At 70.2% G+C, this 56394-nt stretch carries 50 protein-coding genes (1 of these 50 only partly in view); 26 read left to right on the top strand and 24 right to left on the bottom strand.

What is annotated here, in order from left to right; translation table 11 throughout:
* Both VNW53_RS08560 and VNW53_RS08555 read left to right on the top strand, forming a co-directional pair.
* On the top strand, window positions 1-2149 hold the 3' portion of the coding sequence (locus tag VNW53_RS08560; protein WP_325555021.1) for a PAS domain S-box protein. The gene continues 158 nt to the left of window position 1, outside the view; only the last 2149 of its 2307 coding nucleotides appear in the window; the start codon falls outside the window, past its left edge; its stop codon occupies window positions 2147-2149.
* A complete protein-coding gene (locus VNW53_RS08555) occupies window positions 2149-3213 on the top strand; it encodes an AI-2E family transporter (RefSeq protein WP_325555020.1) in 1065 nt (354 codons plus the stop codon). The genes VNW53_RS08560 and VNW53_RS08555 overlap by 1 nt, the downstream gene beginning before the upstream one ends.
* A 71-nt stretch (window positions 3214-3284) precedes the next feature.
* Here the strand turns inward: VNW53_RS08555 and VNW53_RS08550 are convergent, their stop codons facing one another.
* On the bottom strand, window positions 3285-3719 hold the full coding sequence (locus VNW53_RS08550; RefSeq protein WP_325555019.1) for a copper-binding protein: 435 nt from the start codon (window positions 3717-3719) through the stop codon (window positions 3285-3287).
* Window positions 3720-3876: 157 nt separating this feature from the next.
* Between VNW53_RS08550 and VNW53_RS08545 the strand changes: the two genes are divergently transcribed.
* Window positions 3877-5946: an alpha/beta hydrolase domain-containing protein gene (locus VNW53_RS08545; protein WP_325555018.1), complete on the top strand. Its 2070-nt coding sequence runs from the start codon at window positions 3877-3879 to the stop codon at window positions 5944-5946.
* A 73-nt stretch (window positions 5947-6019) separates the two neighbouring features.
* Window positions 6020-6403, top strand: a complete 384-nt coding sequence (locus tag VNW53_RS08540; protein WP_325555016.1) for a DUF1801 domain-containing protein — start codon at window positions 6020-6022, stop codon at window positions 6401-6403.
* 21 nt (window positions 6404-6424) lie between these two features.
* Here VNW53_RS08540 and VNW53_RS08535 read toward each other — a convergent pair whose 3' ends face one another.
* Entirely contained in the window at window positions 6425-7942 is a 1518-nt protein-coding gene (locus VNW53_RS08535) for a carboxylesterase/lipase family protein (protein WP_325555015.1), read from the bottom strand.
* Between the two features lie 137 nt (window positions 7943-8079).
* Here VNW53_RS08535 and VNW53_RS08530 point away from each other — a divergent pair, with 137 nt between their 5' ends.
* The 5 genes from VNW53_RS08530 (at window position 8080) to VNW53_RS08510 (ending at window position 15141) form a co-directional block, all read left to right on the top strand.
* The gene (locus VNW53_RS08530) at window positions 8080-9912 is read left to right on the top strand and encodes a M2 family metallopeptidase (protein ID WP_325555013.1); all 1833 of its coding nucleotides are present in this window, start codon (window positions 8080-8082) and stop codon (window positions 9910-9912) included.
* 137 nt (window positions 9913-10049) lie between these two features.
* On the top strand, window positions 10050-11669 hold the full coding sequence (locus VNW53_RS08525; RefSeq protein WP_325555012.1) for a M20/M25/M40 family metallo-hydrolase: 1620 nt from the start codon (window positions 10050-10052) through the stop codon (window positions 11667-11669).
* The gene (locus VNW53_RS08520; RefSeq protein ID WP_325555011.1) at window positions 11666-12271 is read left to right on the top strand and encodes a TetR/AcrR family transcriptional regulator; all 606 of its coding nucleotides are present in this window, start codon (window positions 11666-11668) and stop codon (window positions 12269-12271) included. The genes VNW53_RS08525 and VNW53_RS08520 overlap by 4 nt, the downstream gene beginning before the upstream one ends.
* A gap of 98 nt (window positions 12272-12369) precedes the next feature.
* Window positions 12370-12999, top strand: coding sequence for a hypothetical protein (locus tag VNW53_RS08515; protein ID WP_325555009.1), 630 nt, complete (start codon window positions 12370-12372; stop codon window positions 12997-12999).
* 123 nt (window positions 13000-13122) lie between these two features.
* On the top strand, window positions 13123-15141 hold the full coding sequence (locus tag VNW53_RS08510; protein WP_325555008.1) for a hypothetical protein: 2019 nt from the start codon (window positions 13123-13125) through the stop codon (window positions 15139-15141).
* Between the two features lie 7 nt (window positions 15142-15148).
* Here the strand turns inward: VNW53_RS08510 and VNW53_RS08505 are convergent, their stop codons facing one another.
* The 4 genes from VNW53_RS08505 to VNW53_RS08490 form a co-directional block, all read right to left on the bottom strand.
* Entirely contained in the window at window positions 15149-15451 is a 303-nt protein-coding gene (locus VNW53_RS08505) for a hypothetical protein (RefSeq protein ID WP_325555006.1), read from the bottom strand.
* Between the two features lies 1 nt (window position 15452).
* Window positions 15453-15965 carry a hemerythrin domain-containing protein gene (locus VNW53_RS08500; protein ID WP_325555005.1) on the bottom strand — a complete coding sequence of 171 codons (513 nt, stop codon included), beginning with the start codon at window positions 15963-15965 and terminating at the stop codon, window positions 15453-15455.
* Between the two features lie 147 nt (window positions 15966-16112).
* On the bottom strand, window positions 16113-16910 hold the full coding sequence (locus VNW53_RS08495) for an enoyl-CoA hydratase/isomerase family protein (protein WP_325555004.1): 798 nt from the start codon (window positions 16908-16910) through the stop codon (window positions 16113-16115).
* Window positions 16911-16957: 47 nt separating this feature from the next.
* Window positions 16958-18022: a TauD/TfdA family dioxygenase gene (locus tag VNW53_RS08490; RefSeq protein ID WP_325555002.1), complete on the bottom strand. Its 1065-nt coding sequence runs from the start codon at window positions 18020-18022 to the stop codon at window positions 16958-16960.
* Window positions 18023-18179: 157 nt separating this feature from the next.
* Here VNW53_RS08490 and lepB point away from each other — a divergent pair, with 157 nt between their 5' ends.
* The gene (gene lepB, locus VNW53_RS08485) at window positions 18180-18950 is read left to right on the top strand and encodes a signal peptidase I (RefSeq protein ID WP_325555001.1); all 771 of its coding nucleotides are present in this window, start codon (window positions 18180-18182) and stop codon (window positions 18948-18950) included.
* A gap of 198 nt (window positions 18951-19148) precedes the next feature.
* Here lepB and VNW53_RS08480 read toward each other — a convergent pair whose 3' ends face one another.
* Window positions 19149-19526, bottom strand: coding sequence for an EF-hand domain-containing protein (locus tag VNW53_RS08480; RefSeq protein WP_325554999.1), 378 nt, complete (start codon window positions 19524-19526; stop codon window positions 19149-19151).
* Window positions 19527-19720: 194 nt separating this feature from the next.
* On the opposite strand from VNW53_RS08480, the gene VNW53_RS08475 reads away from it, so the two are divergent.
* The 7 genes from VNW53_RS08475 (at window position 19721) to VNW53_RS08445 (ending at window position 28974) form a co-directional block, all read left to right on the top strand.
* On the top strand, window positions 19721-21001 hold the full coding sequence (locus VNW53_RS08475; protein WP_325554997.1) for a SulP family inorganic anion transporter: 1281 nt from the start codon (window positions 19721-19723) through the stop codon (window positions 20999-21001).
* Between the two features lie 64 nt (window positions 21002-21065).
* Complete coding sequence (locus tag VNW53_RS08470) at window positions 21066-22865, top strand: DUF885 domain-containing protein (protein WP_325554996.1); 1800 nt, start codon at window positions 21066-21068, stop codon at window positions 22863-22865.
* A gap of 169 nt (window positions 22866-23034) precedes the next feature.
* Window positions 23035-23799, top strand: a complete 765-nt coding sequence (locus VNW53_RS08465; protein WP_325554995.1) for a PEPxxWA-CTERM sorting domain-containing protein — start codon at window positions 23035-23037, stop codon at window positions 23797-23799.
* A gap of 190 nt (window positions 23800-23989) precedes the next feature.
* Window positions 23990-24724 (top strand): PEPxxWA-CTERM sorting domain-containing protein, encoded by a 735-nt coding sequence (locus VNW53_RS08460; protein ID WP_325554993.1) that lies wholly within the window; start codon window positions 23990-23992, stop codon window positions 24722-24724.
* Window positions 24725-24922: 198 nt separating this feature from the next.
* Window positions 24923-26017 (top strand): sensor histidine kinase, encoded by a 1095-nt coding sequence (locus VNW53_RS08455; RefSeq protein WP_325554992.1) that lies wholly within the window; start codon window positions 24923-24925, stop codon window positions 26015-26017.
* A gap of 30 nt (window positions 26018-26047) precedes the next feature.
* A complete protein-coding gene (locus VNW53_RS08450) occupies window positions 26048-26509 on the top strand; it encodes a response regulator (RefSeq protein WP_325554991.1) in 462 nt (153 codons plus the stop codon).
* 86 nt (window positions 26510-26595) lie between these two features.
* Window positions 26596-28974, top strand: a complete 2379-nt coding sequence (locus tag VNW53_RS08445; protein ID WP_325554989.1) for a TonB-dependent receptor — start codon at window positions 26596-26598, stop codon at window positions 28972-28974.
* 77 nt (window positions 28975-29051) lie between these two features.
* On the opposite strand, the gene VNW53_RS08440 is transcribed toward VNW53_RS08445, so the two are convergent.
* From VNW53_RS08440 to VNW53_RS08420, 5 genes are all read right to left on the bottom strand, one after another.
* The gene (locus VNW53_RS08440) at window positions 29052-30473 is read right to left on the bottom strand and encodes a M20/M25/M40 family metallo-hydrolase (protein WP_325554987.1); all 1422 of its coding nucleotides are present in this window, start codon (window positions 30471-30473) and stop codon (window positions 29052-29054) included.
* Between the two features lie 72 nt (window positions 30474-30545).
* Window positions 30546-30929 (bottom strand): hypothetical protein, encoded by a 384-nt coding sequence (locus VNW53_RS08435; protein WP_325554985.1) that lies wholly within the window; start codon window positions 30927-30929, stop codon window positions 30546-30548.
* A gap of 64 nt (window positions 30930-30993) precedes the next feature.
* On the bottom strand, window positions 30994-32250 hold the full coding sequence (locus VNW53_RS08430) for a YdcF family protein (RefSeq protein ID WP_325554983.1): 1257 nt from the start codon (window positions 32248-32250) through the stop codon (window positions 30994-30996).
* A gap of 51 nt (window positions 32251-32301) precedes the next feature.
* Window positions 32302-33348 carry a hypothetical protein gene (locus tag VNW53_RS08425; RefSeq protein WP_325554981.1) on the bottom strand — a complete coding sequence of 349 codons (1047 nt, stop codon included), beginning with the start codon at window positions 33346-33348 and terminating at the stop codon, window positions 32302-32304.
* Between the two features lie 8 nt (window positions 33349-33356).
* The gene (locus VNW53_RS08420; RefSeq protein ID WP_325554979.1) at window positions 33357-34484 is read right to left on the bottom strand and encodes a 2OG-Fe(II) oxygenase; all 1128 of its coding nucleotides are present in this window, start codon (window positions 34482-34484) and stop codon (window positions 33357-33359) included.
* Window positions 34485-34868: 384 nt separating this feature from the next.
* Here VNW53_RS08420 and VNW53_RS08415 point away from each other — a divergent pair, with 384 nt between their 5' ends.
* Window positions 34869-35699: a hypothetical protein gene (locus tag VNW53_RS08415; RefSeq protein ID WP_325554977.1), complete on the top strand. Its 831-nt coding sequence runs from the start codon at window positions 34869-34871 to the stop codon at window positions 35697-35699.
* An 87-nt stretch (window positions 35700-35786) separates the two neighbouring features.
* Entirely contained in the window at window positions 35787-36755 is a 969-nt protein-coding gene (locus VNW53_RS08410) for a sensor histidine kinase (RefSeq protein ID WP_325554976.1), read from the top strand.
* Between the two features lie 61 nt (window positions 36756-36816).
* Here the strand turns inward: VNW53_RS08410 and VNW53_RS08405 are convergent, their stop codons facing one another.
* On the bottom strand, window positions 36817-37725 hold the full coding sequence (locus tag VNW53_RS08405; RefSeq protein ID WP_325554974.1) for a helix-turn-helix transcriptional regulator: 909 nt from the start codon (window positions 37723-37725) through the stop codon (window positions 36817-36819).
* A gap of 197 nt (window positions 37726-37922) precedes the next feature.
* Here VNW53_RS08405 and VNW53_RS08400 point away from each other — a divergent pair, with 197 nt between their 5' ends.
* The 5 genes from VNW53_RS08400 (at window position 37923) to VNW53_RS08380 (ending at window position 44747) form a co-directional block, all read left to right on the top strand.
* Window positions 37923-38744 carry an SDR family NAD(P)-dependent oxidoreductase gene (locus VNW53_RS08400; protein WP_325554972.1) on the top strand — a complete coding sequence of 274 codons (822 nt, stop codon included), beginning with the start codon at window positions 37923-37925 and terminating at the stop codon, window positions 38742-38744.
* Between the two features lie 4 nt (window positions 38745-38748).
* Complete coding sequence (locus VNW53_RS08395) at window positions 38749-40383, top strand: GMC family oxidoreductase (RefSeq protein ID WP_325554970.1); 1635 nt, start codon at window positions 38749-38751, stop codon at window positions 40381-40383.
* Window positions 40384-40489: 106 nt separating this feature from the next.
* Window positions 40490-42421 carry a TonB-dependent receptor plug domain-containing protein gene (locus VNW53_RS08390; RefSeq protein ID WP_325554968.1) on the top strand — a complete coding sequence of 644 codons (1932 nt, stop codon included), beginning with the start codon at window positions 40490-40492 and terminating at the stop codon, window positions 42419-42421.
* Window positions 42421-42978 (top strand): YfiR family protein, encoded by a 558-nt coding sequence (locus VNW53_RS08385; RefSeq protein ID WP_325554966.1) that lies wholly within the window; start codon window positions 42421-42423, stop codon window positions 42976-42978. The genes VNW53_RS08390 and VNW53_RS08385 overlap by 1 nt, the downstream gene beginning before the upstream one ends.
* Window positions 42975-44747, top strand: coding sequence for a response regulator (locus VNW53_RS08380; RefSeq protein WP_325554964.1), 1773 nt, complete (start codon window positions 42975-42977; stop codon window positions 44745-44747). Before VNW53_RS08385 ends, VNW53_RS08380 begins: the two co-directional genes overlap by 4 nt.
* 105 nt (window positions 44748-44852) lie before the next feature.
* Here VNW53_RS08380 and VNW53_RS08375 read toward each other — a convergent pair whose 3' ends face one another.
* From VNW53_RS08375 to VNW53_RS08330, 10 genes are all read right to left on the bottom strand, one after another.
* Window positions 44853-45653: a glycosyltransferase gene (locus VNW53_RS08375; protein ID WP_325554962.1), complete on the bottom strand. Its 801-nt coding sequence runs from the start codon at window positions 45651-45653 to the stop codon at window positions 44853-44855.
* 139 nt (window positions 45654-45792) lie between these two features.
* A complete protein-coding gene (locus tag VNW53_RS08370) occupies window positions 45793-48237 on the bottom strand; it encodes a TonB-dependent receptor (RefSeq protein WP_325554960.1) in 2445 nt (814 codons plus the stop codon).
* Window positions 48238-48273: 36 nt separating this feature from the next.
* Window positions 48274-49260, bottom strand: a complete 987-nt coding sequence (locus VNW53_RS08365; protein WP_325554958.1) for a FecR family protein — start codon at window positions 49258-49260, stop codon at window positions 48274-48276.
* 109 nt (window positions 49261-49369) lie between these two features.
* Window positions 49370-49921 (bottom strand): sigma-70 family RNA polymerase sigma factor, encoded by a 552-nt coding sequence (locus tag VNW53_RS08360; RefSeq protein WP_325554956.1) that lies wholly within the window; start codon window positions 49919-49921, stop codon window positions 49370-49372.
* A gap of 101 nt (window positions 49922-50022) precedes the next feature.
* Window positions 50023-50793, bottom strand: a complete 771-nt coding sequence (locus tag VNW53_RS08355; protein WP_325554955.1) for an alpha/beta fold hydrolase — start codon at window positions 50791-50793, stop codon at window positions 50023-50025.
* Window positions 50794-50912: 119 nt separating this feature from the next.
* Window positions 50913-51344, bottom strand: a complete 432-nt coding sequence (locus VNW53_RS08350) for a response regulator (RefSeq protein WP_325554954.1) — start codon at window positions 51342-51344, stop codon at window positions 50913-50915.
* A 126-nt stretch (window positions 51345-51470) separates the two neighbouring features.
* Window positions 51471-51920, bottom strand: a complete 450-nt coding sequence (locus tag VNW53_RS08345) for an NUDIX hydrolase (RefSeq protein ID WP_325554952.1) — start codon at window positions 51918-51920, stop codon at window positions 51471-51473.
* Window positions 51921-52100: 180 nt separating this feature from the next.
* The gene (locus tag VNW53_RS08340; RefSeq protein WP_325554950.1) at window positions 52101-52562 is read right to left on the bottom strand and encodes a GNAT family N-acetyltransferase; all 462 of its coding nucleotides are present in this window, start codon (window positions 52560-52562) and stop codon (window positions 52101-52103) included.
* Between the two features lie 2 nt (window positions 52563-52564).
* Complete coding sequence (locus VNW53_RS08335) at window positions 52565-54424, bottom strand: DUF885 domain-containing protein (protein WP_325554948.1); 1860 nt, start codon at window positions 54422-54424, stop codon at window positions 52565-52567.
* Between the two features lie 80 nt (window positions 54425-54504).
* A complete protein-coding gene (locus VNW53_RS08330) occupies window positions 54505-55020 on the bottom strand; it encodes a hypothetical protein (RefSeq protein WP_325554946.1) in 516 nt (171 codons plus the stop codon).
* A gap of 113 nt (window positions 55021-55133) precedes the next feature.
* Between VNW53_RS08330 and VNW53_RS08325 the strand changes: the two genes are divergently transcribed.
* The gene (locus tag VNW53_RS08325; RefSeq protein ID WP_325554944.1) at window positions 55134-55427 is read left to right on the top strand and encodes a hypothetical protein; all 294 of its coding nucleotides are present in this window, start codon (window positions 55134-55136) and stop codon (window positions 55425-55427) included.
* 29 nt (window positions 55428-55456) lie between these two features.
* Here the strand turns inward: VNW53_RS08325 and VNW53_RS08320 are convergent, their stop codons facing one another.
* Window positions 55457-55786, bottom strand: a complete 330-nt coding sequence (locus VNW53_RS08320; RefSeq protein WP_325554942.1) for a cytochrome c — start codon at window positions 55784-55786, stop codon at window positions 55457-55459.
* A 257-nt stretch (window positions 55787-56043) separates the two neighbouring features.
* Here VNW53_RS08320 and VNW53_RS08315 point away from each other — a divergent pair.
* Window positions 56044-56394: hypothetical protein (locus VNW53_RS08315; protein ID WP_325554941.1), on the top strand; the 351-nt coding region annotated here is incomplete at its 3' end.

Genomic DNA, 56394 nt, shown 5'->3' with positions numbered 1-56394 from the left:
AGGCGCTTACCTTCTGCCGCTGATCCACCCCGACGACGTGGCGGGCACCCAAGCGGAAATGGAGCGGGTCCGCCGCAAAGGCGAAGGCGTCGCGGGGTTCATCAACCGCTATCGCCACCGGGACGGGACCTACCGCCACCTGGAATGGCGCGCCCGGCAGGTGGGCGACCTGGTCTTCGCCGTGGCGCGCGACGTCAGCGAGAGGATCGCCAGCGAGGCGGAAAGGGACCGCCTGGCCGCGCAGCTCGAGGACGAGAAGGCGCGGCTGGCCGCCGTCCAGACCGTGGCGAAGATCGGAAGCTGGGACACGGACCTCGCCACCATGAGGGTGCAGTGGACGGCCGAGACCCACAGGATCTTCGAAACCGACCCCGCGGGCTTCCATCCGACGCACGAGGGATTTCTGGGCCTCGTGCATCCCGACGACCGGGAGCGGGTGGCGCAGGCCTTCTCGCAGTCCATGCGAGCCCCGTCGGATTTCGCCATCCGGCACCGGCTCCTCCTGCCCTCCGGCCGGGTCAAGGACGTGGAGGAGCGGTGGCAGGTCTTCGCCGACGCCTCCGGGGTCCCGGTTCGCGCGGTCGGCACCTGCCAGGACATCACCGAGCGGCGCGAACTGCTGGAAAAGAGCCGGCTCCAGTTGGAGGCCGCGCTCAGGGACACCGAGGCGATCCTCGACAATTCGCACGACATCATCTGCACGATCGACCCTCAGGGCCGCTTCCTGAGGGTGAACCGGCGCGCCGAGCAGCTCTGGGGCTATGAAACCGAGGAGCTGGTGGGGGTCGACTTCCTGGACAGGGTCCATCCTGACGACCGCCGCTCGACGCTGAAGGTGACCGGCCAGGTCATGAACGGCTCGCCGGTGGGCGGGCACATGAACCGCTGCCTCTGCAAGGACGGAAGCGCCATCCCGATGATGTGGTCGGCGACCTGGTCGGACGCCCATCAGATGATCTTCGCCGTCGCGCGCGACATGCGCGAACACATCTCTGCAGAAGAGCGCCGCCGCCAGTCGCAGAAGATGGAGGCCGTGGGCCGCCTGACCGGCGGCGTCGCCCACGATTTCAACAACCTCCTCACGGTGATCATCGGCAGCACGGAAGAGCTCTCCGAGGCGCTGGCCGGCAGCCCTGAACTGCAAGCCATGGGGCGGCTCGCCCTGGGCGCGGCGGAACGGGGCGCCGAGCTTGTCAGCCGCTTGCTGGCCTACGCGCGGAACCAGCCCCTGGCGCCCGAGTCCGTGGACTGCAACGAACTGCTCGACGACATCCAGGAGATGGTCCGGCGCACCTTCGCTGCGGACATCGAGGTCGTGCTCGACAAGGCGCCCGGGGAGCTTCGCTGCCTCGCCGACGCGACCCAACTCACGACCGCGCTGTTGAACCTCTGCATCAATGCGCGCGACGCCATGTCGAACGGCGGCAGGCTCACCATTCACGCCGCGCGCCGCTCCGGAGACCCTGACCCGGCGCGCGCCTCGGACGAACCCCGCGAGGCCTACGCCGTGCTGACGGTGGAGGACACCGGACAGGGCATGTCCGACGAGACCAAGGAGCGCGCCGCCGAGCCCTTCTTCACGACCAAGATGGCCGGGGAGGGCTCGGGACTTGGGCTGAGCATGGTCTACGGCTTCGTCAACCAGTCGGGCGGGCGGCTGGAGATCGATTCGGAACTGGGGTCCGGCTCACGGATCAGCATCTACCTGCCGGAAAGCCAACAGGACGTGGCTCGGGCCGAGCGCCTGGACGAGGTGCTGGCGCCCTCGGTCGGCGCGCGCGTCTTGCTGGTTGAAGACGACGCCATGGTCCGGTCCCAGGCGGAGCGCCAGCTCCGCGCGCTGGGCCATCACGTCACCGTCGCCTCTGACGGCGTCGAGGCGCTGCGGCTGATTGCGGACTGCCCGCGTTTCGACGTGGTGATGACCGACGTCGTGATGCCGAACGGCGTCAACGGCCGCGAGCTGGCCGAGCGCGCGAGGGCCTTGATCCCGGACATCCGCGTGCTGCTGACCTCGGGCCACAGCGAGGACGCCATCGGGCGACGCGGCGGCAGGCGGCGGGGCGACGCCTTCCTGCCGAAGCCCTATCGGCGGGCCGAGCTGGAGCGGAAGATCGCCCTGCTGCTCCAGCCGTCCGGCGGCGGCTGATGGCCAAGCCGGCGATCCCCCTTCGCGCGCTGCAGGCGAGCAATGTCGTCATGGCGGTCATCCTGGTGGGGATCGCGCTGTGGCTGCTGCGCCGGATCCTGGAGCCCTTCGCCCTGGCGGTCTTCCTGCTGATCATGATCGACAGCCTGGCGCGCGCGCTGAGGGCGCGTATCCGGGGCTTTCCGCCCGCCGCGGCCCTGCCGTCGGCGATCGCCGCGATCATCGTCATCCTGGGCCTGGCGGTCTGGCTGACGGTGGACAACGCGGCCGATTTCGCCTCGCGATCGGCAGGCTATACGGCGCGGATCAACGCCCTCCTGGTCGGCGCCGCCGAACGGCTGGGCATGGCGGCGACGCCGACGGTTTCCGGCCTGATCCGCGAGCTCAATCCGGTGCGATACGCCGGCGTGTTCGCCAGCGGCCTCAGCCATTTCGCCGAGGGCGCGGTTTTCGTGCTGATCTACCTGGGGTTCCTGCTGGCCTCCCGGCAGGGCTTTGCGGCCAAGGCGCAGGCGTTCTTCGCGACCGAAGCGGAGCGCGACGAGGGCGACCGGATCTTCGACCGCATCCGCCGCGGCGTCGAAAGCTACATCTGGGTGCAGACGGTGGTGGGCGTGATGATCACCGGCGCCTCGGCCGCCCTGATGCTGGTGACCGGCCTGACCCACATTCCCTTCTGGTGTGCGATCATCTTCCTCGCCAACTACGTCCCGGCCGTGGGGGCGGCGATCGGGGTGCTGTTCCCGGCCGCCTTCGGGCTGGTGGAGTTCACCACCGTCTGGCCGGCGATCGGGCTGGTGGTCGGGCTGGAGGCGATCCACTTCGCGGTGAGCCACGTGGTGCAGCCGCGGATGCAGGGGCAGAGCCTGAACCTCGACCCCATCGTCGTCCTGCTGTCGCTGGCGTTCTGGGGCCTCGTCTGGGGCGTCGTGGGAGCCTTCCTCTCGACCCCGCTGGCGGTGATGGCCATGGCCATCCTGGCCGAGTTCCAAGGCAGCCGGCCGATCGCCGTCCTGCTGTCGCGCGACGGGAAGCCCTACGGGGACGTCGATGCGCGGCGATGAGGCAGGGACTGAACTCTCCCACTACCGGCTCTTCGCGGGGAGCGGACGCCAGCCCCGGAGCTACGCCCAGCCTACTGCGGCGGAGCGTCGAAGGGCTTGAGCGTGGAGATCTGGCCGCTGTCGACGGTGAAGCGGACCTTCTGGCCGACGGCGGTGGTGGCGAGCATCGCGGTCTTGGCGACCGGGAAGGGCTGGGAGCCCGCGGGCCAGTTCAGGGGCTCGACCGCCTCATAGGCGATGGTGACGCGGCCGGTCTGGGCGTCGATCGCCTTCACGACGCCGACGATCTGGATCTGGTTGACCGGCGTGGCCGGGGCCTTCGGCGCCGCGGGCGCGGACGCCGGCTTGGCGCCGCCGGAGCCGCCGCCGCCGCGACCACCGCCGCCTCCGCCGCCACCCCGGCCGTGACCGCCGCCGCCTCCACCGCCACCGCCACCGCCCATCTGGGCGTGCGCCACGGTGGCGGCCATCAGGACGATCAGGATCGGGGCGAGGCGCTTCAACATGCACGATCCTTACCCTGGAATTGCGCCCGCATGATCGCGAACCGGTTACGCTAACTGAAACCTGGCCCGCGATCCCGTCGCGCTCGGCCGCTGGGCCGTTGCGCCCGAGCCCACGAGCGGGTCACATGCCGCGCGAACGGTGAGGAGTGTCAAGACGATGCGGGCAACGATGCGGGCGGCGGGGATCGCGCTATGCGCCTGCGCGGCGGCGGCGGGCGGGGCGGCCCGGGCGGCGGTGGAGCGGGTGGAGGTCACCGAGCGGACGCCCTTCGCGGGCGGCATGAGCTTCGGCGCGGCGGGAGCTTACGAGAAGATCCGCGGGGTCGCCCATTTCGCGCTCGATCCGAACGCGGCGGCCAACGCCCGGATCGTCGACCTGAAGCTGGCGCCCCGGGACGCGCGCGGCCGGGTGGTGTTCGACAGCCCCTTCGTGATGCTGCGGCCGGTGAAGGCGCGGGACTCGACCCTGATCTATGACGTGAACAACCGCGGCAATATCGGCATCCTGGGCCAGGTGAACGGGCGCAGCCCGGCGCTGAACGACCCGACCACGGCGGCGGACGCCGGCGACGGCTTCCTGATGCGGCACGGCTTCACCCTGCTGTTCTCGGCCTGGACCTGGGACGTGGCGCCGCCGCCGCCGGGCGGCAAGCCGCTGGTCTTCGCGCCGCCGGTGGCCAAAGGGCCGGGCGGGGCGGCGATCACCGGGCCGGTGGAAAACGAGTTCACCGTCGATGCGCCGGCCGAGGTCGCCACCTACGCCGGCATGGCGGGCCTGACCTACGAGCCGGCGACGCCGGACGACCCGAAGGCGGTGCTGACGGCCCGGGCGCGGCCGAACGATCCGCGGGTTCCGCTGGCGCGGGCGTCGTGGCGCTTCGTGGCGCCGGCGCAGCCGGGTGGTCCGGGGCGGGTGCGGCTGGACGGCGGGTTCAGGCCGGGCGTGCTCTACGAGCTGACCTACGTGACGAAGGATCCGAAGGTGACGGCGGCCGGGCTGGCGGGGATCCGCGACCTGCTGGCCTGGTTCCGAGACCATCCGTTCGAGGGCGCGCCCGCGCCGAAGCAGGAGCTGATCTTCGGCATCAGCCAGTCCGGCCGGCTGATCGGGCGGATGCTGCACGACGGGCTGGACGTGGACGAGACGGGGCGCCTGGCGTTCCAGGGCGCCTATCTGGAAGTGCCGGGCGGCGGCGGCTCGGGCGGGTTCAACAGCCGCTTCGTGCAACCGACGCGGCACCCGTCGATGCTGCAGGAGCACGATCATCCGTCGGACGCCTTTCCGTTCACCACCGCGCCGTCGAAGGATCCGGTGAGCGGGCGGACAGCCTCGCTGCTGGATCACGCGGCGGACGCGCACGGGAAGACACCCAAGGTGATGTTCGCCAACACCTCGGCGGAGTTCTGGAACCGCGACGCCTCCCTCATCGGCACGACGCCGGATGGGGCGCATGACGTGGCCCCGGCGCCCGGCGTGCGGCTCTACGCCTTCATGGGCTCGCAGCACTATGTCGGCCGTAGCCACGTGCGCGCGCCGTACCTGAATTGCGTGTCGACGACGGACCACTACCTGCCGATGCGGGCGCTGATCCTGGCCCTGGACCGCTGGACGGCAGGCGGGGCCGAGCCGCCGCCCAGCGCCTATCCTCGCATCGCCGATGGGGGTCTGCTCAGCGTGGCGTCCTACGGCGCGGCCTTCCCGAAGGGGATCGGCCTGACGCCGCCCACCGACAACCTGCACGAACAGCGGTTGGACTTCGGGCCGCGGTTCGAACGCGAAGGCATCGCCGACCGCATCCCGCCGGCCAAGGGCCCGGACTACGTGAGCCGCGTGCCCGCGCCGGACGCCGACGGCAACGACCGCGGCGGGGTTCGGATGATCGAGATGGAAGTCCCGCTCGGGACCCACACCGGCTGGAATTTGCGCGCCCCGGAAACCGGCTTCGCCTGGGCGACCGCGCGCTTCGACGGCAGCTTCGTCCCCTTCGCCCGCACCGAGGCGGAGCGGCGCGCGGCCAAGGATCCGCGTCCCAGCCTGGCGGCGCGCTATCCCACCCGCGAGGCCTATGTGGCCAAGGTCAAGGCCGCCGCCGCCGCGCAGGTGAAGGCAGGCTTCCTGCTGCCGGAGGACGTCGATCGGGCGGTGGCCGAGAACCTGGGCCTCTACGACCGCCTACAGGGTCACGAACCGGCCGATCGGAGCTGCGAGTACCTGTTCGCGCCGTAGGGCGGAGATCCGAACGCCGTTGCATCGCGATCGCGGATATGTGCGGGCTCGGATTGCGAGGCTTGGAGACCCCATGAAGCCGTCTGAACAGATCGACCAATTGATCGCCGGCATCGCCGACTGGCGCCGCGAAACCTTCGCCGGCGTCCGCAAGGCCATCCTCGCGGCCGATCCGGAGATCGTCGAGGAATGGAAGTGGATGGGGAGCCCGGTGTGGTCGCGCGACGGCATCATCGCGGTCGCCAACGCCCACAAGGGAAAGGTGAAGCTCACCTTCGACCACGGGGCCAGGCTCCCGGATCCCGACAAGCTGTTCAACGCCGGCCTAGAGGGCAACCAGAGACGGGCGATCGATTTCTTCGAGGGCGACACGATCAACGAGCGGGCGCTGCAGGACCTCGTGCGGGCCGCTGTCGCGTTCAATCAGAGCAAGCCGAAGAAGAAGGCGGCGCGTTAGACCCCGTCCCCGGTTCCCGCCTTAGCGCGAGGCGTCCCAGGCTTTTTCGGCGACGGCCACGGCGGCGGCCTCGATCCTGTCCTCCAGCGGGGTGGGCTGGTCGGTGTGCGGATGGGCGTCGAAGCGCATGTAGGGCGAGGCGGTCCTGGTCACTGCAGCCCAGTTGGGGGCGCCCTTGCCGTTGGGGTCGCCGGTCTTGGCGAAGCGGGTCCAGTAGTCGCCCATCAATTGCGAGACGCGGGCGTCCTCGTCGTCCCAGACCTCCTTGTCGGCCCGCGTGCCGAACAGATAGGCGAGCTCTCCGCCGTGGTCGGTTCCCTTGGCCTTGGCGCGGTCGCTGCTGGCCACCTGGTCGAAGTAGTAGGAGTAGGCGGGTAGTCCGAGGGCGGCGTTGCGCTGGGCCAGGTAGCGCGAAGGCTGGATGGCCAGGCTCTGGGTGATCAGGTCGGATTCCGCGCCGGCCCTGGTCGGGTGCGCCTTGGCGCCCTCCAGGAGTTCGGGATAGGCGGCGCCCAGGGCTGCCTTGGCCACGGCGACGTTCTCGCCGACCAGGCTGGCCTCGTGGGAGTTGCCGCCGATCATCAGGCCGAGGCGGAGCTGTAGGCCCTTGCGGTATGTATCGCCTGGGCTGCGGAGCATCATCACGCCGTCCACCATGGGGCCCGCGGGACCGGGCTTCAGCGCGTCGGCGACCGGGATCGCGCGGAGCTGGGCGGCCGTGGCGTCCGCCAGGCCGAGGCCCTTGGCCCAGCTTGCGCCGAGGGCTTCGGCCGAAAAGGGGGTCCCGCGGATCGGGGCCGCGGTCGCCGTGCCGCCGCCGGACTCTGAGATGGCGCGCACGAAGAGGCCTTTGGCGGCCTGGGTCGTGGTCAGCATCTGGACCGCCACGGCTCCGGCGCTCTCGCCAAACACGGTCACCTTCTTCGGGTCGCCGCCGAAGGCCGAGATGTTCTTCTGCACCCATTGCAGAGCGGCGATCTGGTCCATCAGGCCGTAGTTGCCGAGGCGCCCGCCGTCGGCGTTCTCGGCGGTCAGCGCCGGGTGGGCGAACCAGCCCAGGCGGCCCAGGCGGTAGTTGATGGTCACCACCACGACGCCGCGCCGGGCGAGCGCCGAGCCGTCGTAGAGCGGCACGCCGCCGGAACCGCGGATGAACGAGCCGCCGTGGATGAAGACCATCACCGCATCGCCACCCTTTGCCGTCTTGGCCGGCGCGAAGACGTTGAGGAACAGGCAGTCCTCGCTCTGCGGTCCCACCTGAGCCCAGGGATCGTCGCTGAGGTGCGGCTGCGGGCAGGCCGCGCCGTTGGCTGTCGCCGGGCGGACGCCGGTCCAGGGCCTGACCGGCTGGGGCGCGCGCCAGCGCAGCGGGCCGGATGGCCCGGCGGCGTAGGGGATGCCGCGGTAGACCGCGACCTCGCCCGCGGCCACGCCCTGGACCACGCCGGAGTCGAGCTTCGCCGTCGGCTCGGCCCTGGCGGCGCCCGAGAGCGCGCCGGCCGCCACGGCGGCCGCGATCGTCAACTGCAAGATCTTCACCTGGACATCCCCGACAGATCGTTTTGCAGGCTGGATAACATGTTGCCGGGCTCGGCGCTCCGCTTGACGGCGCGGCCGGGCGCGGATCGAGTGTGCGCCGGGGCGGCGCGCAGGCGTCCGGCCCCGGGGAGCTCGCCATGAAACGTCTTCTGCTTCTGTCCGTCGCGGCTCTGGCGCTGGTCGGCGGGTCTGCCGTGGGCAAGCCCGCGGCCCATGGGTCCGGTCAGGGCGCGGCGCCGAGCGCGGCCGAGGCCAAGGCCTTCGTGGCCAAGGCGGAGAAGGACCTGGCCGAGATCAGCGTCTACGCGAACAAGGCCGAGTGGGTCTACGAGACCTACATCATCCCCGACACCAGCGACCTGACCGCCAAGGCCGGGGCCGAGCAGACCGAGATGGCGACCCGCTACGCCAAGCAGGCCGCGCGTTTCGACCAGGTGAAGGTCGACGAGGTGACGCGGCGCAAGCTCCTGCTCCTGAAGATCGGCCTGGTATTGCCCTCGCCGGACCGGCCGGGTGCGGCCAAGGAGATGGGCGATATCCAGGCGCGCCTGGCGACGCTCTATTCCACCGGCACGGCGACTATCGACGGCAAGACCCTGCACCTCGAGGACCTCGAGGATGAGTTGGCCAAGACCCGTGACCCCGCCAAGGCCAGGGAGATCTGGGAGAAATGGCGCCGGGTCTCGCCGCCGATGAAGGCCGACTATGTGAAGCTGACGGCGCTGGCCAACGAGGGATCGCGCGGCGTCGGGTTCAAGGACACCGGCGCGCTGTGGCGCTCGGGCTACGACATGCCGCCGGACCAGTTCGCGGCGCTCAGCGACAAGCTCTGGGGCCAGGTCGAGCCGTTCTACACGAACCTGCACTGCTACGTTCGCGCGCGGCTGAACGCCAAGTACGGCGACGCGGTGCAGCCCAGGACCGGACCGATCCGCGCCGACCTGCTGGGCAACATATGGGCCCAGCAATGGGGCAACATCTATGACGTGGTGGCGCCCGCCAACAGCCCGGGCATGGGCTACGACCTGACCAAGCAACTGGTCGCGCACAGCTACGACGCGCCGAAGATGGTCAAGACGGCGGAGAATTTCTACATCTCGCTGGGCTTCGCGCCGTGGCCCAAGACCTTCTGGGAACGCTCGCTGATCGTGCGCCCGGCGGACCGGGAGGTGCAGTGCCACGCCTCGGCCTGGGACGTGGACAACAAGGACGACATCCGGCTGAAGGCCTGCGTCCACGTGAACGCCGACGACTTCTTCACCGTCCACCACGAGCTCGGCCACAACCTCTACCAGCGGGCCTACAACACCCAGCCGTTCCTCTTCGAGAACGGCGCCAACGACGGATTCCACGAGGCGATCGGCGACTTCGCCGGCTTGAACGCGCTCACGCCGGGCTATCTGAAGCAGCTCGGCCTGATCGAGACCGTGCCGGGGCCGGACGCAGACATCCCCTATCTGCTCCGGCAAGCCATGGACGGGATCGCCTTCCTGCCCTTCGGCCTGCTGGTCGACAAGTGGCGCTGGGAGGTGTTCTCCGGCCAGGTGACCCCGGAGCACTACAACGACGCCTGGTGGGCGCTGGTGGAGCAGTACCAGGGCATGGTCCCGCCGGGGCCGAGGCCCGCCGACGCCTTCGATCCGGGGGCGAAGAACCACATCGCCACCTCGGTGCCCTACGCCCGCTACTTCCTGGCGCGGATCTACGAGTACCAGTTCTACCGGGCGGCCTGCCGCCAGGCCGGCTGGAAGGGACCGCTGAACCGCTGCTCGATCTATGGCGACAAGGCGGTGGGCGCGAAATTCAACAAGATGCTGGCCATGGGCGCCTCGCGGCCCTGGCCGGAGGCGCTCGAGGCCTTCACCGGCGAGAAGGACATCGACGCCAGCGCCATCGCCGACTACTTCGCCCCGCTGAACGCCTGGCTGACGGTGCAGAACAAGGGCCAGTCCTGCGGCTGGAAGACCTGAGGGCGGCGTTTGCCGCCTCTCTTCAAGAGCTTAGAGCGCGTCGGACGGGCGAGCCGGCTTCCACTTCACCCTGACGCGCTCTAGGCACGACGCCAAAGCTTGCTAGGGTCGCGGGAACGATCCGCAAAGGATGTCCCGTGCGCTCGATTCTCCTGGCCGCCGCGATTGTGGCGCTTCCGGTCTCGTCCCTGGCCGCCGCGCCGCCGCCGACCAAGGCGACCAGCGCCTGGTGGGGGCACATCAAGGTGCTGGCCTCGCCCGCCTATGAGGGGCGGCTGACCGGCAGTCCCGGCTACTACAAGGCCGCGCACTATGTGGCGGGCAAGTTCAAGGCCGCGGGGTTGAAGCCGGGCGGCGACGCCGGCTCCTATTTCCAGGCGGTGAAGTACCTGGAGGAGAAGGTGGACGCGGCGCACTCGTCCGTGGCGCTCGTCGACGGCGGCAAGACAACGCCGCTGGCGGTGGGGCCGGACCTGACGCTGGGCGCCCGCGACGAGCAGCCGAAGTCGGTGTCCGCGCCGCTGGTCTTCCTGGGCTACGGCCTGCACCTGCCGGAAGCCGGCTATGACGACTTCGCCGGCCAGGACCTCAAGGGCAAGGTGGTCGTGGTGCTGGGCGGCGGGCCGGACACCCTGTCGGCGGCGCTGAAGTCGCACGCCTCGTCCACGGAGTTCCCCAAGGCGCTGGAGGCGGCCGGGGCGGTGGGCGTGATCCGGCTGCAGAACCCCAAGGCCATGGACATCCCCTGGCCGCGGCTCATCGCGCTTTCCAGCCAGCCGGGGATGCGGCTCGCGGAGCCGGCCTTGCAGACCTATCACAGGCCGATGTTCTCGGCCTCGGTGAACCCGGACAAGGCCGAGGTGCTGTTCGCCAAGTCGGGGCATAGCTTCGCCGAACTGCTGGCCCTGGCCGATGCACGCAAGCCGCTGCCCCGCTTTGCGCTCAACCAATCGGTGAAGGCCGAGGTGGCGAGCGAGACCCGCGAGATCGCCTCGCCCAACGTGGTGGGCGTGCTCCCGGGGTCGGATCCCAAGCTGAAGGCGCAGTATGTGGTGGTGTCGGCGCACCTCGACCACCTAGGCGTCGGCGAGCCGATCAAGGGCGACAAGGTCTATCACGGGGCCATGGACAACGCCTCGGGCGTGGCCTCGATGATCGAGACGGCCAAGGCCCTGCACGCCCAGGGCCACAGGCTGAAGCGCTCCATCGTCTTCGTGGCGATCGCCGGCGAGGAGAAGGGGCTCCTGGGCTCCAAGGCCTACGCCGAGCACCCGACCGTGCCGAAGGCGGCCATCGTGGCCGACATCAACATGGACGAGTTTCTGCCGCTGTTCCCGCTGAAACACCTGCTGGTGCTGGGCGAGGGCGAGAGCACCCTGGGCGACGCGGCGCGCGAGGTGGCGGCCGCGCGGGGGTACGACACGCTTCCGGATCCCGCGCCGGACCGCAACATCTTCGTCCGCTCCGACCAGTACAGCTTCATCAAGACCGGGGTGCCGTCGGTTGCGCTGAAGGTCGAGGGCGTGCCGGGCTCGCCCGAAGCGCAGATGGACAAGGACTGGAACACCTACCGCTATCATTCGCCGCAGGACGACCTGACCCAGCCGGTGGACCTGAAGTCGGCCGACGATTTCGACGCCTATCTGCTGGCGCTGCTGACCCGCGTGGCCGACGCCCCGGCGCGGCCGGTCTGGAAGGCCGACAGCTTCTTCAAGCGCTTCGACGCCACGGGGGCGGCGACGGGAGGGCAGCGGTGACGACGGCTCCGGCGGCGATCGGCGGGACCCTGTCGGTCCAGACGCTGAAGACCCGCGTGCTCGACGTGGCCATCGAGATGGTCGCGCGGCGCGGGCCGGACGACGTCAACCTGCGCGACATCGCCGAGACGATCGGCACGGGCGTGTCGAGCCTCTACTACTATTTCAAGAGCAAGGACGCGCTGCTGGCCGAGGTGGCCGCGGAGGGTTTCGGTCAGCTCGAGGCCGCGGTGGTGGCCGCGCGCAACGACGGCAGCGGACGCGAGCCGATCCGCAAGTGCGGCGGCGCCTACCTGCGCTTCATCCGCGAGCGGCCGATGCTCTACAAGGTGATGTATCTGGAGCGCATCCTCTCGGGCTTCGAGGTGGCGAGGGCGGCCGAGCGGCGGGCCTTCGAGACCTTCGCGGCGGGAATCGCGGACGGCGCGCCGACCCAGGCGACCGAGGACAGCGCCCTGGCGCTCTGGGCGTTCGGCCGCGGCGTGGCGGCCCTGTCGATGGCGCAGGACGCGAACGAGGCCGGGTCCGGCCGCGAGCTGGCGCGGCGGCTGGTGGGCGGGCTGGAAGTCCTGATCGGACGGCGGATCCGCGGGACGCCCTAGGCGCCTCGCGCTTCTGTCGCCGCCATTCGTGGGGATAGTGTTCGAAGGGGGCCGCACGAATGCCGTTCATAAGATCGGAAGGAAAACGCCGCGCCGCCTTGCGGTGGTTGTTCCTGGCCTTGCTCAGTCTGGGATCGTCCCGGCCCGCCATCGCCGCGGCCCCGGCCAAGCCCGCCGCGAACGACGCCACGGTCTCGGAGCTCATCGTGACGGCGTCGAAAACGGTGGCGGAGCTCACCGTGACGGCGAAGATGAAGTGCCTGGCGCCCGATAAGATGGGTGAACGGGCCGAGCGCCCGAAGGTCGTGAGCACCTTTCCCGGCAAGGGCTCGGTGGTCCGGCCAGGGCTGCTGGTCATACGGGTGACGTTCAATCAGCCGATGGCCTGCGAGGGGGCGCTGACCGTCGCGCCGCCCCTCCAGAATCCCTGTCCCGGCACGCCGCAGCATATGCTCCTGAGCTACGACCGGCGGACCGTGAGGACCGTCTGCGTCGTGGAGCCCGGCGCGCAATACGGGGTGTGGCTGAGCCAGGATCCCACGGCGCGCAGCTTCCTGGGGCTGGGCGGGCTGCCGTCCGAACCTTACCGGCTGAACTTCTCGACCTCGGCCGAGCCCGCGGTGACGACCGTCTGCAACGCCCTGGTCGAGGATGGGGAGACCGCGCGCCAGATCCGCAAACGCGGGACGGCGGATTGTACGGGCGAGGGCTCGACCTCGGGCGATTAGCCCCGTTCCCCGGCCGGTAGGGGACAAGGCGGGCTCCGGCTCCCGCGACGCATTTGCCGCTTGTGGAACCCGGTTCGACGGTTCGGTATGAGGCCTAAATCACGCGATTGCGGGGATACCCAGATGACGTCCGTCAAACTTGCCGTGTTCGGAGCCGCCGCGAGCGCGCTGCTGGTCTACGGCTGCACGACCGGCTCGGCGCCCAGCGCCTTGATGTCCGGCGGCGAGGCCTCGGCCACGGCGGCGAGCCCGGCGCGGGTCGACAACTTCCTGCTGGCGGACGCCCAGAAGCTGGAGGGCCACGAACTCTACCGCATGGCCGACGCCAAGGCGGTGGTGCTGGTCAGCCAGGCCAACGGCGACGCGGCCGTGCGCGGCCTGGCGCCGGCGCTGAAGAGCCTGCAGGACGCCTACGCCGCCAAGGGCGTCGAGGTGATGCTGCTGAACTCCACGCCGGACGAGAGCCGCGACGCGATCGTGGCGGAGGCGGCGAAGGCCGGCTTCACGGCCCCGGTGCTGATGGATTCGAACCAGATCGTCGGCGAGGGCCTGGGCGTCACGCGCTCGGCCGAGGTGTTCATCGTCGATCCGAAGACCTGGACCGTGGCCTATCGCGGCGGGATCGCCGGCGCGGCCAAGGCGCTGGACGCGCTGACCGCCGGCCAGCCGGTGACGGTGGCCAGCGCCCCGGCCGGCGCGGGCGCGACGATCGCCTTCCCGGCGCGGGATGCGAAGCCTGCGATCACCTACGTCAAGGACGTGGCCCCGATCCTGGAAGCCAAGTGCGTGGCCTGCCACGAGGAAGGCGGCATCGGCCCCTTCGCGATGACCAACTACGAGATGGTCAAGGGCTTCTCGCCGATGATCCGCGAGGTGATCCGCACCAACCGGATGCCGCCCTACGGCGCCGATCCGCACGTGGGCAAGTTCTCCGACGACAAGAGTCTCACGCCCTCAGAGATCAAGACCCTGGTCCACTGGGTCGAGCAGGGCGCGCCGCGCGGCGAGGGCAAGGACCCGCTGGGCGCCGTCAGGCACGTGGCGGCGGAGTGGCCGCTGGGCAAGCCGGACGTGGTGCTGAACGTGCCGGCCTTCACCATCCCGGCCTCGGGCGTCGTCGACTACCAGCACCCCTTCGTCAACAACCCCCTGACCGAAGGCAAGTGGCTGAAGGCCTCGACGATCAAGGTCACCGCGCGCCAGGGCGTGCACCATGTGCTCACCGGCTTCATCGACGAGGCGCCGCAGCCCGGCCAGCAGGCGTTCGAGAACAAGTGGGGCGCTTCGGTCGGCAGCTACGCGGTCGGCGCCGAGAGCGAGATCGCGCCGGCCAACGCGGGCACCTACATCCCGGCGGGCGGGGCGATCGGCTTCCAGACCCACTACACGCCCTTCGGCAAGGAAGTGACCGACCACACCCAGATCGCGCTCTACTTCTACAAGGACAGCGAGAAGCCCGGCCTGGTGATGCACAACTCCCAGATCGTGAACAACGCGATCGTGCTGCCGCCGAACGACGGGCACCACCAGGAGGTGGCCTACCTGGAATTCCCGAAGGACGCGCTGCTCTATTCGGCCTTCCCGCACGCCCACTACCGCGGGGCCTCGTCGGACCTGTGGATCCGCTATCCGGACGGCAAGGAGAAGCTCCTGCTGGCCCTGCCGCACTATGAGTTCAACTGGCAGCGCCACTATACCTTCGCCGAGCCGATCAAGGTTCCGGCGGGGTCGAAGCTGATCGCCCACTACGTCTACGACAATTCCAAGCGCAATCCGCACAACCCCGACCCCAGCAAGCAGGTGGTGTGGGGCGACCAGTCCTGGGAAGAGATGTTCTTCACCCGCATCCGCTACCGCTGGATGGACGAAACCTCAGTGCATCCGGTCGACTACGACGACGCCCTGAAGGCCAGCGCCTTGATGGGAATGCTGGACTCCAACACCGACGGCAAGCTCGAGAAGTCCGAGCTGAAAGGCCGGATCGGCGACATGCTGGCCAAGAATTGGGACGCCCTCGACAAGAACCACGACGGGGTCCTCGACCGTGACGAGCTGGCCGCGGCCGAGAAGATGATGCGCGGCGGGCGTGAGCGTCGGGCCCAGGCTCCGGCGGCGGCGCCTGGCGCGGATCACGGCCGGTAAGCGGCGATCAGCCGACGGCGGCTTTCGCGAGCCGCCGCCGGTTGGCGCTGACCTTGCGCTGGTAGTGCGCCAGGGTTCGGGCCGAAGCGCTGGCCGGCGTCGCGCCCAGGCGCCCGGACAGCGCCATCACCTGCAGCGAGGCGCCGGCGGCGATCTTCTCGCTGACCATCCGGGTGCTCTCCGCCTGGGCGCGCGCGCCGCCCTGGGCGATCAGCACGGTCCGAAGGCCGATGACGGCCGAGGCTTCGAACCCCAGCCGCCAGGCGTCGAAGCCGATGCCGATCCAGGGATTGCGCGGGGCGCGGGCCACCTCAGGCCAGGCTCGTGCCATGCAGGGTCGTCGCTTCGGGTCGGGGCAGGCCCTGGCCCTTGTAGGCGGCCAGAAGCTGAGCCTTCTCGGCGGCCATCTTCGCGCCGAGGGCGTCCATGTCGAGGCCGGCCTTGCGGGCCTGGGCGAACATGCCCTCGACGCGCTTTTCCTCCTCCTCGACGTGGTGCTCGATCTCCTCGGACAGCACCTTGACCTTGGCGTCGTAGAACTTGTCGTCCGGTCCGCCGGCCTCGATCTCGGCGATCAGCACCTTGGCGCCGTCGTGCTCGACATAGGCTTCCTTGAGCAGGTCCTCGTCCACCGAGCCCTCGCAGGCCGGATAGAAGATGTCCTCCTCGATCTTGGCGTGGACGGTGAGCTCCATGCAGATCTCTTCGGCGAGGGCCTGTTTGCGGCCGTCGCCCTTGGCGGACTCGAACTTGGCGAACAGGTCTTCGACCTTGCGGTGATCGGCCTTGAGCAGGGCGATAGCGTCCATTTGCGGGGTGGCCATGGGGGTTTCTCCAGAGAACGGGGTTCAGGCCCTCAATCCCCGGTCAGCCCGGATGTTCCGCCACCGGCGCTAATCGTTTTCCAGAGCCCTTCCCACTCAGTTTGAATCAACCTGAGAGGGCAAGAAGGGCTCCAGATAGGACAGGCCTCAGCGCCCCTGGAACACCGGCTTGCGCTTTTCGAGGAAGGCGCGGCGGGCCTCCTGGCCGTCCTCGCTGCCGAAGGCCTTGCGGATATTGGCGACCTCGAAGCGCAACTGGGATTCCAGCTCCACGCCTTCGGTCGACCTGACCATGCCGCGCTTCAGGAGGCGAAGGGTGATCGGCGACCATTCGCAGAGGGACTGGCAGTACTCGGCCAGGCGGGTGGCGAACCCGGCGTCGTCGACGGCCTCGCCGGCCATGCCCCACGCCACCGCCTCGTCGCCGACCAAGGTGCGGTTCTCCATCATGAAGCGCATGGCCTTCTCGTAGCCCATGGCCTGCGGCAGGGTGACGGTGAGGCCGGCGTCGGGCGAGCCGCCGATGCGGGTGTAGCCGGCCATCAGCCGCGCGCTGCGGGCGATCAGCCGCACGTCGGTGGCCATGGCCAGGCCCAGGCCCGCGCCCACGGCGACGCCGTTGATCCCGCCGACCACCGGCTTGTCGCAGCGCTTGCGGATCGCAAGCAGGAAGTTGCCCACCCAGCCGATGTCGTCGAGCTGGGCGGTCTGGGGCGTCATGGGCGAATAGGGTTCGGCGCCCGGCGACAGGTCGAGGCCCGCACAGAAGGCGTCGCCGCTGCCGGTGATCGCCACCACCCAGACGTTGTCGTCCAGCGCGGCCTTGTCGACGGCCTCGACGATCCCCCAGGCCAGGGCCTGGCTGAGCGCGTTCTTCTTGTCGGCGCGGTTCAGCGTGATGGTGCGGACGTGGCCCGCATCCTGGGTGGTGACAAGCGCGGTCATGGGCGGGGCGGCTTCCTCTGTTTCCTGGGCGCCAGCATAGCTCGGGCCTATTCGGCGTCGAGGGGAGCGATCCAGCGGTCGGGCGGCGCCGACACGCCGCCGCGTTCGCCTGGGGTCACCGCGCCGAAGCGCTCGGCGAAGACCGGGGGCAGGGCCTGGGCGGCCGGCGGGGCCAGCCATAGGCGCAGGAGGTGGCGGCGGCGTTCGGGCTCCGGCCAGTCCTCGAAGGCGGTGCGGTCGTGGAACAGGACATGGTTGTTGACGAGCTGGATATCGCCGGGGCGGAAGTCGAGCTCGATGTGCAGGGCCGGGTCTTCGGCCAGCGCGTCCAGCAGGTCGAGGGCCTCGACCTGGGCCGGGCTGAGCGGCGGAACCTGCGGGAAACGGCGGGCGCTTTCGATGTACTGGCGCTGGTACATGCCGGCGAAATGGCCGGCAAACCAGTTGAAGACCGGAATCGTGAACCAGGGGGCCTCGCCCGGCGCGGCCTCGCCCCGGCGGTCGGTCTCGATGGGTGCGAACAGCCGGGCCGCCAGGTCGGGCCGGGCGCGGCGCATCTCGTTGTAGAGGGTGACCGAGCTCACCAGGCTGGAGCGGCCGCCGGCCTTGGCGGGGCGCAGGCACATCAGCCCGACCACGTCGCAGGAATCGGTATGGTAGGTCTGCCGCTCGTGGGTCTGGTAGAGGCGCGCGGTCGGATCGTCGCCGGCGCGGCCGAGGTCCTTCACATGGCCCAGGATATGGCCCTGGGCGTTCTGCGGCCGGAAGGCCCCGAGATGGGCGCCGATTCCGAGGAACGCCGCGGCGTTCTCGCGGTGGCTCAGGCGGGCCGGGTCGAGCCCACGCAGGACGGCGAAGCCGCGGCCTTCCAGCACCTCGCCGCGCAGCAGGGCCGCCAGGCGCGGGCCGAGGATCGGCAGGGGGAAGTCCTCGGCGCGGACGGCGGTCAGCTCGGCGCCGCCGGCGGCCAGGCGTCGGGCGGCCTGCTCGACCTCGGCGACCTCGGCCTCCGTGAGGCGGGTGACCCATTGGTCGGCGGCGAAGTCGGCGGCGCGCCAGGCCGCGGGGCCTTCAATGGCGGCGGAGGGCATGGGTGTCGGGGTATCGGTCATCGGCCGCAGGATCGCCGCCAGACGGGGGCCTGTCGAGCGTTGTCCGGACAAGCCCACGCCCTGTCCCCACAAGATGGGCGTTGAACCTCCGCGCTGCCCCCGGCCAGATCGGGGCGCAGGCCAGGATCGGCCGGCGTTGCGAGGCGGGCGGTGCGGCATGACGGCCGAAGAGGCGAGCGGGTCCCGCGTAGCGGGCGGAGGGTTCGGGCGCGAAGCCGTCGAGACGGTGAAGACCGTGGTCATCGCGCTTGCGATCGCCACGGTGCTGCGGGTGGTGGTGTTCCAGCCCTACACCATCCCCTCGTCCTCGATGGAGCCGGGCCTGGTGACCGGCGACTACGTCGTGGTCTCCAAGTGGAGCTACGGCTGGAGCCGGGCCTCGTTCCCGTTCAACCCGCCGATCTTGCACGGACGCATCTTCGGGCGCGATCCGGCGCGGGGCGACGTGGTGGTGTTCCGCCTGCCGCGCGATCCGGACGAGGCCTACATCAAGCGGCTGATCGGCCTGCCGGGCGACCGGGTGCAGGTGATCCGGGGCGCGGTCTATGTGAACGGCAAGCCGATCCCGCGGCAGTACGCCGGCCCGGCCCAGGACCACGACGATCCGGCGCGCGTCGTGCCGCGTGTGATCGAGACCGCGCCGGACGGGCGGCGCTACGCGACCTTCGGCGGCGCGGCCGAGGGCGAGGGCGACAACACCGGCGTCTATCTGGTGCCGGACGGCATGTATTTCTTCATGGGCGACAACCGCGACAACTCCTCGGACAGCCGCTGGCCGAGGGAGCTGGGCGTGGGCTTCGTCCCGGCCGAGAACCTGGTCGGCAAGGCCCAGGCGGTGGTGGTGTCCTGGCGAGGCGGGGCGTCGGTGCTGAAGCCCTGGACCTGGCTGGACCTCGACTTCAGCCGGTTCCTGCAGCGGGTGAGATGAAGGGGCTGTCCACGAACCACACGAACGCGTCAGGTCCTGCGAGGCCCGCGCAGCGGGCGCTTCCAATGGAGCCACGGATCGGACGGATGGCGCCGGCGCGATCCGTGGAAATCCGTGTGATCCGTGGTTCAAATGACTGAGCCTCCGCTGTCGCGGAGTCGCGGAAGAGCGCGCGTTCGTGACGTTCGCGGTTCGACCCTACCGCTCCTCCGCGGCGCGGAATTCGGCGAAGGTAATCTTGCCGTCGTGGTTCCGGTCGAGGCGCTGGAAGTCGGCGAGGGTGAGGGCGTCGGCGCCCTGGGTCAGGCGGTCGAACTCGGCGCGCAGGGACGGATGGGCGAGCGAGGGCAGGGCCACGGCGCCGACAGCGGCGGCGACCAGGGCGCCCAGGATGAGCCGCTCGCCGCGGCGCGCGGGGCGGACGGCCCTGGCGGGGTCGATCTGGCCGTCGATGAAGCCGCGCAGCGCCTCGCTGGCGGAGCGGCCCTCGTCGCGGCAGCGGGCCATGAAGGCGAGCTTGGTCGGATAGGGCAGGCGGATCTCGAGCGTCTCGCTCTTCTTCAACTTGGCGGTCATCGGGGCCTCGGGGCAGGCTTGCGGGTCGTCCAGATCCTAGCCCAAAGCCCATTTCGCGTCGCGACGACAGGAAATTCCTGTCCGGACAGACCGACGGAAAGGGCCTAGGGCCTAAGTAGCAGCCCTGAATTGGCGGCCCGCGCGCCGTCCTTCAACCTCGCGGGGGCCTGCGACGCGCGGGCAGGAAGAGCGACATGCCGGACGGAACGGCCACGGCCCATCTTTACCTGCCCAAGCTGGCCACCGTCATGCGCGAGGGCTATGGCGCCGAGGACCTGCGCCGCGACGCCGTTGCCGGGCTGACCGTCGCCATCGTGGCTCTGCCACTCTCCATGGCCATCGCGGTGGGCTCGGGCGTGTCGCCGGAGCGCGGGCTGTTCACCGCCATCGTCGGCGGGTTCGTGGTCTCGCTCCTGAGCGGGAGTCGCTACCAGATCGGCGGGCCGGCCGGCGCCTTCATCGTGCTGGTCTCGGCGACCGCGGCGAAGTTCGGGATCGAGGGGCTGCTGCTGACGGTGCTGCTCTCGGGCGCCCTGCTGACCCTGGCCGGCGCGCTGCGGCTCGGCTCGCTGATCCGCCATATCCCGCACGCGGTGACGGTCGGCTTCACCTGCGGCATCGCCGTGACCATCCTGGCCAGCCAGCTCAAGGACCTGGGCGGGCTGAAGCTCAGCGGGACCGAGCCCGGGCCGCTGATCCCCAAGCTGGGCGCGCTGGCCCAGGCGATGGGAACCCTCAATCCGGCGGCCCTGGCGCTGGGCGCGGGCGTCACGGCGCTGATCTTCCTCATCCGGCGGTTCCGGCCCACCTGGCCGGGCATGCTGATCGCGCTGACGTTCGCAGCGTTGCTGGCGGCGGTGCTGCACCTGCCGGTGGAGACGATCGGCAGCCGCTTCGGCGGCATCCCGCATTCCCTTCCGCTGCCCAGCCTGCCGCCGATCAGTTTGGCAAAACTGCTTTCCGTGCTGCCTGCGGCGCTGTCCTTCACCCTGCTGGGCGGGGTGGAGAGCCTGCTCTCTGCCAAGGTCGCCGACACTATGACCGCGCGGCGGCACCGTTCGAACATGGAGCTGGTCGGGCAGGGGATCGCCAATATCGCCTCGGCCCTGTTCGGCGGGATCGCGGTGACCGGCACAATCGCCCGGACCGCCACCAATGTGCGGGCCGGCGGACGCAGCCCGGTGGCGGGGATGCTGCACGCAGTCTTCCTGCTGGCCTTCATGCTGGTGGCTGCGCCACTGGCCAGCTACGCGCCGCTGGCGGCTCTGGCCGGGGTGCTGGTCGCGGTCTGCTGGGGCATGGCGGAGAAGGAGGAGTTCTGGCGCCTGCTCAGCGATTGGCGCGGCGCCCTGGTGCTGTTGACCACCTTCGGCCTGACGCTGCTGAAGGACCTTACCACCGGCATCGTCGCCGGCTGCGTCGTAGCCGCGGTGCTGGCGCTCCTGAAGCGGCCGGTGGTCGAAGAGGGGGCCTAGTTGCCGTTCCCGGCGGATTCGACGTAGGCCTGCTCCTTGGCGGTGCGGCCGAGGGGTGTGGGCGATGCGGACGAAACTGGCGGCCGGCGTGTTCCTGGCGGGACTGGTGCTGGCGGGCGCGGCGTGGGCGCAAGCCGCCAAGCCCGCGCCGGGGCCGGCCGACGCGAAGTTCCAGGCGATCTACAAGGCCGAGTGGACCTGGCGGAAGATCGAGTTCCCCGGCGAGCGCGGCGACGCGGCGGCCATCGCCGACCGGCTGGGCAAGGTGGACGCCGCCAGCCAGGCCCGGCGGCTGGCCTATTGGCAGGGCGTGCTGCATCAGCTCGACGGGATCGCGGAGAAGGACCTCTCGGCGGATGAGGCGGTGAACTACGAGGTCTACCGGGACCAGATCGGGACCCGCGTCGCCCAGTTGCGGTTCCGCGAGTACGAAAAGCCGTTCAACTCGGACTCGCAGTTCTGGTCGAACCTGGGGTTCACCGCGTCGCGGACCTTCCACACCGCCCAGGATTACCGCAACTGGATCGCCCAGATGCGCGACCTGCCGCGCTGGTTCGACGACCAGACGGTGAACATGAAGGCGGGGCTGGCGCGGGGCTTCACCGCGCCGCGGGCGACGCTGGTGGGGCGCGACAAGTCGGTGTCGATCGTCTCCCAGGCGAGCGATGCGGAGCACACCCTGTTCTGGAAGCCGTTCCAGCACATGCCGGCCTCGATCAGCGCGGCCGAGCAGGCGCAGCTGAAGGCCGAGGCCAAGCGGACGGTCGAGGGCGTGGTGATGCCGGCTTACGCAAGGCTGCTGGTGTTCCTCGACAACGACTACATCCCGCACGCCACCGAGACCCTGGCGGCGGAATCCCTGCCGGACGGCAAGGCCTACTACCGCGCCCAGATCAAGGAGTTCACGACGCTGGACATGGATCCGGAGGCGATCCACCAGCTTGGGCTCGCCGAGGTCGCCAAGATCCACGCCCAGATGCTGGGGGTGATGAAGGAGACCGGGTTCAAGGGCGACTTCCCGGCGTTCCTGGCCTTCTTGCGCAGCGACCCGCAGTTCTATGTGAAGGACCCACAGGAGCTGCTGAACCGGGCGGCCTGGATCGCCAAGCGGGTGGACGGCAAGCTGCCGGCCTATTTCGGCTGGCTGCCGCGCAGCCGCTTCGGGATCGAGCCGGTCGCCCCCGACATCGCGCCCTTCTACACCTCCGCCCGGGGCGGGACGACGACCTACCTCCTGAACACCTATGACCTGCCGTCGCGGCCGCTCTACAACCTGACGGCGTTGACCCTGCACGAGTCGGCGCCCGGCCATTCGCTGCAGGGCGGGCTGGCCGAGGAGCAGGACCGGCTGCCGCCGTTCCGGCGCAACGTCTACATCTCGGCCTACGGCGAGGGCTGGGCGCTCTACTGCGAGCGGCTCGGGGTGGAGATGGGCATGTACGATACGCCCTATGACCGGTTCGGGATGCTGACCTTCCAGATGTGGCGGGCGGCGAGGTTGGTGGTCGACACCGGCATCCACCACGAGGGCTGGACGCGGGCCCAGGCGATCGCCTTCCTGCACGACAATTCCGCCCTGGCCGACCACGACATCGAGATCGAGGTCGACCGCTACATCTCCTGGCCCGGGCAAGCGCTCAGCTACTATCTGGGCATGATGGCGATCGTCGACGAGCGGGCCAAGGCGGAGAAGGCGCTGGGGCCGAAGTTCGACATCCGCGCCTTCCACGACACGGTGCTGTCGACGGGCAGCGTGCCCCTGCCGGTGCTGCGCGCGCGCATCGACCGCTTCGTCGCCGAGGGCGGCAAGGACCCGATGCCGGTCAAGTTCCAGAAGCCGAAGGACGAGACGGCGGCGCCGTAGCTGAGGCCGCGCCGGCTCGCGCTTGCGGCCGCGCCTATTGGACGCAGATGTTCGCGCAAAAGGGGAACTCGCTTGTGGCGGCCCTGGGCGTCCGATACGCAAGCTTAAGCTTAGCAGTGGCATGCTGTTCGAGATCGGCCGGCTCCCTTCGGCCAGAGTGGATTGTGCAATGAAGAAGTACCTGTTGAGCGCCGCGGTGACGGCCTTGTCGGTGTCGGGCCTGATGGCCGCGCCGGCGGTGGCGAACGCGGCGGTCTTCGTCTCGGAACTGGTCTACAGGGACGGCGCCACCGGGCCGCAGACGCCCTACGGCTCCGTGACGATCACCGAGCTCAACGCCGATTCCCTGAAGGTCGAGGTCGACTTCACCAACGCCAACACCGTGTTCGTGAACACCGGCGGTCCGCACAATCCGTTCGTGTTCAATACCCTCTATGTCGACCAGGCGACGAAGCCGCACGCCGCGGCGACCGACGATCCCAACGCCATCACGCTCGACGCCCCGGTCGGCAAGTTCTACGACGCCGGGCGCGGGTCGTTCGAGAACACGCCGTTCGGGACCTTCACCAACGAGATCGCCCTGAACACCGGCAATGGCCAGGTCAACGGCCAGCAGGATCCGATGATCTTCACGGTCTACGATCCCCACGGCATCACCTTCGCCGGGATCGGGGCGACGGTCTCCAACACGGGCCTGTTGCTGACCACGGGGACCGGCGACCACTTCACGTCGAACTCGGGCGGGTGGTGGTTCTCGGCCGACATCTACGACGGCGCGACGGGGAAGACCTACAATGTCGCCGCGCGCGACGCGATCGAGCAGATCCAGAACGCGGTGCCCGAGCCGGGGACCTGGAGCCTGATGATCGTGGGCTTCGGCGGCGCGGGCGCGATGCTGCGCCGGCGGCGTGCGGGGATGGCGGCCCTCGCCTAGCGAGCCGCCGCTGCCGCGGGGATCGGTTGAATCCCGCCGAACACACACCTTGCAGTCGAACTTTTCCCCCCTCGGGGGAATGGGATTGTGCGTCCGCCCCCGATGATTAACAGATAACCAGGATATCTGGATTCCGGCTCCCCGGGCATTCGCCCGAGGTCAGCAGGACCTCAGGGGTGGGGTGTAGGTCATGAAGAAATTGCTCTGTGGCAGCGCTGCCGTCGCTTTTTCCCTGGCCGCCATCATCGCCGCTTCGGCGGGCGCGGCGCGGGCCGCCGTTTATACTTCCGTGCTGCAGTACCAGGGCACGAACGTATTCGCCCCGCCCGCATTTGGCGAGGTGACGCTGACCGAAGTGGGCGCGAACGAGGTGGACGTGAGCGTAACGCTTACCGATGGGCTGTCCCTTTTCATCAATACGGGCAGCCCAAACGGCGGCGGGACCCACAATCCGTTCCTGTTCAACACGGTGGACTCCGACGCGGTGACCATCCTGGCGCCGGTGGGCACCTTCTTCGACGCCGGGCGCGGGACGTGGGACGGCACGCCGTTCGGCACGTTCACCAACCAGATCGGTTGCTGCGACAACAGGAACGGTCAGGCCCACGGTCAGGACGACCCGCTGAATTTCAGCGTGGTCGACAATAGCGGCCTGACGTTCGCCGGCATCGGCGCGACGTTCAGCAACACCGGCAAGGTCCTGACGCTCGGCACGGGCGACCACTTCCTTTCCAACACCGGGGGCTGGTGGTTCGCGGCGGATATCTATGACGGCGCCACCGGCCAGACCTATGAGGTCGCGGCGCGTGACGCCTTCGTGCTGGCCGGGGTTCCCGAGCCGGCGACCTGGGCGCTGATGATCATCGGCCTGGGCGGCGTGGGCGCATTGCTGCGTCGGCGACACTCGGCGGCCGCCTTCGCCTGAGCGGCCCAGGCCCCTCGACGGGCCAATCCTTGCCAGCGCGGAGCTTGCCACGCCGACGTGGCATGGCTGGAAATGCAACCAAAAGTCGACTAGGGCATTCCTAAGTCGGGCCCGCTCTGTCGCGGGCCTATGTTCCCGACATTCTGTCTGGGTACGGCTTTCGCTTCGCGAGCCTCCAGTTCCATCGAAGGGCCAGCCATGGCTGCCCACACGCCCACCCATTCGGAAGAGGCCGCGCTCAGCCTGACCATGGCTGTGGTGGCTTCGTCCCCGGGGCCGCTCCTGCTGCTGGACGGCGACCTCAATATCGTGGCGGCGAGCGCATCGTTCTCCGACGCCTTCGACCTCGACCTGGCCGAGGCGCCGGGCCGGCCGCTGTCGAGCCTGGGGGCAGGCGAGTGGAACAGGCCGCAGCTCCGCGCCCTACTCAAGGCGACCGCTTCGGGCGCGGCGAAGATCGAAGCCTTCGAGATGGATCTCGAACGGCCCGGGCGCGACGTCCGGCGCCTGGTCGTCCACGCCCAGCGGCTGGTCTATCTCGACATGGAGAACCTGCGCCTGCTGATGGCGGTGACCGACCTGACCGACACGCGGGCCGACGAGAGGCTGAAGGACGACGCGCTTCGGCAGAACCTCGTCCTGCTGCAGGAGGTCCGCCACCGGGTGGCCAACAGCCTGCAGATCATCGCCAGCGTCCTGTTGCAGAACGCCAAGCGGACCCGGTCGGACGAAACGCGCAGCCACCTGAAGGACGCTCACCACCGGGTGATGTCCGTCGCCGCCCTGGAGCGGCAACTGGCGGAGACCGGCAACGGCCCGGTTCAACTGCTGACCTATTTCACCAACCTCTGCGACAGCATCGCGGCCTCGATGATCGCCGACCCCGGCCAGCTTTCGCTGAGCGTCACCGGCGCCGGCGGCGTCGTCGATCCGCGGACGTCTGTCAGCCTGGGCCTGATCGTCACCGAGCTGGTGATCAACGCCCTGAAGCATGCCTTTCCCGACGACCGCGGCGGCAAGATCGTCGTCGATTGCGAGTTCCGGGGCGCCAATTGGACCCTGTCGGTCGCTGACGACGGCGTCGGCATGCCGAACAATCCCGCCCACATCCGGATGGGGCTGGGCAGCAGCATCGTCCAGGCGCTGGCCGCCCAGCTCGAGGCGACCGTCGACGTGGCCCCGGCGCGCCCCGGCACGCGGGTTTCCATCATCCACACCGCGATCGCCCTCGTCGCGGACCGCGACGACGCGGTCGGCGGCGCCGCCGCTGCTCTCGGACAGCCCGCCGCCTGAAGCCGCCTTGTAAAAAGGATAGATGAAGTCATGGACCCGCAGACGACGATCAAGCGCGGTCACACCTTGCTGATCGTGGAGGACGACATCCTCCCGGCGATGGCGCTGCGCGACGAGCTGGAAGACGCCGGCTATCAGGTCCTGGACCTGACGGGACGCCACGAAGAGGCGCTGGGCGCGGCGCGGACGCACGCCCCCGACCTGGCGCTGGTGAACATTCAGCTCCAGGGCCATGACGACGGCATCGCGCTCGCCGCAGAACTCAAGATCCTGGGCATTCCCACGCTGTTCATCAGCGGCCAGGTGAGCCGCGCGAGGTCGGCGAAGACGGTGGCCATCGGCTCCCTGCCCAAGCCCTACAGGACCACGGACATGGTCCAGGCGGTCGATTACCTGCTGCATCACCTGCGGGGCGACGAGTCGCTGCTGCGCCCCGCCGCCCTGGAAGTGTTCGATCCGGCCCCCGACGAGGCGGCGCCCGATCTCGTCTAGCCGCGCACGGCCGCGGCTTGCCAGAGCCCATACCGTTCGGTAGTTGAACTACCTAACGCTTCCGATAGTGGAGCTTTGGGGGTGGGATGGCTCGGGATATTGGCGGCCGATCGGTCTGGCGCGGCCGCGCGCTCAGCGCGCTGTTCGCCGGCGTCAGCGCCCTGGGGGCCGCGGGCGCGGCCTGGGCTGACGCGGAGGCGGCGGGCGCGGCATCGGTCGAGACGGTGATCGTCACGGCGCGGCTGCGGCCGGAGGATTCCCAGTCCGTGCCCGGCGCGCTGTCGGTGATCGGCGAAAAGACGCTGACGACGACGCAGACCTACGATGTGGCGCAGTTCGCCCAACTGGTCCCGAGCGTGAACTACAGTTCGCCCAATCCGCGCAACACGGCGCTGACCATCCGCGGGCTGGGCAGCAGCGTGGTAGCCATCGCGCAGGCCAACGACGGCCTGGAGCCTGGCGTCGGCTTCTACGTCGATCAGGTCTACCACGCGCGGGCGGCCGCGGCGGCGTTCGACTTCCTGGACGTCGAGCGGATCGAGGTGCTGCGCGGCCCCCAGGGGACGGTGTTCGGGAAGAACACGACCGCCGGCGCCATCAGCATCACCACCAAGGCCCCGAGCTTCACGCCGGAGGCTCAGGTGGAAGCCTCCTACGGCAACTTCAACTATTTCCAGGCCAAGGCCTCGGTGTCCGGGCCGCTCTGGGGCGACGTCGTGGCCGGGCGGCTGTCGGTGGTGGCGACCGACCGCGACGGGGTGCTGAAGAACGTCACGAAGGGCCAGCGGGACAACAGCGTCAACGACGCCTCGATCCACGGGCAGTTGCTGTTCCAGTTCAACCCGGACCTCAGCCTGCGCCTGTCGGCCGACGACAACCGCATCGACGACCGCTGCTGCACCCAGGTGTTCGTCCGCGTGGGGACCAGCCTGAAGCCCGCCGCGGCCCAGTATCCGGCGCTGGCCGCCGGCGTCGGCTATGCGCCGCCGAGCCTCAACCCTTACGACCGGCTGACCGACATTGACGCCGCGCTGAAAGTGAAGACCGACGAGGGCGGCGTGTCAGGCGTCGGCGACTGGAACCTCGGCAAGGCGACCGTGACCTCGGTCAGCGCCTGGCGCTGGTGGAACTGGGACGCGGCCAACGACCGCGACTACACCAGCCTGTCGATCCAGACGCTGCAGCACATTCCCTCCCGCCAGGACCAATACAGCCAGGAACTGCGGATCGCCTCCAACGGCCGCCAGGCCCTGGAGTATGTGGCCGGCCTCTACTGGTTCCGGCAGGTGATCGCCGGTGAGCCGATCACGCAGTACGGGCCGCTGGCGACCTATTGGCTGCTGGGGCCGGCGCCGGCGTTCCCGGCCAATCTGCTCGACGGCTACACCACCGACGGCCACACCCGCTTCGCCAGCAACAGCTACGCCGCCTTCGGCGAGGTCACCTGGCGCGCCACCGACCGGTTCAACCTGACCGGCGGCCTGCGCTACACCGCCGAGGACAAGACCGGGACCTTCTCCTCCATCGTCTTCGGCGGGGGAACGCCGCAGACCACGGCCCAGGCCAACGCCAAGCTCTCGATCCTGCGGCCGCAGGCCTACAGCGCCAAGACCAGCGACGGGAACCTGTCCGGCCGCCTGGTCGCCGCCTACGACCTGACCGACAAGGTGATGGCCTATGCGAGCTATGCGCGGACCGGCAAGTCGGGCGGCATCAACATGTCGGGCCTGCCGCTGAACGCCGCCAACCAGCCCGCGCTGAACACCGCCGTCGTCCGGCCCGAGAAGAACACCACCTATGAGATCGGGGTGAAATCCAGGCTGTTGGACGACCACCTGATCCTCAACGCCGACGTCTTCGACACCTCGATCCGCGACTTCCAGGCCAATGTGGTGGACACCGGTCCGGGCGCGCTTCGCGGCTACCTGGCCAACATCGACCGCGTCACCGACAAGGGCTTCGAGCTCGACGCGACGGCGGTGGTCGACGAGCACCTGTCGGGCCACCTGTCGGCCAGCTACACCGACGGGAAATACGCGTCCTACAAGACCGCGCCCTGTCCGCTGGAGCGGCTCGCAACCTCGACCTCGGTGTGCGATCTCAGCGGCATGCCTTTGACCGGGCTGCCGAAATGGGTCTGGTCGGCGGGCGGGGAATACAAGCACGAGGCCGACTTCGGATCCCTGCAGGGCGAGGCCTATCTGCACGCGGAGCTGACGGTCCGGACCAAGATCTACGGCGACCCGTCGGACTCCAAATACGCGATCATCGACGGCTATAGCCTGGTCAACGCCAGCCTGGGTTTCCGCGCGATGAAGGGCTGGGAGGCGCAGCTCTGGGCCCGCAACCTGTTCAACGCCAACTACCTGCAGAACGTCACGATCCAGGCCGGGAACTCCGGCCTGGTCGTCGGCACGCCGAGCGACTCCAGGACCTATGGGGTTACGCTGCGCACGCGGTTCTAGACAGGCAGGGTCGCCTGCGTCGCGAACCCCTCTTGCCGCTCGCGTTGATTCAACCCGAGCGGCAAGGGTTCTGGGTCTCAGCCGGCGTCGGCGAGGGTCTTCACCAGTTCGGTGAGGTAGTCGCGGCCGAGGTAGACCGACTTCACCGAGGCGTGCTCGTTGAGGCCGTGGGCGCCGGAGCCTTCGGGGCCGGAGTAGAAACCGGGCACGCCGTAGGTCGGGATGCCGACCGGCATCAGGTAGAGCGCGTCGCTGGCGCCCGTCGACATGGTGGGGATCACGGGGGCGCCCGGGTAGTACTTGGCCGCCACCTTCTCCATCGGGCCGATGACCTTCGGATCGAGGGGCGCGGGCATGGACTTGCCGCGGATCGGCTGCAGCGGGATCAGCTTCACGCCCGGGTCGCCGATAGCCTTCTCGAGCTGGGCCTTGACGCCTTCCATGGTGTCGCCGGGGAACATGCGGCAGTTGATGTTGGCGCCGGCCCGCTGGGGCAGGGCGTTCTCGGCGTGGCCCCCGTCGAGCAGGGTCGCCACGCAGGTGGTGCGCAGCATGGAGTGGAAGCCGCGGTCCTTGTTGAGCTGGGCCTCGGCGGCCTTGTCGGTCGGGTCCTTGGCGATGGCGACCATGGCCTTGCCCGTCTCGTCGGTGCGCCCGGCGCCGGCCTTGGCGAAGAAGGCGCGGGTGACGTCGTTGAGCTCCAGCGGGAAATCGTAGTCGCGGACCTTCAGCAGGCCCTGGGCCAACTGGTAGATCGCGTTGTCCTTGATCGGCACGGAGGAGTGGCCGCCGGGGTTGGTGGTCTCCATGCGGAACTGCTGGACGACCTTCTCGCCCACCTGCACGCCCTGGGACTGGACGTGGCCGTCCTTGTCCGCCCGGCCGCCGCCGCCCTCGTTGAGGGCGAACTCGGCGTCGATCAGGTCGCGCTTGTTGCGGGCCAGGTAGTCGGCGCCGTTGAAGGCCGCGAGCGTTTCCTCGCCGCAGGTCAGCGCCATCTTGATGGTGCGCTTGGGCGTGTACTTGCTCTCCTTGAAGCGGACCAGCATGTCGACCCAGGTGGCGTCGATCACCTTCATGTCCGACGTGCCGCGGCCGTAGAAGTAGCCGTCCTCCTCGATGAAGGTGAAGGGATCGCGGGTCCAGTCGGCGCGCTTGGCCTCGACCACGTCGAGGTGGCCGAGCAGCAGCATGGGCTTGGCGGTCTTGGACGAGCCGTGGAGGATGGCGACGACGCCGCCTTCCTTGGGGTGATCGGGGACGGAGAAATAGGTGATGTCGCTGTCCGGGAAACCAGCGGCCTTCAGGTGGGCGCCCATCTTGGCGGCGGCCTCGGTGCAGGAGCCGACGCTGAGCGAGGTGTTGGTCTCCACCAGCTCCTTGTAGAGGGCGCGGAAGCGGACCTGGTCGGGGCGGAGTTCGCCGGCCGGCGCGGTCTGCGCGATCGCGCCATGAGCCACGCCCAATGCGAGCGCGGCGCCCAAGATCTTACGATGCATGAAGACTATCCCCGAAAACCAACTTGAGGCGCGAATTAATGGCGGGCCGCGGGGCTCGCGTAAAGCGGCGCCCTAGAAGGCGAGGCTGAACTTGGCGCCGACGAAGCGTCCGTGGGGGTCGGAGCCGTAAGCCGCGGCGCCGCCGCTCTCATTGTGACCAGGCTGGATGCCGCACAGGAAGCCGAAGCCGCCGGTCAGGTCGGAGCGGCCGGCGAGCCGGGTCTCGACGGCGGTCCTGGCGAAGACGGCGCTGTCGAGGGTCTTGGCCTGGAGCTGGGTTGGGGCGAGCGGGTCCAGCGGGTTGGCGAGGTCCGGCGTGGGCTTGGCAGCCTGGGCGGGGATCGGGAGCGGCGCCGCCGGCGCAGCGGCGGCGTCGGGCAGGCGCAGGTCGAGGGGCTGGGCGGCGGCCGCGCCGGCGACGGCGGCCAGGGCGAGGGCGATGAGGGCGGTCTTCATGTCGGCTCCCAGGCGGCGCGGTCGCTACCTTATACGCCATCATTCGCCGGACGGAGGCGGCAGGTTACGGATCGAGCGGATCCTGCGGATCGGCGTGCAGGGAGACGAGGTTGGGCGTGGCGGCCAGGTCAAAGGGGGAGAGGCGCCTATAGGCGGTCATCGGCTGGTAGCCGAGCTCGCTCTGGCAGCGGGTCGCGAAGGACGGCAGCTCGATAGAAAGGCTCTGGTCCTGCGAGGTGGTGATCAACACCGGCCGGCCCAGCGGCGCGCCCATGCGGAAGAGCAGCCGCACGGCGTTCCTGAGGTTGGTGGTGGTGTGGCGCGCGTAGGGGTCGATGACGATGGCCTCGGCCGGGACGCCGTAGCGGGCCATCAGGTCGTGCTTCATCTCGATGGCTTCGGCGAAGGGGGTCTTGTTGGGATGCACATGGCCGCCGGAGACGATCAGGAAGGGCGCCATGCCCTCGCGCCAGCGCTTCACCGCCAGCCGGTCGCGGAAGCTCCCGACCGGGGAGACGCGGGTCTCGGCGCCCTCGGTCCCCATGCCGGGCACGACGACGGCGGTGTAGGGCGCGGCCTTCCAGTCGGTCCGGCGGGCGCGGGCGAAGGCGGCGGCGTTCTCGCCGGCTTCCAGCGGCTCGTAGCGGGCGGCCTCGTCGCGCTGGTTGATCGTCAGCAGGTCGAAGGCCACCGCCGACCAGGCGCTGAAGGGAAGCGCATGGTCCTCGCGGTCGGTGGAGACCTCCAGGGCCTCGCGCAGCATCTGGCGGAAGTGCGGGTCGCCGGGCGCGTAGGAGATGGAGTCGATCTCGGCGTAGCGCGGCGTCTCGCCCAGGGCGTAGATCCGGTAGAGGCGGTTCACGCCCGCCGCCGTTTCGGCCCAGGCGGCGCGGACCAGGCTGGCGTCGTCCAGGGCGGCGTATTTCTGGGCGCGGCCGGAGGGGCGCAGCCCGTCGCGGACCAGGCGGCTCAGGGGGCGGCCGGGCTGGGCCAGGCGGGCGAGGGCGTCGCCGGCCCTGGCGATCTCGGCGTCGGTGAGCATGAGCTGGTCGACCGGGCAGGTCGGGGCGGTGCGGCAGGCCTTGCGGGCGGCGGCGCGGCTGTCGCCCAGGCGGGCGCGGATCGCCTGCAGGTCGGGGTCGGCAGCCAGGGCTCCGCGGGCCTGGGGATCGGCGGCCAGCAAGGTCAGCAGATGGGCGTTGGCGTCGGCCACCGGATCGTCGCTGTGAGCGAAACGGTAGGCCGGCGACTGGGCTCGAGCCGGGGCGGCGGGCGCGGCGAGGGCCAGGATCGCCAGGATCGCGACGACGGCTGCACGCATATTCTTCCCCCGAAAATCCGCGGGCCTATGCAGCGTCCCGCGCCGGGCCTGTCAATGCTTCGGAAGGGCCGTGCAGGCGGGCGGAGCGGGGCCGGGCGGCAGGGACGGCTGAGGGCCGGCGGCCTTGCTCCACAGCGCCGGGTCTTCCAGGCCGAGGCGCCAGATGGCGACGCCGCGGGCGTGACGGGCGTCCACGGCGGCGCGCTGGGCTCGGAAGGCCGGGGCGTCCAGCCACCAGACGCTGTGGGCGGTCCCGCCGGGCGCGGCGTAGGCGAAATGCGGATCGCCGTCGGGCGCGGCGCGGATCACCGCCTGGCCCTTGGCCTTGGCGAGCGCGGCGGCGTCGGCGGCGGAGAGGACGGCGGCCGTCCCGCCCGCCGGCCAGTCGTAGCCGTAGGCCCCCAGCGCCACGATCAGGCGGGCGGGGTCGGCGGCGGCGAGGCGCGCGTCGAGGCTGGTCTGCAGCCAGTCCAGCCCGGCGATAGGCCCGGGCGTGCCGGTCGCCCAGCACTGGTCGTAGGCCATCAGGACGACGGTGTCGGTCGCCGCCGCCAGGCCGTGGATCAGGGCCGGCTCGGCGGCCACGCCGGCGGTCACCCAGAGCTCGCGGCCCATGGGCTTGAGGGCGGCGTGCAGGCGGGCGAGGAAGGCGGCGTAGGCCGGGGCGCTGGCGGGGCTGAGATTCTCGAAATCGAGGATGTAGCCGCCGTAGGCCTGGGCCTTCGCCTCCGCGACCAGGGCCGCGATGAAGGCGTCGCCCGCCTGCGGGTTGAGCAGCGCGCCGTCGGCGGCGGCGGCGTCCCAGACCTCGTCGTGGGCGTTGGAGACGATGGGGAAGACGCGGGGCTTGTTGCGCGCGCCGGCCAGGGCGGCGGCGCGGGCCGGATCGGGCTGCCAGCGGATGTGGCCCGCGGGGGTGTCGAGCGCGCCGGACATCGGGGCGATGACGTCGAGCGCGCCGGCGTGGGCGCTCAGCGAGGCCGTCGAGGCGGCGTCCCACGGCAGGTAGAAGCCGACGGTGAGCGGCCGCGCGCCGGCCGCGCCCGCGGACAGCAGGGTCACGGCGGCGGCCAGGAACGCGACGAAAAAACGGGCCATGGCCCGTCCTAGGACGCGGCCGTCCGCTGCGAAACGAAAAAAGCGGCGTGGCTGTCGGAACGCGACGACGCGGCGGCCGGTGGGGAGGGCAGGGGCGCCAGCAGATGGCGGTTCTTCTCCCGAAGAACCTCGCCCGCCTCGTCATAGAGGAAGGGCAGGAAGGCATAGCGGACGCCGCGGGTGACCGGCGTCGCCTCGTGCAGCAGAGAGCAGGAAAACACCACCGCCCCGCCGGTCGGCGGGCGATAGGTGCGCATGCCGTACTCGGGGAACCGCAGGTCGCCGCCCTCGAAGTCCTCGGCGTTGAGGTTGATCGAGACGGCGAACTGGCGGTGCGCCGTGCCGGCGGTGAGATTGTCGCGGTGCGGGAGGAAGTAGCCGCCGTCCTCCGCCGCGTAGCAGGCGACGATGTAGCGCTCGAGGCGGGTCGCGCGGAACCGGAACGCGCGCAGGACCTCGGGCGACAGCCGCCTGTCCAGGGTCACGCGGGTTTCTTCGCAAAGGGCGGCGTCCTCGATGGTCGCGTCACGACGCTTCTTGGATTCGTTGAGCACCCCGACCGTGACGCCGTCCTGCTGGAACATGACGCCCGAGGGCGAGCCGCCGTCGGCCTCGTAATAGGCGATCAGCCGGCGGCACAGGTCCCGATCGAACACCCGCGGCACGATCAGCACCGGGGCGTGCAGCGGCGTGTCGGCATGTTCGTCGGGCGGCGGCAGGGCGCGCATGCGGGCGAAGACCTGCTCGCTCTCGTCCATGGGCGCGACGAAGAGAATCCGCAGGGACGGGTCGATCAGCACCCAGATCGGATGTTCGACGCCCGCCTCGTCGAGCGCGCCATAGAGCCGGCTGACGGCGCCCTGCGGGTCGGAAAACCAGCGCAGCCCGTCGCGGTCGCGGGCGTTGGCGAACAGCGCCGGGTCCCTCAGGACGGTGAAGCAGGCGATGTGGCTGTCGGTCAGCAGGTCGATATTGGCCTGCATGATTCCAAAGACCTGCTGGCGCTTCTCCGGATCCGAGGGCGGAAAACCCAGCAGCAGATAGCGGCCGGCGGTGCTGCTGAAGTTGAAAGTCGGGTTCGAGGCGCTGGGCGCGATGAACCACGGCGTAGGCTCGCCGGGTCGCAGTTCGGCCATGGCGTTTGCCCTCGCAATCAAGCCTCTGGCCACGGCACGAATCGCGGCCCCGGCGGGCGTAAGCCCGCTCTAGGCATGGGACGTTGTCACCGAGCCATCACCTCAGCCGAGGCGGGCGCGACCCCGTTCGCAAGACCCGGATCTGCGCGCAAGTACTTATAAAAATTACATAAAGCAGATTGCGGCAATGCGCCGCGCTAGCGCTGTTTTGCTGAGGTAGCGCGGCCTTCGGGGCGTCGTTTCTCCGTAGGGGGAGCAAATGGCCAGACTGTCCGCCACACCTTGCGTTCATAGTGAAGGGCGTCGCCTGGCGCGCGTTCCGCAAGCTCAGGACGTCGCGCGCCGGCCCCGGCCCGCCGGCGGCCCTGGGGGAGGAGCGGCCGAATGAACAACCTTCCGCTCTGGCTGGAGCTGCGGCGTTGGCGGGCGGCCGGCCGCACGGCCCGCCTGTGGTGGCGCGACGACGACGCCAGCGGTTCGGCCTCGACGATCGACCGGCTGCTGCTGGACCGTTTGCTGCAGCTTTCGGCGGCGACGCACAAGCCGCTGACCCTGGCGGTGACGCCGGTGGGCGAGATGTCGGGCCTGGCCGCGCGGCTGGACGGGGTGGAGTTGGTCAACCTGGCCCAGGGGGGCGGCGCGCCCGAGACCCGGCGCGAAGATCCCGAGGCGGGCGAGTTCGCGCCGGACTGGGACCAGAAGCAGGTCCAGGCGGCGCTGGCGGCCGGCTGGAGCCGCATCGAGAACCTGCCGCGGGTCCTGAAGGTGTTCGTGTCGCCGTGGAGCGACATCCATCCGCGCCTGGAGCGGGCGCTCAGCGCCAACGGCTACGCCGGCTGGTCGGCCAGGGGGCTGGCGGCGGCGAGCGGGACCTGTCCGCGCCTGGATATCCACCTGGACCTGATGCCCTGGCGCGACGGGCCGCGCTTCCGCGGGCGGAGCGCACTGCTGGCCGCCCTGGCCGGAGAGCTGCGCCGGCGGCGCCGGGCGGGCCTGTGGGAGGCGCCGATCGGCCTGCTGAGCCACCACCGCGCGCACGACACCGCCGCCTGGACCTTCCTGGGCGAGTTCCTGCGCTGGACCAGCGCCCAGCCGGAGTTCGGCTGGGTGTCGCTTCCCGACCTGCTGGGCGAGACCAAGGCCCGGCGGGCGCTGGCCCTGCGGCGCTCGGCGACCCGCCTGGTGAGCGACATGGCGCTCCCCCATCCCGCGTGACCTCCGGGGGTGCAAATGCGCTTGCTGCAAGCGTCGCCATTGCCTGCTAGGGTTGTGACAGAGTTCCCGTGCCGAGTACCGATGTCGATGCCTTCGCCATCCCAACCCAGCTATGAGGCCCGCCTGGAGGCGGTGTTGGAAAGCGTCAGCGACGCCTTCTATGCGCTGGATACGGACTGGCGTTTCGTGGTCTTCAACCGCGCGGCGGAAGTCTATTTCGGGGTCGACCGCCAGGCGGTGCTGGGCCGCGATCTGTGGGAGGTTTTCCCGCAGGGCCTGGGCACGCCCTTCGAGGGCTACTGCCGCGCGGCGATGAAGGACGGGGTCCCGGCGAGCATCGAGACCACCTCGCGGCTGCGGCCCGACCGGGTGGTGGAGCTGCGGATCGTGCCCATGCGCGGCGGCGGGGTGGCGCTGACACTGACCGACATCACCGAGCGCAAGAGCGCCGACGCCCGCCAGCGGCTCTTGTCCAACGAGCTCAATCACAGGGTGAAGAACAGCCTGGCCACGGTCCAGGCGATCGCCGCCCAGAGCCTGCGCGGCCCCGACGTCTCGACCGAGGCGCGCGAGCGGTTCATGGCGCGGCTCGTGGCGCTGGCGCGGGCCAACGACGTGCTGGTGGCGGAAACCTGGTCCGGGGCGAGCCTGGCCTCGGTGGCCGAGCAGATGGCCCATCCGCACGGCAACGGCGAGCGCTTCACCATCGGCGGGCCGGAGGTGCACCTGGCGCCGCAGACGGCGACGGCCATGGCCCTGGGGCTGCACGAGTTGGCGACCAATGCGGCCAAGTACGGCGCGCTGTCGACGGCGGAGGGCCGGGTTTCGCTGACCTGGGTGTTGGAAGGCGAGGGCGACGCGCGGCGGCTCAAGCTGACCTGGCGCGAGACGGGCGGCCCGCCCGTGGGGGCGCCCGGGATGCCCGGCTTCGGCAGCCGGCTGATCGAGCGCGGCCTGGCCTCGGAGCTGAAGGCCAATGTACGCCTGCTCTATGCGCCCTCGGGCGTGGTGTTCAGCCTGACCGCGCCGTTGGGCGAAAACGTCTCCGAGGCCTAGTCGCTGTCCCGGCTGACTTGAATCGAGTCAGGCGGGATCAACAGGGTCGTCGGCGCGCCCCTCACTTGGCGGGCGCGGGGGCCTCGCGATAGGCCGGTCCGCGGGACAGCGACCTGATCAGCGGCAGCCGCAGCAGCAGGTCGCCGCCAAGCGCTGCGGCGGCCGGGCCGAAGTCGCCGCACAGGTGCTGGCGCACCGCCTCGGAGATGGAGCCCTCCGGGGCCACGGGATCGCGGGCGGCGAGCTCGATGAACCGGCTGTCGTCGGTCGCGAGGTCGCCGCTCAGGTCCTCCACGCGCTCCAGCAGCATCGGATAGGCCGCCGGCGTGCGCCCGACGTCGAGCGAGGGGGCCAGGACCAGGCCGTCGACCACATCGGCCTTCGGCGAGGCGACGCCGTAGAAGATCCCGAACAGCACCGCGCCGCTGATCACGTCGACGGTCACGACGAAGAGCTGGTTGCCGGCCGGCAGGACCCAGCCGTCGGCGATGGTGCCGCCGGCGCCGATCCGCAGGCGCATGAGGCCGTTGGGGTCGATGCGCACCATGGCGTGGTCATGGATGAACCGGCCCGGCGCCAGGATGTAGGGCCGGGTGGTGCGATAGAAGCCCTCGTAGGCCGCGCCCCGCAGGGAGGTCGTGGCGAGGAACTGGTCCATCCCGACGATCGGCACGCCGGCCATGGCGCTGTCCGGCGGCGGGGCGTGGCCCGCGACCGTGTCCAGGTCGGCGCCGATGAACTCGGCGAAGGCCGCCAGGGTGCGGTCCCAGTCCAGGGTGCTGAAGCCGACGATCCGCTGGGCGATCAGAGCCGACAACAACGAAAGGTTGTGAGCAGAGGGTTGGACGGCGCCCGAAACCCACCTCCCGACCACCGACTTGTCGACGCCCAGGTCCGCAGCCAGCCGGGCGCGGCTCATCGAGAGCACCTTGAGGACGAGCTCGAGTTTCTTGGCGAAAGGTTCGCTCATTGCGTCCTGTCTTGCCGGCGCGGGCGGCGGTTGGCCGTAGCTTCGCGAGAGCGGGTTTCGCCTCTCACGAGAACCGTTGTCAATCCAGTAGCAGAGCTTGTCGAACCTTGTTTGGCTCCGCGAGGGATAAGCGCTCGTTAACTGGGCCCCTCAGGTTCGGTTTGACGCGCGCACGGCGAACGCTGCAACTGGGAGTTATGAGACCGCCCGCCGCCAAGTCGCCGCGTCCCCTCGCCCTCGTCACCGGCGCCTCGGCCGGGATCGGGGCGGCGTTCGCCCGGGCTTATGCGGCGCGGGGGTTCGACCTGGCGCTGGTGGCGCGGCGCGCCGACCGGCTGGAGGCCCTGGCGGCGGAGCTGTCGGCCGCCCACGCGATCGAGGCCTTCGCAATTCCCGCCGACCTGGCGGCGTTCGACGCCTGCGCGAGCGTGCTGGCCGCGGTGGCGGCGCGTGGGCGGGTGGTCGATGCGCTGGTCAACAACGCCGGCTTCTCCATCGCCCAGAGCTTTACGGGCGTGCCCTGGAGCCGGCAGCGGGATTTCCTGATGACCCTGGTGGTCAACGCCTGCGGCCTGGCGCACGGAGCGATCCCGGGCATGGTGGCGCGCGGGCGCGGGTCGATCGTCAACGTGGGTTCCATGGCGGCGTTCGCGCCCGGGGTGGCCGGCCACAGCCTCTATCCGGGCGCCAAGAGCCTGATGGTGAGCTGGAGCCAGTCGCTGGCCGCGGAGCTGAAGGGCAGCGGGGTGAAGGTGACCGTCACCTGCCCGGGCTTCACCCTCACCGAGTTCGCCGAGGCCAACGGCACCAAGGCGGTGATGGACGCGGCTCCCCGGCGGTTCTTCCAGACCGCCGAGCAGGTGGTGGCGACGACACTGGCCGCCAACGATCGCGGCCAGGTGGTGGTCGTGCCCGGCCTGCATAACAAGATCGCCGCGGCCGTCTTGCGCTACGCGCCGCAACCGCTGTTGATCGCCATCCTGAGCCGCGCGTCGGCCAAGTACCATCTGGAGAGCTAGGCCCATGGCGCATTTCGACGTGGTGATCATCGGCTCGGGCGCGGGGGGCGGCACGATCGCCCAGCGGCTGGCGGCCAGCGGCAAGACCATCCTGATCCTGGAGCGCGGCGAGCAGTTGCCGCGCGAGGCGGAGAACTGGAGCCCCAAGGCGGTCTTCGTGGAGCGCCGCTATCGCACCCAGGAGAAGTGGTACGACAAGCACGAAAAGCCCTTCCAGCCGAACACCCACTATTGGGTCGGCGGCAACACCACCTTCTACGGCGCGGCCCTGATGCGGCTGCGCGGGCGTGACTTCGAGGAGGTGCGGCACGCCGGCGGGGTCTCGCCCGCCTGGCCGATCAGCCTGACGGACCTCAAGCCCTACTACCTGGAGGCCGAGACCCTGTGGCGGGTGCATGGGGCCCGCGGCGACGATCCCACGGAGGAGGGCGACGAGCCGCCGTATGCCTATGCGCCGGTGCACGACGACCCCGGCATCTCGCAACTGCGCGGGCACTGGGTGGCGCAGGGCTGGAAGCCCTTCACCCTGCCGCTGGGGATCAACCTGGACCAGGCCCATCCGGTGACCTCGCCCTGCATCCGCTGCAAGACCTGCGGCGGCTACCCCTGCCTGGTGAAGGCCAAGTCGGACGCGCGGACCATCGCCATCGAGCCGATCATGGGCCTGCCGAACATCACCCTGCTCACCGGCCGCAAGGTGATGCGGCTGGAGACCGATCCTACCGGCAAGACGGTGACCGAGGTGGTCTGCCAGACCGAGCAGGGCGAGGAGCGCTGGAGCGGCGACATCGTGGTGCTGGCGGCCGGGGCGGCCAATTCGGCGGCGGTGCTGCTGGCCTCGGCCAACGCCGCGCATCCCAACGGCCTGGCCAACCGCTCCGACCAGGTGGGGCGCAACTACATGTTCCACACGCTGACGGCGATGGTCTCGCTGACCGCCGCGCACGTGGACATCACCTTCCCCAAGACCCTGGCGTGCAACGACTTCTACTGGGGCGACCCGGACGGCTCCTACAACCTGCCCATGGGGCACATCCAGCTCCTGGAATATATGAGCGGCCAGACCCTCGAGGGGCAGGTCTCCGACTGGCTGCCGCCGGGTCTGATGCCCGACTTCCTCTCCGAGGGCGTCGCCGAGCGGATGCTGTCGATGCTGGTGATTTCCGAGGATCTGCCGCTGCCGGACAACCGGGTGCATCTGACGTCGGACGGGCGGATCTGCCTGGACTACACCTACAACAACCTCGAGGGGCACGAGCGGCTGGTGAAGAAGCTGCACGCCTCGCTGGACGGTTTCGTCGATCACGCCCATCCGGTCAGCCAGCACCATTTCGAGTTCGGCAGCCTGCTGCCGCTCTACGGCACCGCGCACCAGGCGGGGACCGTGCGGTTCGGGGCCGACCCGAAGAGTTCGGTGCTCGACATCTGGTGCAAGGCCCACGAGCTGGACAACCTCTATGTGACCGACACCAGCTTCTTCCCCTCGATCGCCTCGGTGAACCCGACACTGACCACCGTGGCCAACGCCATGCGGGTGGGCGACCACCTGCTGGAGCGCCTGGGCGTCTCGACACCGCCGCAGAACTCCGCCCCCGTCCATGGCCCCGGCGCCCACAAGGCGGACGAGGCGCTGGCCTAGAACCGGGATGAACGCGGTCCTGGCTTGAAGTCCGGGGATGCGGTCGGAACCGCGCTTGTCGACAAGCGTTGCAATTGAGGGCAGTGCGGTCTCGGGACGCCGGGAAATGGGCCGCGCGACGGGGACGATCGAATTGGCGGCGTGCAGACGAAATCTGATCCTCGGGATCGTCGTGGCGGCGAGTCTGGCCGGCTCGGCGTGGGCGGAGGACATCGCCGCCGGACCCGGCGACCAGGCGGTGGAGAAGCTCCGGGACTTTTCGCTGGAGGACCTGGGCAACCTGACCGTGATCTCGGTGTCCAAACGGGCGGAGCCGCTCAGCGAGGCGCCGGCCTCGGTCTTCGTGATCACCGCCGAGGACATCCGCCGCGCGGGTGCGACCAGCCTGCCGGAGGCGCTGCGGCTCGCGCCCAACCTTGAAGTCGCCCGGCTCAACGCCGCCCAGTACGCGATCACCGCACGCGGCGGGAATTCCGCGGAGAGCTCCAACAAGCTTCTGGTTCTGATCAACGGGCGCAGCGTCTATGAGCCGATCGGCTCCGGGATCCTGTGGCAGCAGGTCGACGTGGCGATGGACACCGTCGAGCGGATCGAGGTGGTCAGCGGCCCGGGCGGCACGCTTTGGGGCGCCAACGCGGTCAACGGGGTGATCAACGTCATCACCAAGTCCGACATCGAGGGGCTGAATCTGGACGTCGGCGGCGGCAACCTCGACCGCAACACCACAGTCACCTACGGCGGCAGGCTGGGCGGCCTGTTGGCGAACGGCACGGTCTCGGCGTTCGACCGCGGAGGTTTCGACCGCGCGCCCGGGATCCTGGCCAAGGACGGCTTCCGCGGGCTGATGGGCGCCTTCCGCCTCGACGGCGGGGACAAGGGCCTCACCTACAGCCTGTCGACGAACATCTACAACAACCACCAGGACGAGGCCGACGGCCGGCTATGGGGCGGCAGCGTGATCGGGCATGCCAACCGGACGCTGGCGAACGGCTCGACGCTCGACGTCCAGGCCTATGTGGCGCGCGACGACCGCTCGGCGGTGGACACGCACGAGCGGCGCGACACCTACAACATCCAGGCCCAGGACTCGATGACGCTCGGGGCCCACGACCTGGTGGTCGGCGGCGAGGCCCGGGTGTGGCGCGAGTATTTCCTGTCCACCAACATCTTCCATTTCGCCGATCCGCGCGCGACCATCAGCGTGGGCGCGATCTTCGTGCAGGACGTGGTGGCGCTGCGGCCCGACCTCAAGCTGACGGCCGGGCTGAAGCTGGAGGACAACAGCTATTCGGGGCTCGACTGGATGCCGAACCTACGGCTCGCCTGGACGCCCGCCGACAACGCCCTGGTCTGGGCCGCGGCGTCGCGCGCGGTGCGCACGCCCAACCGGATCGAGCGCGAGCTGACCGCCACCGGCATCCTGCTGCCGTCGCCCCGCTTCCAGTCGGAATCCCTGTGGGCCTATGAAGCGGGCTACCGCGTGCAGCCGACCTCGCGGATCTCGCTCTCGGTCACCGCCTTCTACGACGTCTACGACGACCTGAGGACGGACCAGTTCCCGGCGACCATCCTGCCCATCGTGCTGCGAAACGGGGGCGCAGGCCAGAGCTACGGGCTGGAGGCTTGGGGGACGTTCACGCTGACCGACTGGTGGCGGCTGCGGGCGGGCGCCAACACCCTGCATCGCGACTACCATACCAAGGCCGGGTTCGACGACTTCACCCAGCTTCAGAGCGTCGGCTATGACCCGAAGTATCAGGCGCAACTGCGCTCCGACATGCAGATCGGCCCGGCGCTGAGCCTTGAGGCGGCGCTGCGCCGGGTCGGGACGGTGAGCGGCGTCAACGGCGTGACCTACGCGCCGGCCTACACCGAGGCGGACGTGACCCTGGCCCTGCAGGTGCGGCCCGGCCTTGACCTGACGCTGAGCGGGTTCAACCTCCTGAACGACCACCATCTGGAACTGGACGACGCCTCGACCACGCCGGTGCGGGCCATCCCGCGCAGCATCTACCTTGGCCTGAGATGGGGCTTTTGATGAGCGAACGGCGGGCGCGATCGGCCCGCTGCCGGGCGGGCGCGGCGATGGTGCTGGCGGGTGCGCTCTGCGCCGCGCCGCGGGCGTTCGCGGACAACCTGGAGCTGGCCGTCAAGGCGACCTACCTCTACAAGCTCGCGCCCTTCGTGAGCTGGCCGGCGAACGCCTACGCAGGGCCCAACGCGCCGCTGACGATCTGCGTCCAGGGCGCCGATCCCTTCGGCCCGATGCTGGAACGGGCGACCAGCGGCCAGGCGGTGGGCGGCCATCCCCTGGAAGTGCGCCGGCTCGCCCGCCTCGACGCGAACTCCGGCTGCCACATCGCCTATGTGGCCGGAGGCGCGGCGCAGTCGCAGGCCCAGGCCCTGTCGGCGGTGGAGGGGGCTCCCGTGCTGACGGTGACCGACGAGGGCCGCGGCGGTCCGGCCAAGGGGATCGTCAACCTGCTGATCGAAGCCGGAAAGGTGCGGTTCAGCATCGACGCCGGCCAGGCCGACCGGAACGGCGTGGCGATCAGCTCCAAGCTCCTGGCGCTGGCCGTGACGGTGAAGCGATGAGCCGGCGCGACCCCTCCCTGTCCGATGGCCGCCTGGCCGACCGGCGGCTGGTCAACGTGGCGTGGGCCGGGGTCGCGGCCCTGCTGGCGATCGGCGTCCTGCTGGCCGCGCGCAGCGAACTCGACGACCGCAGCCGCGCCACCCGCGCCGCGGAGGTGCAGGCCGACATCCTGGCCGCCAGCGTCAGCGCGGCCCTGAGCTTCGACGATCGTGCGGCCATGCGCGAGTACCTCGGCGCGCTGCAGGTCAACAGGGCGGTGGCCGCGGCCGCGGTCTATGACGCGCGCGGGCAGGCGGTGGTGGTGTTTCACCGCCCGGATGCGCCGTCGCCGCCGGCGCGCGCGCCGGCCCCGGGCGCCCGGTTCGTCGAGCGGCACGTGGCGGTCACCCGCGGGGTCGCCGAGCAGGGCGCGCGCCTGGGCGCCGTCTACCTGGAGACCCGCCCGGAATCCTGGGCCTCGATCCTGGGCCGTCATTCGAACCTCGGCGTGATGACCATCCTGGCCTTCCTGCTGCTGGGCGTGGTGACGGCGGCCGCCTCGCAGCTACAGCACCGCGCACGCCTGCTGAGCGCGGCCAATGCACGGCTGCTGGAGGAGATGGCGGCGCGCGGCGAGGCGGAGGAGGCCCTGCGCCAGAGCCAGAAAATGGAGGCCCTGGGCCAGCTCACCGGCGGCATCGCGCACGACTTCAACAACCTGTTGCAGGTGGTGCACGGCGCCTTCGAGCTGATCCGCCGCCGGCCCGACGACACCGACAAGGTGGCGGCCTGGTCGGAGAACGGGATCGCCGCGGCGGAGCGCGGCGCCAGCCTGACCCGGCAGCTTCTGGCCTTTTCGCGCAGTCAGAAGCTGGAGCTGCGGCCGTTCGTGGTGGCCGACCTGATCGCCGAGATGCACGACCTGCTGGTGCGGACCCTGGGGCCCGACATCGTGCTGGCCGTGGCGCTGGACGAGACCCGCGCGGCGGTGATGAGCGACCGCACCCAACTGGAATTGGCGGTGCTGAACCTGGCGATCAACGCGCGCGACGCCATGCCCGACGGCGGGCGTCTGACCATTTCGACGACGATCCGCGCCATCGGCCCGGGCGACCCGGTGCTGGAGCCCGGCGACTATGTGGACCTTAGCGTCGCCGACACCGGCGACGGCATGGCGCCGGAGGTGATCGAGCGGGCCTTCGATCCGTTCTTCACCACCAAGGGCGTGGGCAAGGGCACGGGCCTGGGCCTGAGCCAGGTCTATGGGGTGGCGCGCCAGGCGGGCGGCGTGGCGCGGATCGCCAGCACGCCGGGCGGCGGCACGGTGGTGAGCCTGCTGTTGCGTCACTCCACCGCGACGGCCGAGGCGGGGGCGGAGCCGGACGAGTCCTTGCCGATCCTGGCCCCGGAAGGCGGCCATACGGTGCTGGTGGTGGACGACGAGGACGCGGTGCGCACCCTGGCCTGCGAGACGCTGAAGCTGCTGGGCTACCGCGTGCTGGAGGCCGACAGCGGAGCCGCGGCGCTGGAGGTGCTGGCCACCGCATGCCCGGACCTGATGCTGTTCGACTACGCCATGCCGGCGATGAACGGCGCCGAGCTGGCCAGGGTGGCGCGGCTGCGTTGTCCGGGCGTGCCGATCGTCTTCGCCAGCGGCTACGCCGACACCGATCAGGTGGAGGCCGCGGTTGGCGGCGAGGCGACGATCCTGCGCAAGCCGTTCAACATGGAAACCCTGGCGCGCACGGTCTCGACCCTGCTGCGCGACGCCGGCAAGGCCGGGACCTGATCGGGGCGTCGCCGCACGCGGCCAAGAACTCGGGCGATCGGTCGCCGCTTATGTCTGAAGCCCTTCTTGTCCCCTCAGGTTGGTTCAACCTGAGTGGGAAGAGTTCTAGCGGCGGCCGGCGAGGCCGATGCGGGTGGGCTGCAGCGCCGGCTCGGCGGCGATGGCGGCCCGGGCCTTGACGAGGTCGCGGGCTCGGACGCCGGACAGCACGGCGTCAAGGCCGGCCATCAGCGCGATCAGGAAGCCCAGTTCGCCCTCGCGCAGGCCGCGGCGCCAGACATAGCTGGTCCAGAAGCGCGCCGCGCCGCGGGCCACGTCCCCCAGCAAGCCGCCGGTTTCCCCGGCGTCGGCGAGGTCCTGGGCGCGGAGCGCGCTCTGTCGGTTGAGGCGGGCGATCATCTGGCCGACGTCGGCGTCGGCGTGGCGGCGCAACGGGGTCTCCAGCGCGCCGGCGAATTGGCCTTCAAGCATCGCCGCCGGATCGACCCGGCGCGGCTTCCAGCGCTTGACCCGCTGGCGATAGAGGCGCGGCGCCATGACCTCGCCGAGGCCCGCGCCCCAGCCGCGGCGCACCAGGGTCCCGCCCACGTAGTTGTCGACCGGCACGTCGAACCAGTCGCCGCCCGGCCGGCCATGGATGGCGGCCCGCACCTCGTAGGCCAGGGCGGCCTCCACGTGCTCGTCCGGCTCGACCTCGAGGACCCACTCGCCTAGGCAGGCCGCCAGGCCGGCGGCCTTGCGCTGGCTCTCCAGCGGGAAGATCCCGTCGATCACGCGGGCGCCGAATTGCCGGGCGATCTCCTGGCTGCGGTCGGTGCAGCGGTCGGCCACCACCACGATCTCGTCGCAGAATTCGAGACGCCGCAGGCAGTCCGCCAGTCGCGCCTCTTCGTTATGCGCACACACCAGAGCCGATAGCTTCACCGGCGACACCCCGTCCCAAGAGCCCCGCGGCGCTTAACTCGCCGTCAATAATATGACGCCACGGCTTGAGCTTGCCCCCCGCTCGCCGCATTCAGGATTCCTTCGTTTTCGCGGCGATGGGTCAGAATGACGCGGCGAGGCGCACGCCGATCGTGCGCGGCCGCTGGGGGGTGACCTGGCGGACCTGGCCGAAGGTAAAGGGATTGCCGTAGGCGAAGGTGTTGCCGGACGCGTTGGTGGGGTTGGTGACGAAGAGCCCGGCGCTCAGCCGGCGGCGCACCAGTTCGGCGATCAGCTCGGAGTCGATCACCGCGTCGGTGCGCGCCGACAGCGTCGGGTCGAAGGTCAGGCGCGCCGAGCCGACGTAGTTGGCTTGGCCCACCAGCCGCAGCCGGATGTCGCCGCGCAAGGGCCGCTCGTAGCGGGCGAGCAGGCCGCCCGACCAGCGCGGCGCGCCGGGCAGGCCGGACCCCAGCGTCCCGGCGAAGTCGGGGTTCACCCGGGTGAACTTCGGCGCGGAATAGAGCATGTTGCCCTGCAGCGTCAGGCCGAAGTCCCACTCATAGGCGGCTTCCGCCTCCAGGCCCCTGATGCGGGCGTCGCCGACGTTGGCGGTGTAGGCCAGGCCCGAGGTCCGATACTGGTCGGACTGAATGTTGGACCACTGGTCGTAGAAGGCCGTCGCGCGCAGGATCAGGCGCTGGTCGAGGAAATGCCCCTTGGCGCCGAGCTCGAAGTTCCGCAGCCGGTCGGGCTCGAAGGTGGTGCGGGACGGCTTGATGCCCACGAAATTGGTGGTGTTCACCCCGCCGGGCCGGAAGCCCTCGGAATAGAGGGCATAGACGAGGGGGCCCTCGTCGTCGAACTGGTACTGGACGGAGAGCTTGGAGGTGGCGCCGCTGAAGTTGCGGGACTCCGCGACGTTTCGCGACTGGGCGGGCGGCGCGCCGACGATGTCGGCGGCGACCTTCAGCCAGGTGTCGAAGCTTCGCACGCCCGCCGAGGCCGTCCAGCCCTGCGCGAACCGCCAGGTCCCTTCGCCGTAGAGGGCCAGCTCGCGCGTGTGGTCGCGGCGGTTCTCGTTGTAGACGCGGGTCAGCGGCGGGGAGGTAGACCCCGAGCCTCCGCCGTCGGTGGGGGCGAGCGGCGCGCTCGCGGTTCCGACACCGCCGTCCAGGAGGTCGGTGGACGGCCCGTTGCCGACGATGTCCAAGGACGAGGGCGTGCGCTCCACCGACGTGGAGCCGTAGGCCCCGACCAGCCAGGAGATCGGCCCCGCGCCGGTGGAGGTGAGCACAACATCCTGGACGGCGCGCTGGATGCGCGCGCTTTCCGAATAGATCCCCAGCGTCCCCGGGGGCGTGCCGGCGTCGCTGAAGAAGGTGACCTGCGCGGTGGCGTCGTAGAGGCTGGCGTAGGCATGGCGCACATAGGAGGTCGTGGTCGCCAGGTCGGCCCAGCCCAGGTCGCCGTGCAGGGTGAGCGCGAGCTGGGCGAAGTCGTTGTTGGAGGCCTCGCGGACCTGGTGCGGCGGCATGGTCGTGTACTGGGTGTCGCGCGACTCCAGCCGCTGGGCCACCAGGGCGAGGTCGGCGGTCCAGCTATCGCCGAGCTCCAGCCGAAGGGCGGCCCGGCCGCCGGTGCGGACCGTGGAATCGACGTTCGAGAGCCGAAGGGAAACGTTGTCGAGGTACCCGCCCTGGTCGTCGTAGTAGGCCACCAACCGCAGGGCCGCGCGGCCCGCGGCCAGGGGGGCGTTGAGGTAGCCCTCCGCCACGTAGGACCCCGCGCCGCCGGTGGTGGAGGCGCCGGTGACGGCCAGGCCGGCGGCATAGTGGTCGAGGTCGGGCTTGTTGGTGACGATGCGGTAGACCCCGGCCAGGGCGCCGGAGCCGTAGAGCGCGCCTTGCGGCCCGCGCACGGTCTCCACCTGCTCCACGTCCACCAGGCGCAGGTCCGGATCGGGGGCGTTGTAGTTCGTCGGGGCGTCGTCGAGGTAGGTCGAGACCGTGGAGCGCGCCCGGCCGGTGAAGGCGCCGTCGGAGATGCCGCGCATCAGCAGCTTGTCGCGGCCCGGGCCGAGGTTTGTGGTGAGCACGCCGACGAGTTGGCCGGCGGTCTCGCGCGCGTCGTTGGCGTTGGTGACGGCGAGCTGCTCGCCCGAGACCACGCTGACGCCGGCCGGAAGGGCGTCCAGGCGCTCGGGCCGCTTGCGGGCGGTGACCAGCAGCTCGGCCACCGCCGGCGCGGTCGGGGCGGCGGTTCCCGCCGGGGCGACGATGGGCGTGATCCGCACGGTCTGGGCGTCGACGATCCGCCACGCGCAGGGGGCGCCGGCCAGGACACGGGCGAGGGCGTCGCTCAGGCTGTAGCGGCCGGTCAGGGCGGTGGCGCCGCCGCCGCCGCAGGCCGAGGCGCCCAGCAACGAGACATTGGCCTGGACGGCGAGGTCGATCAGCGCCTCGGCGTAGGACTTCGAGGGTATTGCGAAGCGCCGACGCGCCTCGGCGGCCTCAGCCCGGCCGGCGAGCGTGAGGAGGCACAGCCCCGTGAGGGACGCGCGCAAAAAGGCCGCCGGCCTGGATATGGCCCGTTGTCCCCCTCATGGCTTCGCCGCCGGATCGCTGCGAAGCAGAACGCCTTGCTCGGAAGGTAGCGCCTTGATGGGGGCGAGCAAAGCGAGGCGACGAATTACCGCCGATTGATCGTCGAGAACGAGGACGCCGGAGACGCGGACCTGGGCCAGCGCCGGGTCGTCGAGCGTGATCGGCCTGGCGAACTGCTGGTTCAGGTCGGCCACCACGTCGCCCAGCGGCTGATCGCGGTAGATGAGCCGCCCGGCGCGCCAGCTTTCGACCTGCTGCGGGTCGACGGTGCTCAGCGCCACGGCGGTCATGCCTTCGGAGGTGTCGAGCCGCTGGCCGGGATGCAGGCGCCAGACCCGCCCGGCGAGGTCGCCGCCCGGTCGCACCTCGACCACGCCGCGTTCGACCGTGACGGAGAGTTCGGATCCGCGATGGCGGACGTTGAAGCGGGTGCCGACCACGCGGACCGTGCGGTCGCCGGCGTCGATCACGAAGGGGCGCGCCTTGTCGGCGGCGACGTCGAACACCGCCTCGCCCTGCGGCATGGCCACGTGGCGTTCATGGCGGTCCAGGGTGACGCTGAGGGTGGAGCCGGCGTTCAGTTCGAGGGTCGAGCCGTCGGCCAGCTTGACCGTGCGCTGCTCGCCCTTGGCGGTGGCGTAGGTCTGGGATGGCGCGGGCGCGATCGCGCCGTAGGGCATGACGGCAAAGGCTATGGCGGCGGCCGCAGCCAGACCGCCGGCGACCAGCCAGCCGCGCTGGGCCGGGCGGCGCGGCGCCGGCGTGTCGCGCAGGCCCTCGGCGATCGCCTCGGCCGAGGCCTGCAGTTCCAGCGTGACGGCGAGGGTGGCGTCAAAGGCCGCGGCGTTGCCGGGATGGACCGACAGCCAGGCGTCGAAATCGCAGGCCTGGGCCTCGGTGGAGTCCGGGGCCTGCAGGCGCGCGAGCCAGTCGGCCGCTTGCGCGCGCCTGGCGTCGTCTCCCCTGATCCAGGCCTCGCTCATCAGCGGAATCCAACCCGGGCGGCATAATGCGCCCATATGAAGGTAGACGGCGCCGAGGGGGCCTGCCCCCCTGTCGCGTGCTTAAAGAGTTTGGACAATTTCCGGTTGTTCACGCGTCGGACCTCGGCGCGAGCTTGGCGGTGAGGGCCTTCAGGGCGGCGCTGACATGCTTCTCCACGGCCTTGACCGACAGGCCCATGGCCCGCGCAGTCTCCGCGTGGCTGAGGCCCTCGAGCTTGTGGAGGCGGAAGGCGCGGCCCGCCTGCGGGGGCAGGTCGGCCACGGCGGCGATAAGCTGGCGAAGGCGCTGGGCGGAGGCGGCGGCCTCGTCGGCTGGCGGCTCGTCGGCGATCTCGACGCCGCCGACCTCGGTGCGGGCCACCTGGCGCCAAGCCGTGTCGCGGGCGGCCGCGCGGGCCTCTCCCCGGGCGCGGTCGAGCATCAGGTTGAAGGCCATGCGGTAGAGCATGGCGGCCGGGTTGGTCACCGGCTCGGCGCGGTCGCGGCCCGCGAGGCGCAGGTAGAGCTCCTGGGCCAGGTCTTCGGCCACGGCCAGGGAGCCCGCCCGCACGGCCAGGAAGCGCACCAGGTTGGCGCGCCGCTCCAGATAGACGGCCAGCAACGGATCGTCGGTCAGCGAAGGGGCGGGTTCATCGGCCACGCCGCCACCTGTGCCGCATTTCGCGCAGGGGCGCCAAGACCGCGGACTTTATACCAGGTTCGCAAAGAACCCCGCGGCGGCTGCAACATGCGCGAAGGGCTTCACGCGATCAGCCCCGCCTCCCGCAGGAAGGCCAGCAGGGCGGCGTTGAAGGCGGCGGGCTGGTCGATGTTGGCGCTGTGGCCCGCGCCGGGGATGACGACCTTCTTCGCGCCCGGGATCTTGGCGGCCATGTAGTCGGAGGCGGCGAGGAAGGGCGTGTCGTTGGCGCCCACGATCACCACCGCCGGGACCGCGATCTCCGGCAGGCTTTCGATAACCCGGGCGTCGCGCTGGGTGAGCATGCCGCGCGCGGCGCGCGCCAGGCCGGTGGCGTCGCGGTGGCGGGCCAGCCGCACCTCGGCGCCGGCGCGGGCGAGGTCGGGCAGGCCTTCGGCCTCGTAGCGTTCGGCGCGCTTGATGGCGTTGGCGTTCCAACCCTCGCGGGCCTGGTCGTTCTTGTAGCCGGGGCCGGTGTCGACGATCAGCAGAGCGCGCGTGCGCTGCGGATGGGCGCGGTGGAAGGCCAGGCTCATGTAGCCGCCGAGCGACAGGCCGCCGACGACCGCATCCCTCGCGCCGACGGCGTCCAGCAGGGCGGCCATGTCGGCGACGGTGGCTGCTTCCGAATATTGCGCCGGGTCGGCGGGATAGTCCGAGCGGCCGTGGCCGCGCATGTCCCAGGTGACGACCGTGAAATGCTCGGCGAGCGGGGCGATCTGACCGTCCCACATCCGGCCCGTCGAGGAATAGCCGTGGGTGAGAATGAGGGCCGGGCCGGCGCCGGCGACGTCGTAGTGGATCTTGACCCCGTCGCGGTCGAGCGTGGGCATGGGCGTCTCCCGTCCCGGCTCCTGGAGCGGCCGGCGGCGAAGCCTAGCGCGGCGCGAGCGCTCGAGCCTAGAGCGCGTCAGGATGAAATGGAGGCCGGTTCACCGCCTGACCCGAGGACCTACGCGGCGTTGGCGGCGGAGCGCTTGCCTCCGGGCGGTTCGGCCGCGCGCTTGATCGCGTCGAGCAGGCCAGAGACCAGGATCGGCTTGGAAACGAAATCGGTGAAGCCCAGCGCGCGGTACTCCTCCGCGCGGCGGGTGAAGACGTCGGCGGTCAGCGCGATGACCGGCGTGTCGCGCTCGGGCCCCCGGCTGGCGCGCAGCCGCTCCACGGCCTCGACGCCGCTCATGCCGGGCATGTGGATGTCCATAAGCACGACGTCGAAGGTCTGGGCGGCGAGCAGGGCCAGGGCCTCGGCCCCGGAGGTGGTCTTGACCGCGGTGTGGTGAAAGGCGCCCAGGATTTCCTCGACGACGCGCAGGTTCATAGGGTCGTCATCCACATGCAGGATGACGAGCGGGCGCTCGAACTTGGGATAGGCCTGAGACACGGAAACACCGCCCCATTGAGGCGCGGAGGGTGCCCGGCGAAGGTTTCGGTAAGACTGACGTTCGCGGTTAATTCAGCTTAACCATGATTTTTCATCCACAGGCTGTGGACGCTTCGGGCGGCGTCTTCAGGGCTGGAAGGTCGCCAGCAGCACCATCAGCTCCGGCTCTTCGACGCAGCGCGCGGCCTCAGGCGGCGGCAGCCAGAGCTTCTCGCGCTGGCCGAGCTCGAGGTAGGCGTCGGCCTCGCTGTCGACCTGCAGGGGAAAGACGGCGACGCGCACATGCTGCAGGCGGCCGTTCTTCAGGCGCTTGTCGTAGGCGTAGGTTCCCATCGGGCGCTTGGCGATCTTGCCCTGCACGCCGGCCTCCTCGAAGGCCTCGCGCGCGGCGGACTTGGCGGCGGACTTGCCGGCCATCGGCCAGCCCTTGGGGATCACCCAGCGCCGGGTGTCGCGGCTGGTGATCAGAAGCACCTCCACGCCTCCGCCGCCGTTGCGGCGCCAGGGCAGGGCGGCGAACTGGACGCGCGGCTCGCGGTCGGGTTCGCGGCTCGAGGGCTTCTCCGGCTTTCTCATCGCACTGACATAAACCCAAGCGCGGGCGCAGCAACGCGGCTTGGCGCGGACGCAAGGTCGCAGGGGGCGGATGGCGGACGTATGGCGGTGTCTCCGAGGTCGGAATCAGCTCCGAAGGGCGACCAAAGTGATCCGAGGCCGGAGCATTGCAAGCGCAATTGGCGCGTGTGTCGCGGGCCCTTAGACGTCCTTGCGGTAGACCAGGAAGCCGGACTTGTCGGCCACTTGGTCGTAGAGGCGCATGGCGGTCTGGTTGGTCTCGTGGGTCAGCCAATAGACGCGGACCGAGCCGGCGGCGCGAGCGGCCTCGTAGACCGCCTCGATCAGCGCGCGGCCCACCCCGCTGCGGCGCGCCTGGGCCGAGGTGAACAGGTCCTGCAGGTAGCAGGTCGGCGAGGCGGCCGTGGTCGAGCGGTGGAAGATGTAGTGGACAAGGCCGATCAGGCGGCCGTCCCGTTCGGCCACGAAGGCGTGTACCGGCTCGGCCGGGTCGAAGAAGCGGCCCCACGTCAGGTGGGTGATCTCCTCGGGGAGGGCCGTCTCGGCGGCGCGGCCGTAGAAGGCGTTGTAGCCGTCCCACAGGGGGCGCCAGGCCTCATAGTCCTCGCGCGCGATCGGCCGGACGGTGAGGCCCGCAGCCATGCTCAAAGGTCTGCCACGCCGCCGGACTTCACGTAGCCGTCGACCACCTCGCCCAGGACGGTGAGCGGCACGGCGCCGGTCTTGACCAGCAGGTCGTCGAAGGCCCGCAGATCGTACTTGCCGCCGAGGGCCGTCTTGGCGCGGTCGCGCAGGCGGTTGATCTCGGTGTGGCCCACCTTGTAGCCGCAGGCCTGGCCCGGGGTGCCGCAATAGCGGTCGATCTCGCTGGTCATGGCGGCCCGCGTGCGGCCGGAGTTGTCCACCGCCCACTGCACCGCCTGCTCGCGGCTCCAGCGCTTGGCGTGCAGGCCCGTGTCGACCACCAGGCGCACGGCCCGGAATTTCTGGGCCTGCAGGTAGCCCAGGCGGCCCGCCCAGTCGTCGTCGTACATGCCCATCTCGTCGGCCAGTTGCTCGGCGTAGAGGGCGTAACCTTCGACATAGGCGTTGAAGCCCGAGATCAGGATGCGCACCAGCGGCAGCTTGCCGGTCTCGGTCAGATAGGCGCCCTGCCAGGCGTGGCCGGGGATGGTCTCGTGATAGGTCAGGGAGGGCAGGCTGAACTTCGGCCAGTTCTCGGTCGATTTCAGGTTGATGTAGTAGGTCGAGGGCCGCGAGCCGTCGAGGGAGCCGGAGTTCATGTAGCCCTGGCCGGCGCCGTCCTGGATGTCGACAGGCACGCGCTTGACGATCACCGGGGCCTTGAGCTTCAGGTTGAAGGCCTTCGGCAGCTTCGGCCGCACCCCGGCGATCAGGCCGTTCAGATAGGCGATCAACTGCTCGCGCCCGGCGTCGGTGTCGGGGAACAGGTGCTTGGGGTCCTTGCCGAGCGCGGTCATCCGCTCGCCGACCGAACCTTGGCTGAGGCCCTGGGCGCGCAGCAGGCCGTCCATGCGCGCTTCGATGGCCTTGTTCTGCTCCAGGCCCATGTTGTGGACCTCGTCCGGCGTCAGGGTGGTCGTGGTGCCCTGGCGCAGGAGCCAGCGGTAGTAGGCGTCGCCCTTGGGCAGGCGCCAGACGCCGGCGTCATGGCCGGCCTTGGGCTGCAGACCCTTGAGCGTGGCGAGCTGGGCGGCGAGCGCGGGGTAGACCTCCTTCTCGACGATGGCCGCGCAACGGGCTTCGTAGTCGCCCGCGAGGCCCGCCTCGGTGACTTTGCGGCCGAGGGCGGTGGCCAGGCGCGCCTTGTCGGCGGGGATGGCCAGCAGGCCCTCCTGCTGTCCGACCGCGTTGGCGAGGATGAAGTCCGGGGCGACGACGCCGAGGCCGGCGTCCTTGCGCACCCGCTCGGTCTCCTGGCGCAGGTTGCGGGCCATGGCGTGGACGCGGGCGAGGTAGGCTTCGGCGTCGGCCTTGGTGTGGACCTGATGCTGGCTGTCGAGGAACTCCGGGACCGCGGAATAGGCGCCCGACTGCTGGCTGACCACATAGGGGCCGGCGCTCTCGCTGAGCGCGGAGAGCATGGTGTTCTCGCCGTAGCCGAAGGGCGCGGCGTCGCGGCCGAGTTCGAAGGCGTATTTGACGACGGCCTTGTTCAGCCGGGCGCCGGGCGAGAGGGTCGCGTCCGGGAAGGTCGCCAGCTTCGCCAGGCCGGCGCGGCACCATTCGCGGTCGTGGACGACGTGGGCCATCGAAGCGTCGGAGAGCTGTGACTTCAGCGTCGCACGCTTGCCTTTGTCGAGCCCTAGGCTCGTGGCGGTCTCCGGCGAGGCGGCCAGATACTGCTCGCTGACCATGTCGAAATACCGGTTGATCGCCGCGTCGCCCGGGGCCGCCGCATGCGGAGCGCCCGTGGGCCTGGCGGCGGCGGTGAGGGCGCTGGCGCCGGCGACGGCGAGCAGGTGGCGGCGGTCGAGGGTCATGAGCGATCCCGAGGTGAAGGCAGGGGCGGACCCTAGGGGGCTTCCGGCCGCCGCCGCAAGGCCTGTGCGACGGGCGGGACTCAGCGCTTTCCGGCCGCGGCCGGGGCCAGGTAGGTGACCAGGTCCCAGGCGTTGCGGATCGTGAGCAGGAGCAGGGCCAGCAACGCGGCGGCCAGGGCCTGCGGCGCCCAGGAAACGCCCATTCCGAGCGCGCCGGCGGCGGCGAGCTCGGCCGCGTAGAGCACCGCCGGACCCACGCCATAGCACCAGAAGTCGGTCCAGTGCGGTTCCCCGAGCGTGTCGCGCCGGGCCACCATGCGCGCGATGTTGGCGGCGTAGATGAGGCCCCAGAGGCCCGCGGCCGCCAGCAGGCCCGCGGCGGTGCGGATGTCGAGCTGGGGCACGGCGGTGATCGCGCTCGCCACCAGGACCACCGCGAAATGGAAGACCGTGGGCGTCAGGTAGACGGTCGAGCCGCGCTGCGCCTGCTCGCGCCCGAGATTGCCGGTCAGGGTGGCCACGACGAACAGAAGCCCGATCAGGGCGCCCGCCGCCGATCCGATCATCAGGTAGAAGTTGGCCCAGCCTTCGAACATCGCCGGAGCTTAGCGGGCGGACAAGGTCAACGGAACTTCATCCTATTCCTGAACGGGGAGTTAAAGCTGCCGCGGGTATTTGACGGCCAAGCTTCATGAAAGGACCGTCTCCCATGTCCGACCTGAACCTGACCACCGTGACCGCGCCGCCGCCGGTCCAGGCCCCGCGCCCGGCGGAGCCGCCGAAGCCCCCGAAGTCGCAGTCGGACCACAAGCCGGTCAACACCACGACCGCCGCGCACGGCCCCGCCGTGGTGCTGAGCGGAGCGCTGGCCAAGCCGACGGACAAGGGCGCCAAGAGCCCGCCGCAGGGCTCGCCGCCGACGCCGACGCCATCGCCGACCTCCGGCCAGCCTGCCCAGACCAACAGCGTTTCGCTGGGCCTGCACGCCAACTACGTGGTCTGAAGGCCGGCGCCCCTCCGACTGGCCCGGGCCTAGGGCGCCGGGGTGGAGAAGTTCTTTTCCAGATAGGCCTGGATCTGGTCGGCCTCCGCGTCCGAGACATCGGCGCCGCGGCCGATCATCTGGTTGATCAGGTCGCGCCAGTCCCCCTTTGGGCGGCGGACCTGGGTGATGAAGCCTGCCTCGTGGCAGGCGACGCACTTGACCTGCATGATGGCGAGGCCCGGATCGACGGGCGCCTTGTCGGCGTCGGGCGCCGCGGCGGGCGGCGCCGCCGGTTGGCCGGGCGCGGCGCCCGCCAGGGCCAAGGCTCCGGCCGCGGTCAGGCCCGCCAGGGCGAGCAGGGGCAGGCTTCTTCGCATCTAGGCTCCTTTGCCGTCGGCGTGACGTCGTTGATGGCTTCCCCGCAGCCGCGGGAGTCAGCGCACCGTCCGTTCCGATGACCCCGTTTGTTTGCGGCCGAATTTCGGCGTCTAGAACAGGCCCAGCGCCTTGAGCCTCACGACCCGCACCCGGTCGCCATCCGCGGCCGGAGACCGAGCGCCGTTCGGCGAACATTTACACGCATCGGTATATGATCGTACCGTACACCCCTCAGGATTGTATGGGGGCAAGCGCTATGACCGTCTACCCGATCGCCATATACGCCAACGGCCTGTTCCAGGACGGCTTTCCCACTCCTTCAGTGCCCTACACCAACCAGGCGGCGCAGTTGGCCCAGGGGATCACCACGGTCATCCTTTGGTCGATCCATGTCTATCCGAACGGGGACCTCTACCTGAACGACACCAAGTTCGTCAGCGGCGGCCAGATCCAGTTCGCCGCCGACGGCAAGAGCGGGGTCAATCCAGAATTCCCGGAGCTGATCGGTCAGCTCTTCGAATCGACAAGCAGCGTGCGGGAGTTGCACATCTCGGTGGGCGGCTGGAATGCGACCAAAGACTTCACCGACTGGTACGCGGCGATGGAT

The organism is Phenylobacterium sp., assembly GCF_035569475.1.
In the GTDB taxonomy this organism is placed as follows: domain Bacteria; phylum Pseudomonadota; class Alphaproteobacteria; order Caulobacterales; family Caulobacteraceae; genus Phenylobacterium.
This window is presented reverse-complemented; position numbering and strand designations above follow the sequence as displayed.

Excerpts from the sequence above, each read along its gene's own strand:
- VNW53_RS08555 (WP_325555020.1), top strand. The coding sequence starts at position 2,149 with ATGGCCAAGCCGGCGATCCCCCTTCGCGCGCTGCAGGCGAGCAATGTC.
- VNW53_RS08550 (WP_325555019.1), bottom strand. The coding sequence starts at position 3,719 with ATGTTGAAGCGCCTCGCCCCGATCCTGATCGTCCTGATGGCCGCCACC.
- VNW53_RS08545 (WP_325555018.1), top strand. The coding sequence starts at position 3,877 with ATGCGGGCAACGATGCGGGCGGCGGGGATCGCGCTATGCGCCTGCGCG.
- VNW53_RS08540 (WP_325555016.1), top strand. The coding sequence starts at position 6,020 with ATGAAGCCGTCTGAACAGATCGACCAATTGATCGCCGGCATCGCCGAC.
- VNW53_RS08530 (WP_325555013.1), top strand. The coding sequence starts at position 8,080 with ATGAAACGTCTTCTGCTTCTGTCCGTCGCGGCTCTGGCGCTGGTCGGC.
- VNW53_RS08510 (WP_325555008.1), top strand. The coding sequence starts at position 13,123 with ATGACGTCCGTCAAACTTGCCGTGTTCGGAGCCGCCGCGAGCGCGCTG.
- VNW53_RS08500 (WP_325555005.1), bottom strand. The coding sequence starts at position 15,965 with ATGGCCACCCCGCAAATGGACGCTATCGCCCTGCTCAAGGCCGATCAC.
- VNW53_RS08495 (WP_325555004.1), bottom strand. The coding sequence starts at position 16,910 with ATGACCGCGCTTGTCACCACCCAGGATGCGGGCCACGTCCGCACCATC.
- VNW53_RS08490 (WP_325555002.1), bottom strand. The coding sequence starts at position 18,022 with ATGACCGATACCCCGACACCCATGCCCTCCGCCGCCATTGAAGGCCCC.
- lepB (WP_325555001.1), top strand. The coding sequence starts at position 18,180 with ATGACGGCCGAAGAGGCGAGCGGGTCCCGCGTAGCGGGCGGAGGGTTC.
- VNW53_RS08480 (WP_325554999.1), bottom strand. The coding sequence starts at position 19,526 with ATGACCGCCAAGTTGAAGAAGAGCGAGACGCTCGAGATCCGCCTGCCC.
- VNW53_RS08475 (WP_325554997.1), top strand. The coding sequence starts at position 19,721 with ATGCCGGACGGAACGGCCACGGCCCATCTTTACCTGCCCAAGCTGGCC.
- VNW53_RS08470 (WP_325554996.1), top strand. The coding sequence starts at position 21,066 with ATGCGGACGAAACTGGCGGCCGGCGTGTTCCTGGCGGGACTGGTGCTG.
- VNW53_RS08465 (WP_325554995.1), top strand. The coding sequence starts at position 23,035 with ATGAAGAAGTACCTGTTGAGCGCCGCGGTGACGGCCTTGTCGGTGTCG.
- VNW53_RS08460 (WP_325554993.1), top strand. The coding sequence starts at position 23,990 with ATGAAGAAATTGCTCTGTGGCAGCGCTGCCGTCGCTTTTTCCCTGGCC.
- VNW53_RS08455 (WP_325554992.1), top strand. The coding sequence starts at position 24,923 with ATGGCTGCCCACACGCCCACCCATTCGGAAGAGGCCGCGCTCAGCCTG.
- VNW53_RS08450 (WP_325554991.1), top strand. The coding sequence starts at position 26,048 with ATGGACCCGCAGACGACGATCAAGCGCGGTCACACCTTGCTGATCGTG.
- VNW53_RS08445 (WP_325554989.1), top strand. The coding sequence starts at position 26,596 with ATGGCTCGGGATATTGGCGGCCGATCGGTCTGGCGCGGCCGCGCGCTC.
- VNW53_RS08440 (WP_325554987.1), bottom strand. The coding sequence starts at position 30,473 with ATGCATCGTAAGATCTTGGGCGCCGCGCTCGCATTGGGCGTGGCTCAT.
- VNW53_RS08435 (WP_325554985.1), bottom strand. The coding sequence starts at position 30,929 with ATGAAGACCGCCCTCATCGCCCTCGCCCTGGCCGCCGTCGCCGGCGCG.
- VNW53_RS08430 (WP_325554983.1), bottom strand. The coding sequence starts at position 32,250 with ATGCGTGCAGCCGTCGTCGCGATCCTGGCGATCCTGGCCCTCGCCGCG.
- VNW53_RS08425 (WP_325554981.1), bottom strand. The coding sequence starts at position 33,348 with ATGGCCCGTTTTTTCGTCGCGTTCCTGGCCGCCGCCGTGACCCTGCTG.
- VNW53_RS08420 (WP_325554979.1), bottom strand. The coding sequence starts at position 34,484 with ATGGCCGAACTGCGACCCGGCGAGCCTACGCCGTGGTTCATCGCGCCC.
- VNW53_RS08415 (WP_325554977.1), top strand. The coding sequence starts at position 34,869 with ATGAACAACCTTCCGCTCTGGCTGGAGCTGCGGCGTTGGCGGGCGGCC.
- VNW53_RS08410 (WP_325554976.1), top strand. The coding sequence starts at position 35,787 with ATGCCTTCGCCATCCCAACCCAGCTATGAGGCCCGCCTGGAGGCGGTG.
- VNW53_RS08405 (WP_325554974.1), bottom strand. The coding sequence starts at position 37,725 with ATGAGCGAACCTTTCGCCAAGAAACTCGAGCTCGTCCTCAAGGTGCTC.
- VNW53_RS08400 (WP_325554972.1), top strand. The coding sequence starts at position 37,923 with ATGAGACCGCCCGCCGCCAAGTCGCCGCGTCCCCTCGCCCTCGTCACC.
- VNW53_RS08395 (WP_325554970.1), top strand. The coding sequence starts at position 38,749 with ATGGCGCATTTCGACGTGGTGATCATCGGCTCGGGCGCGGGGGGCGGC.
- VNW53_RS08390 (WP_325554968.1), top strand. The coding sequence starts at position 40,490 with ATGGGCCGCGCGACGGGGACGATCGAATTGGCGGCGTGCAGACGAAAT.
- VNW53_RS08385 (WP_325554966.1), top strand. The coding sequence starts at position 42,421 with ATGAGCGAACGGCGGGCGCGATCGGCCCGCTGCCGGGCGGGCGCGGCG.
- VNW53_RS08380 (WP_325554964.1), top strand. The coding sequence starts at position 42,975 with ATGAGCCGGCGCGACCCCTCCCTGTCCGATGGCCGCCTGGCCGACCGG.
- VNW53_RS08365 (WP_325554958.1), bottom strand. The coding sequence starts at position 49,260 with ATGAGCGAGGCCTGGATCAGGGGAGACGACGCCAGGCGCGCGCAAGCG.
- VNW53_RS08355 (WP_325554955.1), bottom strand. The coding sequence starts at position 50,793 with ATGCCCACGCTCGACCGCGACGGGGTCAAGATCCACTACGACGTCGCC.
- VNW53_RS08345 (WP_325554952.1), bottom strand. The coding sequence starts at position 51,920 with ATGAGAAAGCCGGAGAAGCCCTCGAGCCGCGAACCCGACCGCGAGCCG.
- VNW53_RS08340 (WP_325554950.1), bottom strand. The coding sequence starts at position 52,562 with ATGGCTGCGGGCCTCACCGTCCGGCCGATCGCGCGCGAGGACTATGAG.
- VNW53_RS08335 (WP_325554948.1), bottom strand. The coding sequence starts at position 54,424 with ATGACCCTCGACCGCCGCCACCTGCTCGCCGTCGCCGGCGCCAGCGCC.
- VNW53_RS08330 (WP_325554946.1), bottom strand. The coding sequence starts at position 55,020 with ATGTTCGAAGGCTGGGCCAACTTCTACCTGATGATCGGATCGGCGGCG.
- VNW53_RS08325 (WP_325554944.1), top strand. The coding sequence starts at position 55,134 with ATGTCCGACCTGAACCTGACCACCGTGACCGCGCCGCCGCCGGTCCAG.
- VNW53_RS08320 (WP_325554942.1), bottom strand. The coding sequence starts at position 55,786 with ATGCGAAGAAGCCTGCCCCTGCTCGCCCTGGCGGGCCTGACCGCGGCC.